Origin of the sequence: Pontimicrobium aquaticum (assembly GCF_005047595.1) — a bacterium.
GTDB classification, from domain to species: Bacteria; Bacteroidota; Bacteroidia; order Flavobacteriales; family Flavobacteriaceae; genus Pontimicrobium; species Pontimicrobium aquaticum.
Map to the genome: position 1 here is coordinate 1 of NZ_SUPL01000006.1, position 57,671 is coordinate 57,671.

The following is a 57,671-nucleotide window of genomic DNA, read 5'->3' on the forward strand; positions in this document are numbered from 1 at the left end:
ATTTATCGCTTCCTGAATACGTAATTGAAAATTCAAAGGCATTGGACTCGCAGTAATCTTTTACTGTATATATGTGGATTTCAATCCATCCGCAATCGTCATTCTTTGTCTTTGTTCTTTTTGTCACCATTTCTCCGTACACTTTTACGTGCTCAGAGTTATCAGTGTACATTGCTTTAATCTCATCAACTGTTGGAGCTACTGGGCGGTTTTCAAAACATAGATCTAGGTCTAGCTTATCTTGTATTAATACATTGTAAGCTGCTTTGTTTTGCTTTGGTACCCATGGTGCTGTAGCATCTCCTCCACTGTACTTTACAGTAAACGGTGTTACTTCACCTGCACATTTCACTGAATATACATAATAGAAAATCCAGTTACAGTGATCACTTCCTTTGGCAAATCCGGTCTTTTTTCCCCACTCGCCGTTAAAGGCTTGAGGCATATCTGGATCATCCGCTCCCGGATCTGCATCCACAGCGTGAATTAAAAATTCTTCATCTGAATTTTGACATGCATCAAAAAATCCGTTGAAGTAACCTGGTGCCATTAACTCGGACACTTGCTTCATCGCTGGTACTTCATACATACTTGCATTAATATCACTTATCTCTTCGCCTCCGCCTGTAGGATCTACTCCCCAGCCTTGTCCGTAAGATAAGCTCGTCAATGCTAAAAACATAAACAACATTAATGCTGTCTTGCTTTTACTTTGTAATCTCCCTAAAGAGCTACAACATTTGGTAAAATTGTTCATAAACATAACATTTAGATTTAATTAAAATTATTTTAACATTTTACAATAACATTTCTGCTATCTACATAACTAAAATAGAACTGAAAGTAAAAAGTAGAAAAAGGGCTTAACAGAATGCTATTATCAAAATAATTTAATAATATAATCTGCTGATAATCAATAACTAACAAAAGCTAGTCATTAACAATAAAATGTGCTAATAATCAATAAATTGTTGTGCTATTAAACAATTATTTTTTGGGTAGTAAAACAACTTTTTTGTGGTGTAGGTAATCACATAAAATTGCTATAACTTTTAAATAAATATACGAGATACTTATCAAAATCAAAATTAGAGCATCTTTGACGTTATTCCAAATGAGTTCAACTAATATTTAGGTATTTAAACGAAAAATGACATGTGATCCTAAGTTAAAAACTCCTCATTATCAATGAATACAGTAGATAGAAAGGATATTGAAGCATTTATGTCGTCGTGCAAAAATTTGTCCTCTTTCACAAAACTTACATCTTTTCTATATGCCTTGAGTAGCATTTCTAAAAATGGAGACGTCTTACTAGGAAGTCTAAAATGTAGAGCTTGTGATGCATTTAATAATTCGATAGCAAGAACACGTTCTACATTATATACTAACTGAAAAGCTTGAGTTGCTGCATTGGCTCCCATACTAACATGATCTTCTTGTCCGTTGGAAGAAACAATTGAATCTACACTCGCTGGCGTTGCCAATTGTTTGTTTGCACTTACGATACTTGCAGCTGTATATTGCGGAATCATAAAACCCGAGTTTAGTCCAGGGTTATCAACTAAAAAAGGAGGCAACCCTCTGTTACCTGAAACTAATTGAAATGTTCTTCGCTCAGAGATGTTAGCAATTTCAGCCATAGCTATTTTTAAATAATCTAATGCTAGCGCAAGTGGTTGTCCGTGAAAATTTCCTCCAGAAATAATTTTATCTTCATCAATAAATATATTTGGATTGTCGGTTACCGAATTAATTTCGGTTATAAATGTTTTTTTAACAAACTCTAATGTATCATTGGTTGCCCCATGTACTTGTGGAATACATCTAAACGAATAAGGGTCTTGAACATGTTTCTTTTTTTGTGCAATTAATTCACTGTCTTCTAGAAACTCCCTAATACGTTTTGCAACTTTTAATTGTCCGTTGTGTGGACGAACAAGATGAACTAACTCATTAAAAGGCTCTATCCTACCATCATAGGCATCAATAGACAATGCTCCTATAACATCTGCTAAATAAGTAAGCTTATATGATTTTAAAAGTAAATGAATTCCATAAGCACTCATAAACTGAGTTCCATTTAACAAAGCTAAACCTTCCTTAGACTTTAGTTGAATGGGTTTCCAGTTATACTTAAGTAATATGTCTTTAGCTTTTTTTACACTTCCTTTATACCATACTTCACCATCACCTATTAAAGGTAATGATAAATGTGCCAAAGGAGCTAAATCACCGGAAGCTCCTAAAGAACCTTGTGTGTAAACTACCGGAAGGATGTCGTTATTATAAAAGTCTATTAAACGGTTAACCGTTTCTAGTTGGCTTCCACTATGTCCATAACTTAATGATTGAATTTTAAGTAACAACATTAGCTTAACAACTTCGCGAGGAACTTCGTCTCCAGTTCCACATGCATGAGATTTCATTAGATTTTCCTGAAGCTTTGTTAAGTTTTTAGAGTTAATCTTTACATTATATAATGAACCAAATCCTGTATTGATACCATAAATTGGTTCTTTATGAGAAGCCATTTTATTATCCAAATACGTTCTACAGTTTTTAATGCGCTCTTCAGTTTCAGCAGAAAGTTCTAACTTTTTACCAAGAATTACAATATTATTAATAGTGTCTAACTGTAATGTATCGCGTGTTATGTAATGTATGTTACTCATGTCTGTTTTATTCGATACCAAAATTCAACATTCAAAAAAATATATGCAAATAAATGTTAATTATAATGAAATTAAAATACCCTTATATAAGATTCTAATATTTTTGCAACGCCTAAAATAAACGTATTAAAATGAAAAGACTATTAGTAGTACTTATTTTATTGACAACATTTTTTTCTTGTAAAACTGATGACCCTACAATTACTAAACTGTTTATTACTGGAAATATTAAAAACCCTATAATGAATGCAGTTCTTTTTAAAGGGCATGATATAAATAAAACTATTCCTTTAAATGATGATGGAAGCTTTAAAGAGTTACTCGATATAAAACAAGATGGCTACTTTTCTTTAACTCACGGTCATGAAAGTTCTATATTGTACTTAAAACAAGGTGATAGTTTAAACATAGCTTTTGATACGAATAATTTTAATGCTAGTATAACCTTTAAAGGCAATTTAGCAGAAGAAAACCGTTACCTTATTTTAAAATCAAAATTCATTGAAGAAAACTCAATTGATTATCCAATGCTATTTAGCATGGAACAACTAGAGTTTCATCAAACTATTAATAAATTAAAAACTAAAACAGATCAATTAATAGAGAACACACCAAACCTTGATTCGAACTTTGTAGAATTAGAAAAAAAGAGCAATTATTTTGACTATTTAATTAAACTTCAAACTTACCCTTCTTATCATGCCTCTTTCACCAAAAATAAAAATGTGCAATTAACAAATGAGTTTACAAAACCATTTGAAGAATTTGACTATAGTAATCAGTATTATTATACAAGCTTTCAAAACTACAAACAAATAGTACTTAATCATTATAAAAGAGCAATCATAAAAAATGAGGATATTGCCAACCTGTTTGTACAATTAAATCAGATAAAGTCAACAGTAATAAAAAACGATATAGTAAAGTCGTTAAGCAAAAATCTTGAATTAAATTATGAAAACAACAAAGTGTTATATGAAGGTATTATGCTTATTTCTGATGATGAAGTTTTTAAAAATAAATTAACTACTCAGTATAATAAAGTAAAATTACTATCTAAAGGAATGCCTTCGCCAAAATTTAATGATTACGAAAATCATAAAGGTGGTAAAACATCACTTGATGACTTAAAAGGAAAATACTTGTATATTGATATTTGGGCAACTTGGTGCGCACCTTGTATTCGTGAAATACCTTATTTGAAAGCATTAGAATATAAATTTCAAGATAAAAACATTGATTTTGTTAGCATATCCATTGATAGACATGATGACTATGACACTTGGCGAAAAATGGTTATGGATAAGGACTTACAAGGCATCCAGCTTTTAGCTGATAGCGATTGGAAGTCTAATTTTATTAAGCAATACAATATAATTGGTATCCCGAGATTCATTATTCTAGATGCTGATGGAAATATAGTTAGCGCCAATGCGCAACGTCCATCAAGTCATAGCTTAGAACTATTACTTAATGATTTAGTTAAGTAATTTAGATGTACATTTCTTCATTTGGTCCTTGTTGCTCTTCATTCTCTTTTTGCTCTTGTGGCTGTTCTGGCTTTTTAAATAAATCTATATAAGCTTCACCTAAATAATCTATTACATGACTAGCTATTAAACTTTGATAACCAAAATCTTCTAGAGCGATATCTGCTGAACGACCATGTAAATATACTCCAAAAATCGCAGCTATTACAGCATCATAACCTTGCGATATTAATCCTGTAATAATTCCTGTAAGCACATCTCCACTTCCTGCTGTTGCCAATCCAGGATTTCCTGTGGTATTAACAAACAACTTATCCTCAAAAACAGTAATTGTATTTGCGCCTTTAATTACTAGAACGGTATTATACTTCTTTACAAAAGCCTTAACTTTTTTAAGTTTATCAAAATCATCTTTCCAAGTTCCAATGAGTCTTTCTAATTCTTTTGGGTGAGGTGTTAACACTGTTTCTTCTGGTAACAATTTCAATAATGTTTTTTTTGATGCCAAAATATTAATACCATCTGCATCAATAACTAAAGGTGTTTTATTTTCTTTTAAAAATGCTTCAAAAGCACTTACTGTTTTTTTGTCTGTTCCTACTCCTATACCAAATCCAATTACTGTTGGATCTATATCAAAATTGATATTTGTAATTAGTTGTTCATTTGCATCAGTAAGCACCATAGCTTCAGGCAATACTGTTTGCAAAATATTATAACCACAATGCGGTATATAACTAGTAACTAATCCTGCTCCAGACACTAAAGCAGCACGTGTTGATAATACTACAGACCCTATTTTACCATAACTCCCTCCTATCATTAAACCATGTCCATATGTACCTTTATGAGCAAATTTTTCTCTAGGCTGATACATTGGCAATACTTCATATTTACCTATGAGTTCTGCTTCAGTTTCAGTAGTCATTAAAAACTCAGGATCTAGACCAATATCAATTACCTCCCATTGCTGTGTATATTTTGCAGTATCAGGTAAAAAGAACACTAATTTAGGAGAAGCAAAACTTATCGTGTGGTTAGCCCAAACTACGCCATTCTCATCTTCAGGTACTTTATCGGCATACAATCCTGAAGGCATATCGACTGATAAGGTAAATGCTTTAGAGTTTTTAAAGTGTTGGAATAAGGCTTTTACCCAATCGTCTGCAGCTCTATTTAAACCAATGCCAAAAACAGCATCAATAATAATATCATCATGATGAATTTGTGGAAAATCCTCTTTACAACTAAGCAGCGTTGGCCAATCCTTGGTAACGTTTTTAATTCTATCATAATTTTTTAAAAAATCTTTTGAACGTTTATCACTACAATTCACTACATAGGTAAACACATTATAACCATGCGTAATAAGGTGTCTAGCAATTACTAAGCCATCGCCACCATTATTTCCAATACCACAAAACACATGAATTGGCACTTGTGCACCTTGCATTCGCATATGCAACCAATTAAAAATTTGTGTGCCTGCACGTTCCATCAAATCGGTTGAAGAAATATTTTGTCGTTGCGTTGTTAACGTATCACCATGATATATTTGTTCTTTAGCGAATATTTTCATTTAGAGAATTGAGTTTATTGGTAAAAACATATTTTAGAGGATAAAACTACTTGAAATTATAATTAAAACAAGCTCAAAATAATAATTCCATAAAAATTAAATCCTTAGTTTTATTATAAATATAAAAGTAATACATTTGATTTCTATCATTACACAAATGAACAATTTTAACCAAAATACAATAATTCAAAGAGCTTCTAGTTTTAGAAGTATTTTGTGTTTTGGTATAACTACAACTTTCATTACAACCCTTTGGGGTTGCTAATTATATATCTTTCCGTACGTACTTATGTGATTTTTTATCACGAAATTTAATGTCTCAACAAAAAAAACCAAAATGAAAGTTTTAAAGTTTGGTGGAACTTCAGTAGGTTCAGCCAAAAACATACTAAAAGTCATCACAATAATTAAAAATATATCTCAAGATTCAGATGTTGTTGTGGTTGTTTCTGCAGTTGGCGGAATTACTGACAAACTACTTAATGCGGCAAATAAAGCTGTTATAAAAGATCGCTCTTACAAAGAACTCTTTAAACAAATACAATTAATTCATCTTGATATTATTGAGGATTTAATTCCATCTGAAATAAAAAGTGCTGAAGTAAAAAAGATGATTAACAAAAGGCTTGACACTCTCGAAAAATTATTAGAAGGTATTTATTTAATTAATGAGTTATCACCAAAAACAACAGATAAACTCTTGAGTAATGGCGAACAAATGTCGTCGTTTATTATCTCTGAAGCCATGAAATTACACGGTATTAATGCAGAATTAAAAAACTCACAAGAACTCGTTGTAACAGATACAAATTACACGAATGCAACTGTGAATTTTAATGCCACAAACAAAAATATTAAGCAGTATTTTGAAACTCATAATAACTCGGTTACTCTTTTGCCTGGTTTTATTTCTAAATCCGAAAATGGTGAAATAACAACTCTTGGTAGAGGTGGGTCAGATTATACAGCAGCTATTATTGCTTCAGCGTTAGATGCTAAAGAATTGCAAATATGGACTGATGTTAGTGGCATGTTTACAACAAATCCAAAATTAGTAAAACAAGCTAAACCTATCAGTCATATTTCCTATCAAGAAGCTGTAGAGTTATCGCATTTTGGCGCAAAAGTATTGTATCCTCCAACAGTACAACCTGTACTAGATAAAAAGATACCAATAGTTATAAAAAACACATTAAAACCAGATGATTTTGGCACATATATTACTAACTCCTATTCTAACGGAACTACTAGCGCAGTAAAAGGAATAAGTAACATAAATGATATTGCCTTATTGACACTTCAAGGTAACGGAATGGTTGGTATTCCAGGGTTTTCAAAACGATTATTTGAAACATTATCCCAAGAAAAAATCAATGTTATTCTCATTACACAAGCCTCTAGTGAACATTCCATTTGTATTGGAATTCAAGAGAGTGATGCAGAAACAGCAAGAGCTGCAGTAAATAAAACGTTTGAAAACGAGATTTCATTACACAAAATAGATCCAATAAATATTGAAAAAGGTTTGGCCATTGTCGCTGTTGTTGGTGATAGGATGAAAAATCACCAAGGTATTAGCGGACGAATGTTTAGTACTTTAGGGAAAAACAATGTAAATATTAGAGCCATTGCACAAGGTGCTTCTGAAAGAAATATTTCAACTGTAATCTCCAAAAAAGATGTAAAAAAAGCATTAAATGTATTACATGAACGCTTTTTTGAAACTAAAACAAAACAACTCAATTTATTTATTACAGGAGTTGGAAATGTTGGTGAACGTTTGGTTGAACAAATTAAACAGCAAAAAAAATATATTAAAGAACGTTTAAAGCTTAACTTACGAGTTGTAGGTCTTTCTAACTCAAGAAAAATGATTCTTGATGATGATGCCATTGATTTAAAAAACTGGAAAGCACTTTTAGAAAATGGTGAAGCTGCTTCTATTGAAGGTTTTTTTGAAGGTGCTAAAAACATGAATCTTCGCAATAGTGTTTTTGTTGATGTGACTGCTAATCATGATGTCGCCAATAGCTATGCTAATTATTTAAGAGAAAGTATTGGCGTTATTGCCTGTAATAAAATTGCCTGTTCAAGCGATTTTGATAACTACAACTTGTTAAAACGTTTATCTGTTAAATATAATGCACCTTTTTTGTTTGAAACTAACGTTGGTGCAGGTTTACCAGTAATAGACACGCTAAATCATTTAGTTGCTTCAGGTGACGAAATCCACTCTATTCAAGCAGTTTTATCAGGTAGTTTGAACTTTGTTTTCAATAATTTTGATAACAGCAAAAAATTCCATGATGTTGTTAAATTAGCACAAAATGAAGGCTATACCGAACCAGATCCAAGAATTGATTTAAGTGGTGTAGATGTCGCTCGAAAAATTCTTATTCTAGCACGTGAAAGCGGTACAGAAATGAATTTGGAGGATATTACAAATCAATCTTTTCTATCTGTTTCTGGATTAGCATCTAATTCTGTAGATGAATTTTATAAAACATTACTAGAAGATGATGCTCATTATCAAAGTTTGTATAATTCTGCAGCTAAAAATAATTACCAGTTAAAATATGTTGCCGAATTTAATGACGGAAAAGCAAAAGTTGGTATAAAAGAAATTCCTGAAGGGCATCCATTTTACAATTTAGAAGGAAAAGATAATATCGTTATGTTTTATACCAAACGTTATCCTGAGCAACCAATGATTATTAAAGGCGCTGGCGCTGGTGCAGAAGTAACTGCATCAGGTTTATTTGCCGACATTATTAGAATTGCTAATAGCTAAACTATGAAAGTCAATAATGGGCATTTGGCAAGCAATGATTAGTGCAAGCCAAAATAATTAAATAACTAAAATTATAGGTAATTGCAAAAATTTAAAATAGATGACCGAAATTAAAATATTTTCACCTGCAACCGTTGCCAATGTGGCTTGTGGTTTTGATGTTTTAGGCTTTTGTTTAGATAGTCAGGGAGATGAAATGATTATTAGAAAAACTAAAGAAAAGGGCATTAAAATAACTCATATTGAAGGTTTCGATTTACCATACGAAACAGAGAAAAATGTCGCTGGCGTTTCTGCACTCGCTATGTATAAGAATGCTAAACCAGATTGCGGATTTGAAATAGAAATATATAAGCGCATTAAACCAGGAAGTGGTATTGGTAGTAGTGCAGCTAGTGCAGTAGGTAGTGTTTTTGGAATGAATGAATTGTTAGGAAAACCTTATAACAAAACACAACTTACCTGTTTTGCCATGAAAGGAGAGGCATTAGCAAGTAAAAGCGAGCATGCCGATAATTTAGCACCAGCCATTTTTGGTGGCTTTACACTTGTAAAAAGTACATTGCCATTAGATATTATTCAAATACCAACTCCTCAAGATTTGTATGCAACCATAATTCATCCGCAAATAGAAATTAAAACATCCGATGCACGCGAAATTTTACCAAAAAATATCTCACTAAAAGATGCTATCTCACAATGGGCAAATGTTGGAAGTTTAGTACACGCATTACATACTAGCGATTATAAATTAATACATCGATCGTTACAAGACATTATTATAGAACCTTACAGAAAACAACTTATTCCATTCTTTGATGATGTGAAATTTGCTGCAATAAAAGCAGGCGCTTTAGGTTGTGCCATTTCTGGTTCTGGACCTTCAATTTTCACCTTAAGTAAAGGCAAGGAAATTGCTCAAAATATTAAAGATGTAATGAGTTTAGTGTATTCAAAAACCAATATTGATTTCGATATTCACATCTCAAAAATAAATACTAGAGGCGTTAAAATTTTAAGCTAACCATGAACTATTATTCTCTAAATAAAAAAGCACCTATCACGACCTTTAAAAATGCTGTAATTAAAGGATTAGCTCCAGACAAAGGATTGTATTTCCCTGATTCTATTACGCCTTTGCCTAAGGAATTTTTTAATAACATTGAGAAGTTATCAAATGCTGAAATTGCTTATGAAACAATTAAACAGTTTGTATTGCCTGAAATTCCTGAAGCAGAATTAAAAAAGATAGTTAATGATACTTTGCCTTTTGAGTTTCCTGTGGTTGAGCTAAATAATAATATTTCAACCTTAGAATTATTCCATGGACCAACCATGGCTTTTAAAGATGTTGGCGCCCGATTTATGGCAAGATGTTTAGGTTACTTTAATAAAGATAATAATGAAGAAGTAACTGTGCTTGTTGCAACATCTGGAGATACTGGAGGTGCTGTGGCTAATGGGTTTTTAGGTGTTAAAGGTGTAAATGTAGTTATACTCTACCCTAGCGGAAAGGTGAGCGATATCCAAGAAAAACAGCTTACCACACTTGGTCAGAACATTACAGCTCTTGAAGTAGATGGCGTGTTTGACGACTGCCAAGACATGGTAAAACGTGCGTTTTTAGATGAAGAATTAACTAGTAACATGCAGTTAACATCTGCAAATTCTATAAATGTGGCACGTTGGCTACCGCAAATGTTCTATTTTATGTTTGCTTATAAACAATTAAAGAACAAACATAAAAACATAGTATTTTCTGTACCTAGTGGGAATTTTGGAAATATCTGTGCAGGCATGATGGCGCAACAATTAGGCTTACCCATTACACATTTTATAGCGTCAAATAACGAAAACAATGTTGTTACTGAATACTTAAAAACCAAAACATACAGTCCGAAACCATCTGTACAAACCATTAGTAATGCTATGGATGTTGGGAATCCTAGTAATTTTATTAGAATTCAAGAAATTTACAATAATAGTTTCGACGCTTTAAATAGCAGCCTTTCCTCCTATAGCTTTTCAGACAAGCAAACTAAGGAAGCAATGTTAGAAATATACAGGAGTTACAACTATATAGTCGATCCTCATGGAGCTGTAGGTTATTTGGGAGCAAAATCTTATCTAGACAAAAATCCTGATTCTCATTGTGTGTTTTTGGAAACTGCCCATCCAACCAAGTTTTTAGATGTGGTTGAAGACGTCATTGAAACATCTGTTGAATTACCTAACCAAATAAAATCTGTTATAGGCAAAGAAAAAGCATCAATAAAAATTGATGCTTATAATGATTTAAAAAATTATTTACTTGGTTAATCGTCTAACGTTGGTAATACAAAATCGTCTAAAGCACTTTTTTGTTTCATTAATGCTTCAATTTCTTCAGATTTTCTAGGTGCTTCAGCTGATAGGTTTATTGGTCCGTTTTCAGTAATTAAAATATCATCTTCAATACGTACTGCAATTCCCCACCATTTTTCATCACAAGGACTTCCTTCAGGAATATAAATTCCAGGCTCAATAGTTACAACCATATTTGGCATAAAGTTACTACCATCATTCAAATCATGCACGTCTAAACCAATATGATGACAAATACCATGTGGTAAGTACATATGACGCTCATCTACAGATTTAATAATTCCGAGTTTAAACAAACCTTCATTTATTACTTTCATGGCTTCTTCAAACGTTTTTCTACCATTATTACCTATAACAGCAGCAGCAATTCCTGCATTTTGTGCTTCATAAACAATATCGTAAATGGCTTTTTGTTCAGGCGTGAATTTCCCATTAGCTGGAATGGTTCTGGTAACGTCTGCTGTATAACCATGATACTCTGCTCCAAGATCCATTAATACCAAATCACCTTCTACTTTGGTTCTGTTGTTTTCAATATAATGAAGCACACATCCATTTTCACCTGCACCTACAATACTTGGGTAGCCTTCATACTCAGTACCATATTTTTTATAAACGTACTCATGCACTCCTTGAATTTCAGTTTCACCCATGTTAGGCTTCATCGCCTTCATCACCTCTACTTGTCCCATAGCAGAAATTCTAACAGCCTTTTTAAGCAATTTCATTTCCTCAGGTGTTTTTATTTGACGCATGCTACCCATTAATGTTCTTAATGTTTTAGTATCTATTTTAGCCCTTTGGGTTTGTATAGCGCCTTCTTTTGCCATTTCTAAACGTAATTCTTCAGTAGCCTGTGGCTCACCTTCTTCAATATAATAACCTACTTGCGTCTTAAATGATTCTACTAGACTAGCTAAATCTGCTGGATTACGCTCATTATCTCTATAATCATCTTTAAAATCATCAAACATAACGCTATCAAAACTCATGAAATTTATGTCTGAACTTAAAAACTCTTTTCCATTAAAAACTACATCAAAGCCCAATTCTTTCATAGTGCCTTCAACACCTAAACGCCTTCCGTCCCACATCTCTCTTCGTGCATCTTTTTCCTGCACGTATATAAGTTCATTGAATTTTTTACCATTTTTTTCTTGCATGTCAGAAAAAATAACCAACACAGCATGAGGCTCTTTATAACCCGTTAAATAATAAAAATTTGGGTCTTGATGGTAAATATAATCAACATCATTAGCTCTGTTTCTAACTGCGTTCGCAAAGAATACTGCAACACTGTTATCTGGCATTTTACTGCGTAGTAAATCCCTTCTTCCTTTGTGAAATTCAGAAGATAAATAGTCTGTTGGTAAATCTTTTTGAGCAAAACCATTAAAGACAAAAAGAAGTGAAAATAATAAAGTGGATAGATGTTTCATTTTATAATATTTTTTTAAGGTTTTGAAAATACATATTCTATAAAGAACAATTTAGATTTTAACATATTTTTTATAAACAGTTTCTTTAAAATTTTGCTTAGTTTTGTTCAACATTCAATATTTAATTTCTTATGAAGAATATAGCATTATCATCTACACACGAAGCTTTAGGAGCAAAAATGGTACCCTTTGCAGGCTATAACATGCCTGTGCAATATGAAGGTGTAAACGTAGAACATGAAACTGTTAGGAACGCAGTTGGTGTGTTTGATGTAAGCCACATGGGTGAATTTTTAATTGAGGGACCAAATGCTTTAGATTTGATACAAAAAGTAACTAGTAATGATGCTAGTAAATTATCTCCTGGAAAAGCACAATACAGTTGTTTTCCAAATGATGATGGAGGTATTGTTGACGATTTAATTGTATATATGATTAAAGAAGAACAATACCTATTAGTTGTTAATGCAAGTAATATAGAAAAAGATTGGAATTGGATTAAGTCTAAAAATGATGTTGGTGCTGAGATGCGTGATTTATCGGATGATTATTCATTATTAGCAATCCAAGGTCCAAAAGCTGTTGAAGCTATGCAAAGTTTAACAAGTCATGACCTATCTGCTATTAAGTTTTACAACTTTGTAGTTGGAGATTTTGCAGGAATAGAAAACGTTATTATCTCGGCAACTGGTTATACTGGAAGTGGTGGATTTGAAATTTACTGTAAGAATAGTGAGGTAAAACAAGTTTGGGACAAAGTACTTGAAGCTGGAGCCGATTATGGCATTAAGCCTATAGGTTTGGCTGCACGTGATACACTAAGATTAGAAATGGGTTATTGTTTATATGGAAATGATATTGACGATACGACCTCTCCTCTAGAAGCTGGTTTAGGCTGGATAACAAAATTTACCAAAAAATTCACAAATTCTGAAGCATTGGAAGACCAAAAACGTCGTGGAGTAGATAAAAAACTTATAGCATTTAAATTAGACGAACGTGGTATTCCTCGTCAGGGTTACGATATAGTAGATGGCAACGGAAGCAAAATTGGAACAGTAACCTCAGGAACTATGAGTCCTAGTTTAGGCATAGGTATTGGTTTAGGTTATGTACCAACCGTATTCGCTAAAATTGATAGTAAAATTAATATTCAGGTTAGAAAAAAAGCTATTCCAGCAACTGTTGTAAAACTTCCTTTTTATAAAGGCTAGTATATGATAGATTTCCAAGGGATTATTGAGGATATTCATGAGGATTTAAAGAATGATATAAACAGAGGTTTAGTAGCTTCATACATTCCTGAATTGTTTAATATCGACACTCAAAACTTTGGTATTCATGTAAAACATATTAATGGTAATTCTTATGCTGTTGGAGATTGGAGTATTCCTTTTTCTATTCAAAGTATTTCTAAAGCCTTATCTCTCTCCTTAGTACTTCCAATTTATAAAGATGCTATTTGGGAGCGTATGGATGTGGAGCCATCTGGAAACCCATTCAATCATCTATCGCTATTAGAATTAGAAAATAGTATTCCTCGAAATCCTTTTATAAATGCTGGAGCTATTGTCATTGCTGATATGATGGTCTCTCATTTTAAGAATCCAAAACAAGTTTTTTTGGATTATGTTCGTGAACTATCAAATGACCAAACCATAAACTTTAATTATAACGTTGCTAAATCTGAACGTCTTACAGGTTTTGGCAATTACGCAGCAGCAAATTTGTTGAAAGCATATAACAATTTAGAAAATGATGTAGATGAAGTATTAGATTTCTATTTTCATCAATGCGCTATTGAAATGACTTGTGAGCAATTATCTAATGCTTTTTTTATGCTTGCCAATCATGGAAAATGTTTACAGCAAAAAGAACGGTTAACTCAGAGTCAGGCTAAACGCATCAATGCCATAATGCTAACTTGTGGCTTTTATGACGAAGCTGGCGAATTTGCTTTTGAAGTTGGTCTTCCAGGAAAAAGTGGTGTTGGTGGTGGTATTATAGCGTTGTTACCTAATCATTTTACGATTACAACTTGGTCTCCAGGACTAAATGAGAAAGGTAATTCCCTAATTGGCATGAAAGCATTAGAGCTTTTTACTACTAAAACTAATTTGTCTATCTTTTAGTGATCATGCCTAAGTACTCAAAAAAAGCAACTATTTTAATTTTAGGAGCAAGTGGTTTTATAGGACATGCCATTTATAAAGAACTATGTGGCTATTTTAGAACGTTTGGTACTTATAATGCCAATAATAAAGACTTTGAGAATAACCAACACTTTTTTCAATATAATGTAGAAGAAGACGATGTTATTGAAATTATAAATGTAGTAAAACCAACCATCATTATTTCGGCATTACGTGGTGACTTTGCTGCACAAGTAATTGTACATCAACACATCTCAGAATACATAGTAGCAAATAAGTGTAAGTTCATATTTTTATCTTCAGCCAATGTGTTTGATGCTTACAGCAAATACCCAAGCTATGAAAATGATAAAACACTAAGTCACAGCGTGTATGGTCATTTTAAAATTAAAATTGAAAATATGCTCTTGCGATTACCAAAAATGAAAATGGCTATTTTACGCTTACCTATGGTTTTTGGCCCATTTTCACCTCGTGTTGAGGAGATTAAATTGCACCTAAAAGAAAAGCTACCAATTGAAGTGTTTCCGAACTTAGTAATGAATGTGACTTCCGAAAATAAATTATCTCAACAAATTCATTATATTATTAACCGTAATAAATATGGCATATTTCATTTAGGTAGTACCGATTTAGTGCATCATGACGAGTTTATAAGCGACCTTATAAGCACTCTTGGTAACTACAAACCCATTTACAAACATGTTTACACCACAAATGATGAACGTTACCTAGCAGTTCTTCCAAAAGAAAATAAGCTCCCCAAACATTTGCAAATAAAAAGCCAAGAGATTTTAGAAGAACTTGAAGTATAATTGACTTTCTTTTATTATTTCATTATTTTATAAACATAAAAATCAATGATATGTCAAAATTAACTCTAGACGAAATAGAACAGCGTATGTTGCGATTTCCTGACTGGGAATACTACGAGGATGCTATTCATGCCGAATTTGAATTTGAAAACTTTAAAGATTGTTTTAGTGCCATGAGCAGAATAGCTTTTGAATGTGAAGCATTAAATCATCATCCAAATTGGAGCAATGTTTATAATGTACTAACCATTACTTTATTTACTCATAGTGCCAATGGTGTCACTAAAAAAGATTTTGATTTAGCAGAAGCTATTGAGTCTATTGTAGAACCAGAAGAGTAAAAAGTTTTCAGTATTCAGTTGTAGTTCGCTGCTTTTTGAGCTTTCATTTCTGCTTACTTTTTTTATTTTTGTGTCCATAACCAGAATATTCAATATATAAACTATGGGAAGAGCTTTTGAATTCCGTAAAGCACGTAAAATGAAACGATGGGCTGCCATGAGCAAAGCCTTTACTCGTATAGGTAAAGACATTGTTATGGCTGTTAAAGAAGGTGGTCCCGATCCAGATAGTAATTCTCGCTTACGTGCAGTGATTCAAAACGCTAAGGCTGTAAACATGCCTAAAGATAATATTGAGCGTGCCATAAAACGTGCAAGCGACAAAAATCAAGGGGATTACAAAGAAGTAATTTTCGAAGGGTATGCGCCTCATGGTATTGCTGTTTTGGTAGAAACTGCAACCGATAACAATACACGTACTGTCGCTAATGTTCGTAGCTATTTTAATAAATGTGATGGTAGCTTAGGCACTTCTGGCTCTGTGGTGTTTATGTTCGACCACACATGTAATTTCAGAATCCCAAGTGAAGGTTTAGATCCTGAAGAAATTGAATTGGAGTTTATCGATTATGGTGCCGAAGAAGTTTTTGTGGACGACGATGGTATTTTAATTTATGCGCCTTTTGAAAGCTTTGGAGCGATACAAGCGGCTTTGGAAGAACGCAACATAGAAATTCTATCTTCTGGATTTGAACGTATTCCTCAAGTAACCAAACCGTTAAGTACAGAAGACGCTGCTGATGTTGAGAAGTTACTTGAAAAACTTGAAGAAGACGATGATGTACAAAATGTATATCATACGATGGAGGAAAGTACTGAAAATTAAACATTAATATAAAACCATTTTTTTTAATAGAATAGTAATTCTGTATTACAAATAACAGTCAAAATTATGGGTTCGCATCCAGTAAATCTTTTCATAAGGTTTTTACTAGAAATTTTTGCACTCTATTCAATAGGAATGTGGAGCTGGAGATTGACAGATATTTGGTTTAGATATATTTTAGTAATTAGTATTCCATTAATAATTATTCTCATATGGTGGGGTTTTGCAGTTCCAAACGATCCTAGTCGTTCAGGAAAGTCTCCCATTCCAACTAATGGTTTGATAAGGTTAATTATTGAGTTAAGTATTTTTGGTTTTGCTGTTTTAGCACTAAACAATATTGGTAATAATATAGCCTCTATAGTACTTGGTGTTTCTGTATTAATTCACTACTTAGTATCTTACAATCGTGTTTTTTGGTTATTATCTAAATAAAACTTTTTAATGTAAAATATCTATTGTTAATTACTTGAAAGACTTAATATCAAGGTTTCTTTCAATTTTACTACCTTGTTTTCTTAAATTTGATAATTAACTATGACTCTCGATTTAAACTTTATACGCTCACAATTTCCAGCATTTTCTGAGCCAACCCTTCAAGGATGGGCATTTTTTGAAAACGCTGGAGGTTCGTATCCTTGTAAACAAGTCATCAATAGATTAACTGACTTTTACATGAAAAACAAAGTTCAGGTGTATTATCCTTATCCTGCTTCAACACTTGCAGGAAAATTAATGGATGCGTCGTACAAACGAATGGCTGATTATTTAAATGTAGATATTTCTGAAGTTCATTTTGGACCATCCACCACACAAAATGTATATGTTTTAGCTAATGCGATGCAACCGTTATGGAATGAGGGCGATAATATTATTGTGTCCTGTCAAGATCACGAAGCTAACTCTGGCGCTTGGAGACGATTAGAAAAACAAGGTTTAAATATTATTGAATGGCATGTTAATAAATCGACAGGTTTATTAGAGTTAACCGATTTAAAACGTCTGCTTACTGATAAAACAAAAATAGTGGCTTATCCGCATTGTTCTAATGTAATTGGCCATGTAAACCCAGTAAAGCAAATTAGTGCCTTAGCTCGAAAATATGGTGCCATTACTGTGGTAGATGGTGTTGGTTATGCGCCTCATGGCTTTCCAGATTTAAAAGAATTAGATGCAGATGTGTATTTGTTTTCATTGTACAAAACTTTTGGACCTCATTTAGGACTCATGTATGTTGATAAAAATCTTATTGGAAAATTAGAGAACCAATCTCACTTTTTTAAAGAAGGCATTACTAGAAGTATGCTTACGCCTGCTGGCCCAGACCATGCACAAATTGCAGCTGCAAGTGGTATTTTAGATTATTTTGATGCTGTTTACAAGCATCATTTTGATGCTGAAGCTACACCAACTGAAAGATGCAAGGCGATAAACACATTGTTTCTGAATCATGAAACAAAGCTTCTAAATAAGCTACTTACATTTTTAAAATCTCGTGATGATATCAAAATAGTTGGTCCACAAACATCTAACAACAGAGCGCCAATTGTATCGATTCTTCCAACTAACAAAAACATAAAAAAAGTATATGCAGACCTTATTAAACATAAACTGATGCTTGGTATTGGGAATTTTTATGCGGTTAGACCCTTAATGGATATGAACATTCCAACACAACCAGGAGTCATCAGGATATCATTTTTACATTATACAAGTCCAGCAGAAATAGACCAATTGATTGAGGGATTACAAATAGCTTTAGACTGATTGCAAATGGTTAAAAATAAAAACTTCTATTTAAAGAAGGAAGAACCTAATAAAAGTTGCTTGTTAGCGTTGCGTGATATTATTCTACGTCAAGATGCACAAATAACAGAAACCACAAAATACGGAATGCCCTGTTTTTGCTATAAACAGAAAATGTTCTGTTATTTATGGACCGATAAAAAAACACAAGAACCTTACATACTCTTTGTAGAAGGACAACACCTTAACCACCCAAAGTTAGAAACAGGAAATAGAAGTAGAATGAAAATATTTCCTATAAATCCTAATAAAGACATTCCCATTAAAACTATAGAATTATTGCTAAACAAAGCTTTAGATGTGTATAAAAACAATATAATAAAACTATAAAAAAAATTAAAAATAAGGTTTTTTTTATTATCATTGTAAGTATAATCATGTATATAATTGTAAGTATAATCATGTATATATAATAATATAATTTAAAGCTATGAAAAACATACTTATTATTACAGCGGTATTATTTCTCTTTAGTAGTTGTACTAAAAATGACAGTCAAGAAAATTATGATAACGATATATATGGCACTTGGCAGTTAATAGAACGATTTGATGGAGGCTCACCCAATCCAAACCAACCTGTTGAAAATGGTGATGTTATTACTTTTAACCTAGATGGCGCCTTTGCAAATAGCTCTTATAATTGCGATGGAAATTATCAAATAAATAATTCAATAGTCGAAATTAATATGCCTTGTGTAACTTCAAATGCTTTAGAGTTTTCTTTTAGCTTTGATGATGTTGGTAACTTACTAATGACAAGTTACCCAAATACTTGTGTTGAAGGGTGTTATGATAAGTATCTAAAAGTTATTACAGAGGATTAAAACTTCTCTCTCTTTTGATTTTTTAATTTGATATTGCTAACACACTTTTCTTGTAACATTTTCCAACTATTCACCACTAATATAATAAAGGTTAATTATAGGAGGTAGTGGTTCAATGTCAATGGCTAGTGCTAGTTTAAAGTACAACAGGTCGCTTACAGGAAAGCGAAAGTTTAAAAATGCAAAAGATTTAATACTTAAAACATCTGGCAAAACTAAACTTGAGTTTAAGGAAGTAAGCTCGTTAGAATTGGCAAAAATAAAGCGTAAAATACGACTCGATGCTCGCAAAAGAGTACAACGAACAATTATTGCTTATATCTCTGCGGTTATAATTACTGTTTTAATTATTGTATATCTTGTCTATTAATAGATTAAATATCCTCTCCTAAAACTTTGTAATCTTCCTTTGGTGGTTCTACAACTGCACCAAATAGTTTTTCTTTCCAATTGCTCCATTTATATCTTTTGGCAAAAATAAAAAGCAGTATTGGAAAGAGTATAAATACAGGTGCAAACACATCAATGAATCCTGCTTCTGTTGGATCGGAAATATCTTTAAAAATAGAATGTGTTTGAAAAGCGGTCCAATCGGCGGTTACTAATAAGGCAGTAAATAGATTGTTAGCTGCATGAAAACCTAAAGCTAACTCCAAACCTTCATCCATAAGCGTCATGATGCCTAAAAACAAGCCTGTTCCTATGTAATAGACCAATAAAATATATCCTAGTTTTTCAATTTCTGGGTTAGCAATGTGTAATAATCCAAATACTGTAGATGTTAGCAATAATGGAAACCATCTATTCTTTACCAAAACACCAATCCCTTGCATTAAATAGCCTCTAAACAGGTATTCCTCAAAACTAGTTTGTAGTGGCACTAATATCACTGCAATAATGCATAATACTATAAACTTCCCAAGATTGAAATTAAGTTCGTAACCCTCAGGCTTCATAAAATAATCTACTAATATTAATCCTGAAGAAATAATTCCCCAAAACAAGAAAGCAAACCAAAAGCGTTTCCAATCTATTTTTTTTCTAGACGTGGTAAGCATTTTAAACGATTGCTTATGCAAAAATTTTACCAATAACAATAAACAAATTAGTCCACCAACAAAAGGCAATAATAGAAACATTAAGTTTAAATTAGGCTCAAATAAAGTCATGAGATAGTTAATATCCTCAAATTTTGATTGGTCTGCAGTACCATCAAAAACCTTCGTCATTAACGCAATTAAATGTGGCATCGAAAAAACTCCAACACCAACAATAGCTCCCATAACTCCAATTATATAACGCCACCAATCGTGTTCTACTTTAAAAACTTGTGATATATACATACTCTATAGGTTTACGTTCCAATGTTTATTTTTATTGATTTGCAATGTACCATTTTTTACTTGTAATGGCGACTCAAAATTATTAGTAAACAGGCTTCCAGTTCCAAGACCTTGATACATCTTTGCTTTTAAGCTATAGGTCCATTGTGCAATGGCATTTAAACCAATATTGCTTTCTAAGGCACTGGTAATCCACCAACCAATATTTTGACTTTCAGCAAGGTTAATCCATTCGTTACTTCCTTTAAAACCTCCTATTAAACTTGGTTTTAAAATTATGTATTGCGGATTGATAATTTGTAGTAATTCTTGCTTTTTTGTTACAGAAAATACTCCAATCAATTCTTCGTCTAAAGCAATTGGCAAAGGCGTATCTTGACATAATTTAGCCATTGCTTCAAACTGACCTTGTTTTATTGGTTGCTCAATGGAATGTAATTCTAATTTTGATAACTGTGTTAGTTTGTCTAAAGCTGTTTCTGGTGAAAAAGCACCATTGGCATCCACGCGAAGTTCTATATCGTTTACGCTAAACTCTTTTCTGATAGATTTTAATAACTCTATCTCGATTTGAAAATCTATGGCGCCAATTTTTAATTTAATGCACTTAAATCCTTGTTGAATCTTGTCTTTTATTTGCTGACTCATAAAGGCTTTGTCTCCCATCCACACCAAACCATTTATAGGAATAACGTCTTCTCCTCTAGTAAATTTAGATGGAAATAAAGTGAATTTATCATCACTCTCTAATGATTTAAAAGCCATTTCCAGTCCAAATTGAATGGAAGGGAATTCGACAAGCTCATTCAGCAAACTTTCTAAACCAATTTCTATATTATCACAAGTTCTCATTAAGGCAGCTTCATAGTCTGGTCTATCATCAATACTCAAACCTCTTAAAATACCACACTCACCTATTCCTGTTTTACCATCTTTTTCAAGAATGATAAGCCAAGTTTCTTTTTGGGTTAGTACGCCTCGAGACGTACCGCTAGGTCTCTTAAAATCTAATATATACTTTTGGTATGAGGCTTTCATTTATAATTCTATAGACTCACCTATTTCTAGAAGCATTAAATCTTTATCATTTTCAAAAAATTTACGTTTGGCGCTTTCATGATCAATTTCTATATAACCAAAGGTGTCAAAATGGTAACCTAGAATTTTATCACATTCTACAAAATCTGCTGCAATTAACGCATCGTCTATTCCCATGGTAAAATTATCACCTATTGGCAAAATGGCAAGGTCTAATTTTGTTTGCAGCGGAATTAATTTCATATCGTAGGTTAAGGCTGTATCGCCAGCGATATAAATGTTTTTACGCTCGCCTTCTATCACAAAACCTCCAGGTTGCCCACCATAACTACCATCTGGAAATGATGAGGTATGAATGGCATTAACGTATTTAAGCTTTCCGAATTCAAAATCCCAGTTTCCTCCAAGATTCATTGGGTGGCCTTCCAAACCTTTGTTTTGGAAATGCGTTACAATTTCATAGTTAGACACAATAACAGCTTCGGTACGTTTTGCTATAGCTTCTACATCTAAAATATGATCTTGATGCGCATGTGTTAGCAAGATATAATCTGCCTTTAAAGTATCTATATCAATGCTAGAAGCTTTAGGGTTTCCTGAAATAAAGGGATCGACTAAAATGGTGATATCTCCAATATTGATTTGAAGACTTGCATGACCTAAAAATGTGATTTTCATTTGTTTGCTATTTTTATTTGATAATATAAAACTTAATCTATTCCAAAATCATAAACTTTTTTCTAAGTCTTGCAAAATTCTCCATTATGAATTTTCCATCGTTAAAAACACCATAGTATGGTAAATAATGGGATTTTCCTTTATTGTCTTGAATTTTGTTATAATTTACATTACCATCTATACTATACTCTATATCATAAAGAGATGAAGACTCAAAAAGGCCTTTACTTACTTTTGTGCGTCCATCATCCTTTTTTAATAAATTCTTTCCAGAATTAAGAAGAACATGCAACTTATCGTCCTTAAAAAACACGTTATAGGCTGGTTTACCATCTCTTTTATATATGCTTCTACCCCATTTTATATTAGCTTCTTCATCTAGTTTTAAAACTAAAATATCATCATAATGGTAAGTAATTGTTGAATACCCTCCCATGCCAGTATTAACATATGAGCTAGTAACAAAAAATTCTTCGGCTACAATAAATGAATTGCCAATCCCATCATCAATAATGTGATCTATATAAAAATTAGATAATTCCTTTTTATTTTTCTTTTTTGACTTTCTATAACCATATAAATCTTCATAAACTGAAGTTGGTAACGGTGATATTTTTTTGCTTGTTATAGTAAAATCTTCTTTATCAATATTAAAACTACAAACACCTTTTATTTGTGATACGCGTTTTTCAGAATAGAACCCAAGTAATTGAAAAGTTTTATTGTTATTGATTTTAAGCGACCTAATATGTTGATCTTTGTCTGTTTCAACTTTTAAGGTTTCCAGATTCTTATTAGTGATTTTATTTAAAATAAAATCGTAATTAGCTTCACCATTTTTCTTTTCACTTCTACCTTTTAAAAACTGTTTACCAATTACAAAGACTTCCTGATTATTAGTAATAATAATATCATTTTGCTCATAGAATCTCTCTTTGTGCTCATTATAACTTTTACTAAATACCAAACTTAAATCATTAGTATCAAAAACATGTATCAAATATGAATTAAGATTCTTTTTCACATTGTCTGTAGTAATCGCTAAGTACTTACCATTTGGAGACATTGCAAAGCTTGTCTGTCTTTTATTACCTCCTGAGAAAAGTGGTTGTTTTTTTTCAACAGAGGCGTCTAATAGTTTTGTTTTTTTATATGTATTATCCTTAAAGTTAAATGTATGGCAATAAACTATTCTTTCTTTTCGCTTTGGAGCATGAACAGTAAATACTTTGATTTCGTCACCGTAAAATAAATTATCAACATAAGACTCCTTAGAATCTAACTTAATTATTTTTGTAAAAATCTTGCTATAGTTTTCGTCAAAAGCATCAAAAATAAGTTCTCTTTTTCCTATTCTTAAAACACCAATATTACTGTTATCAGTAGTATATATCCCTTTAATATCCCAACTCTTTACAATATCTCTATACGCTGAGGTTTCAGTTACGTTTAAAGTAGATACTTGGGAGAACGCGCTATTTGCTAGTATAAAACAAACAACAAAAATTAGTTTTGATAATAATTTCATTATTTAAAATTTAAATGAATTGATTGGAGTTAAAAAACAGTTTTAAAAGTACATAAAACTCATTAAAGAATATGAATTATTTGACCAATTCCTAACAAGATTGCAAGTAAAAATGTGGATAGTGCTAATACTTTTAATTGAGGGTCTAAAGATTTAGCTTCTTTCGCTTTTATAACTGCCAGAAGATGTGTTACTAAAGGAATAAAAGCAATAACAAACATAAAGTTAGATAAAGTTCTGTAATACAAAACACCAAACAATAGGCTAAAAACAATGGCACTTACAATTAAAAACACATGATATGCTTTCGCTTTTTTAAAACCTAATTTTACTGCTACAGTTATTTTGTTAGCATTGGTATCAGACTCTATATCACGCATATTATTAAGGTTTAGAACACCTGTGCTTAACAACCCTATAGAGAAGGCAGGCAACAATAATACATGATCTAATTGCTTAGTGTATAAAAAATAGGTTCCTAGAACACTCAAAAGCCCAAAGAACATAAACACCATAACATCTCCTAAAGCACGATACCCATAAGCCGATTTCCCTATGGTATATTTAAGAGCTGCAAAAATGCTTATTACACCTAATGCAAAAAAGAGCATGGCATATAGAAAATATTGTGAGCCAAACGAATTATAGATTAGTAAAAAGACAAATAAAATAACTATGAGAATATTGATTCTAATGGCCGAAAACATCTCTTCAGGTGTTATCTTACCACTTTGTAATGCTCTTTCTGGACCAATGCGTTCTTCATTATCAGTTCCTTTAACACCATCACCATAATCATTTGCTAAATTTGATAGTATTTGCAAGCTAATGGTTGCCAATAATGCTAAAATGAAAATCAACATATTAAAAGCACCATTATAGTAAGCTAAACAACTTCCAACAATTATTCCAGAAACCGATAATGGTAGTGTACGAAGTCTAAAAGCAGAAATCCAAGGTTTAATTTTCTCCATAAATTTCTTTGCTTATGGTATCCATTTTTTTTCGAAGTTAGGTTTACGTTTTTCTAAAAACGCATTTCTACCTTCAATAGCTTCGTCTGTCATATATGCTAAACGCGTTGCTTCACCTGCAAACACTTGTTGACCAACCATTCCGTCGTCAGTAAGGTTCATGGCAAACTTTAGCATTTTTATAGAAGTTGGTGATTTTGCCAAAATTTCCTGAGCCCATTCATAGGCTGTATCTTCTAACTCATCATGAGGAATTACTGCATTTACCATTCCCATTTCGAAGGCTTCCTGCGCTGAATAATTTCTACCTAAAAAGAAAATCTCCCTTGCTTTTTTCTGTCCTACCATTTTTGCTAAATAGGCACTTCCATAGCCTCCATCAAAACTGGTGACATCCGCATCAGTCTGCTTAAAAATAGCATGTTCTTTACTGGCTAGTGTTAAGTCACAAACCACATGTAAGCTGTGTCCTCCACCTACTGCCCAACCAGGAACTACAGCAATCACTGCTTTAGGCATAAAACGAATTAAACGCTGTACTTCCAGTATATTCAATCGGTGATACCCGTCTTCTCCAACATACCCTTGATGCCCTCTGGCCTTTTGGTCACCTCCACTACAAAACGAATAGACGCCATCTTTGGTTGAAGGACCTTCGGCACTTAATAACACCACACCTATTGAAGTATCTTCATTAGCATTATAAAAAGCATCGTATAGTTCACTTGTAGTTTTTGGTCGAAACGCATTTCTAACGTTTGGTCTGTTAAAGGCTATTCTAGCTACGCCATTACTTTTTTTATAGGTAATATCTTCATACTCTTTTACCACCTTCCATTTTATTTGACTCATAATATTTACTTATATGCTGTAAAAATACATATTAAAATAGCTTTATGGAATAAGCTGTCTTTTTTTTCTTAACTTTAAATAAACATTTTAAATCCCTCTTAATGACTATCAAAGAAACCCCTTTGGCTAGTAATGCTATATCTATTATTGAAACCAAATTTGGTAACCTATACTTCTACGATAATTTTTTAATTACTGAGATTTTTGAAGGCATAATTGTTGGAAGGAAAGAGTTTAATAAGATTTTTAATTTATGCCTTGACATATATGATAACGATAGACCTTTTGGCATTGTTAGTCATAGAGTACATCCTTACTCTGTAAATTTATTTGAGTTAATTCCAATTTCGGATAAATTCAATTCCGTTGTTGCTAATGCAGTAATTGCATACACAGATATTTCTGTGAAAAATTTTGAACTGGAAAAGCGTCTTTTAAAGTTTAAGGGTAAGTTTTTTAATAATCTGAATTCCGCCATTTCTTGGACTAACAAGGAAGTTGAAAAAGCTAAATAGCTACTTCTCTATTAACCTGATTCCGTTTTCTTCAATAGAGATAAGTCGTTGTTTATACAAAGAGCCAATTGCTTTCTTAAAACTTTTTTTACTCATTTGCAGTGTTTCTTTTATATCTTCAGGAGAAGATTTATCGGTTAGCTCTAAAAATCCACCATAGTCGTTTAACTCATCTAGAATAGTTTGAGAGTTTGGTTCAATATTTCTATAACCTATTTGTCCTAAAGAAATATCCAACTTGTTATTACGTCGTACTTTTTTAACAATGCCTTTAAGTTTATCTCCAACACTTAAATCTTTAAAAATTTCATCTTTATATATTAATCCTAAATGAGTTTTGTTTACAATAACGTTCATTCCAATATCTGATGGATGAGACACTATAATATCGACTTCATCAAAAGGTTTTACAGTTAACTCTTTATTATCTAAAAAACGATTAGTTTTACTTGAAGCCACTAGCCTATTGGTTTCTTCATCTAAATAACAATGCACTAAATACCAACCACCTTTTTTCATTTTAAAGGCTTGTTCTTTAAATGGGCAAAACAACTCTTTTACCATTCCCCAATCTAAAAAAGCGCCATGTTTAGTTACATCGTTACAGCGCAATAATGCAAAGTCGCCCTTTGTAATATAAGGTCTATCGGTTACTGCAACAAGACGTTCGTCATTGTCTAGATATACAAACACTTCAAGTTCGTCCCAAATTTTAAATTCTTCAGGTACATATCTGTTTGGCAAAAGCACTTCATTACCTTCATCATCACTCAAAAACAAACCTGGTTCCTTTTCTCTAAGTATTGTTAGTGTATTATATTCTCCAATGTGTATCATGCTGCAAATGTAAACATATTAGTAGTAGGAATAAAAAAAAGCGTCACAACTAATTGTGACGCTTTTATAATAGTAACCTTATCATTAATAAGCTGATTCTTTTTTAAAATGTTTAGTTAACAAATAGTAAACTACTGCTCTATATTTGTTTCTATTAGAGCGACCATAAGTATCCATAACTTTATTGATACCGTCGTCTAATTTATCGCTTGCTGACAATCCTAATTTCTTAATTAAGAAATTGTTTTTTACTGTTTCTAATTCTGATTCATCGCTACTTGAAACCGTAGCAGAATCTGCATTGTAAATAGATGGTCCACAACCTATGGTCACTTTTGTTAATAAATCCATATCAGGATTTACTCCACATTTGTTTTTTAAATCTGCTGCATACTTTACTATAAGGTCATCTCTTTTACTCATAATTAGGTTATTTTTTAAAGATTAATTTTTTAACTACCAATAACACTAAGATACGAAAAAAGTCACCAAAAGTTTATATTAAAGCCTTAAAATAATTTAATAAAACAGTATCGTTTACTATTCTTGGTGTACATACTTCTAAAAGCTTTGGAGTATTAGTTTCACTGTAAAAATCTATGAGTTGTTTGTTTAAATCTTCAAGGTTTTCTACTCTCGCATAATCTACATTATACATGGCGCAAAGATGCTTTGCTTCCATATTGTGCCTAGTTTCAAAATAGGTATCAAAATTTTCGGTGTTTTTATGTCCTGGAAGAATTCTAAAAATACCTCCTCCTTCATTATTCAATAAAATAATTCTAAAGTTTTTAGGAATGTAATTATTCCATAAGGCATTACTATCATAGAAAAAACTCAAATCACCTGTAATAAAAACTGTTTGTTTATTACTAACCGCTGCACAACCTATAGCTGTACTTGTACTACCATCAATACCACTTGTACCTCTATTACAGTAAATTTGTATAGATTTATTAATGTTAAACAACTGTGCATAACGAACTGTTGCGCTATTGGCTAATTGTAAAATTGACTGCTTTGGTAAGGATTTTAAAATCTTTTCAAAGGCTTTTAAATCTGAAAACGGACTAGATTTTAAATACAATTTATGTTTGGTTTGACGATGCCTTTTTACAGAATGCCATACGTCTTGATAATTACTTTTAGTTACATGAGTAACTTTTTTAAAGAATTCTGAAAAAAATTGATTAGGGCTAACTTTTACATGATTATCTAAACAAAAAAACGTGTCGTTAACATGTAACTCATCAATATGCCAATGATGCTCTGGTTGATACTTTCTCAAAAAGGCTTTTATCTTTTTAGACACTATTAAACCTCCAAAAGTTACAAGGATTTCTGGTTGTAGCTGTTTAAATTGTTCCTCGGTTAAAGGCGCAATTATTTTATCAATATTAGGAAAAAAATCAGGATGATGAAGATTAGAAGTCGTTTCAGTAAATACAATGACACTTTCATCGTTGGCTAGTTCATCTAGCCATTCTTGACTAATACTATTAGGTGCATTAACGCCAATTAATACCATTTTTTTCTTAGCATGATACCATTGATCTACCAAGTTATCTATTAAGTTCTCATCAACATTTCGCTGTTTTGTTATAACTTTTTCAACCTTAGGGTTTACTAAAAACTCATCTACCATATCATATAAGGGCTCGTCAAAAGGAACATTAATATGAACAGGTCCTTTTTTGTGAATTGCTGTATTGATAGCTAAATTTATCTCCTCTTCATTTTGACTTTGAATATTTTTTTGAATACCAAGTAGTTTCTCTAACTTACTTTCTAGGTTTTTTATAATTGCAGGTTCATTATTTTGAGTAAAACCATTCTCAACCCTAACATCTTGTCTTAAATTTGCTGAATATAAAATATGATTTTTATAAACGTTTTCTTGATTAATAGTTTGTCCATCTCCAACACCAATTAAATGTTTAGGCCTATCAGCAGAAATAACAACTAAAGGAATATTACTATAAAAAGCTTCGGCAACTGCTGGATAATAATTTAATAAAGCACTTCCTGAAGTACACACTAAAGCAATGGGCTTTTGTAATTGCTGTGCTATTCCTAAGGCAAAAAAAGCAGCACAACGCTCATCTACAATGCTATAACATTTAAAATAATCGTGATTAGAAAAACCAATAGTTAATGGCGCATTTCTACTCCCTGGAGAAATAACAATATGCTGCACTTCTTTAGCTTTACAAAGCTGAATTACGGTTTGTGCTAAGGGAATTTTTGGTAGTTTCATTTAATACACAAAGTTATTTATAATACTTGGTTTTAAGAAACTATAACGTTTTTAATCGTATTGGTTTTATTTACAGTTTCTTGCCACTCATTTTCAGCTATGGAATCTTTAGTAATTCCTCCTCCAACATATAAAATAGCTTTAGTATTTTTAAGTTGCATACACCTTAAATTAACAAACAGGTTAGTAGAGCGCTTATTAAAACTATAAGCCCTGTTTTCGATGTTTCTTGTTCCAGAGCGAGGTTCAATTTTAGTTTCTTTATTAAGTTCCCCAAGAAATCCTGAATAGAATTCGCGATTGTAATGTTCGTTATCTAAAACAAATTGCATCGCATCAATCTTTGGCAAGCCACAAACTGCAGGTGTTGGATGCAATTTTAATATAAGCTTTTGCATGTTTTTTGAATGATTTAACTCACCTGTTATATCTGTTCGTAAATGTAACAGTTTTCCTGCTTTTACTGTTCTAACTTCAGAGACATCCATGTTGTTAATGCTGTTCTTTAGTGTTTCTACAACATAATCAGATACTATTTGCTGCTCTTCTTTTTCTTTATAATCCCAATCAACTTCCAGTGTTCCTTCATAATCTTGAGTTCCTGCTAAAGCCATTGTCGAAAATTTATTTCTTTCAATACTTAACAAGGTTTCTGGTGTTGCTCCTAACCACATACCAACCTTTGGGTGATACCAACAATACACAAAAGCAGAATTATAACTATTTAAAAGCGTTTTAAATAGTTTTATAGGATCTAGTGGTAATTCGGTTTCTAAAACTTCTTTCCTGGAAACTACAACTTTTTGAAGCTCTTTTTTATTAATAGCTGTAACAGCTTTTTTAATTAAGTTAATATGATGCAACTTATCATTATCTACTTTAAAAGAAATAGGTGTTTCTTCTTCAACAACAATATCTTCAGTTGTTAATAATGTTCTTGATTTACTGTAGGGCATTAAAATGGCATCTTTTCTAATATCGAAAGGTGCAAACACAAAACCTGTTTCGGTATAATCCTCTATTTTATAGAGCACATCATCTTTTTGTAAAATAACCTTGGTTTCAAAGGTGTTTGGCAAACTGTAAGCAACAAAAGGTAGTTCTTTATTATAATGTTCAATAATATAATCGTAAAAATCTTTTGAAGTCATATAGTTATTCAGGTTTTGGAATTGCAACTGTGGTTAACTTACAAACAGATATTAGGTTTTTATTATCATCAGTAATTTTAACTTCTAATAATTGAGTTGTTCTTCCTTTATGTACAAAAGTGGCTTTTGCATATACATGACCATCTTTTACACTCTTTATATGATTCGCTGAAATTTCGATACCACGAACAAATACCTCTTTTAAATCTAGAAATATATGTGCTGCAAAACTTCCTGTTGTTTCTGCCAAAGCTACTGTAGCTCCACCATGAAGCACACCATCTGGTTGGTAAACTCTAGAGTTTACTGGCATTTTAGCAACAACAAAATCGTCTCCATAGTCAATAAATTCAATATTTAAAGTTTCCATTAAAGTGTTTTTACAAATAGAATTTGCTTGAGTTAACACATCTTCCTTAGATAATTGCATATAAAAGTTTACTTTTAATCTCTAGTTTGTAAATGTACAAAACCAGTATCAAAAATGAATTCAGTTGAAAAAGAAATATCATACAAAACCACAAACTCTTACTCTACTTTAAATGCACTTACCGAAAAGGCCAAAAATGTATGGTTTGTGTGTCATGGTATGAGTTATTTGAGTCGTTATTTTTTAAAGTATTTTAAAGAGCTTCATCCTGAAGAAAACTATATTATTGCGCCTCAAGCACAGAGTAAATATTATATTCAACCAGATTTTAAGCATGTTGGCGCTAGTTGGCTTACAAAAGAAAATACTTTGAAAGAAACAGAAAATGTCATGCGCTATTTTGATACGGTTTTTAATGCAGAAAATATTCCAGAAGACAAGAATTTAATTGTTTTAGGTTATTCGCAAGGAGTAAGCGTTGCTATGCGTTATGTAGCATCAAGGCAGTTACAATGCAATCGGTTAGTTTTAATGTCTGGTGGCATTCCTAAAGAGTTGAAAGCTGATGATTTTAAGTTTCTAAAAAACACAAAAGTGACTATGATTTATGGTACTAAAGATGAGTATTTAAATCAAAAACGTATGCAATATGAAACTGAACGTGTGAATGAATTATTTGCAAATAATGTAACTATCATTCCTTTTGATGGAAAACATATAGTGAATGTTGAACTGATTAATAATTTGGTATGATTGCACCTACTTTAGAAAACGACCGTGTAAAACTCACCTTGCTTGGCATGAGTAATTTTGAAAACTTACTTGATGTTTCAAGTCAAAAAGATTTAATACAATTTTCACCTAGTGATATTTCTACACATGAAAAACTAAAAGCCTATGTACAAACCGCTGTAGATGGGTATTATCATAAAACCATTATTCCATTTATAATATATGACAAGCAAAATCAGGCTTATGCTGGAAGCACACGTTTTGGACTCATTAACTGGAAGAATAAAGTATTACATATTGGCTGGACATGGATTGGCAAACAGTTTCAAGGCACTGGTTTAAATAAACATATGAAGTTTTTAATGCTGCAATATGCTTTTGAAACTTTAGAATTTGACAAAGTAGAATTTAGAATAGACGAACGAAACATAGCCTCACGAAAGGCGGTTGAAAAACTTAATGCGAAACTTGAAGGCATTCTAAGAAAAGACACCTTAATGCTTGATGGTTTTAAGCGAAGCACCTGTTGTTATGGTATTTTAAAAGAAGAGTGGCCACATATTAAACAAGCCGTTTTCAAAGGGTTTGAATAAATTAGGCTCACAGTTATATATCAACGCATTAATTGTTGCAATCTTTCCAGTTTATCAATCACTTCATTAACAGAAAAACTTTTTATAAACCTGTATTGTTCCTTTTTATATACCATAATCAAGACAACAGGTAGTGTAAATACTAAATGTTGCGCAGCTAATTCTTGTTGTTGCTCTACGTCAATAATGGTAAATTTTATATCTGGGAATTGAGTCGTAACACTAGTTAATAATTTAGGTTTTAAAACTTGGCAAACACTACAAGTCCTACTGGAAAAAAATAGAAGTTCAATCATTACTTTAATGACAATTATTTGATACGCTTAGATTGCGTTATAAAAAAGTTCTTGCTAACCAACCATTGAGTTCTTAAAACCCTCAAACAAAGTTACAGTACTAATTTTAGGTGTTTTTATTGGATGCAAATATATTGAAAATTAAAAACGTAAATCTACTTTACCAAACGTTCAACAATAGCTTTTGTAGGTAATATTTCGTTGGTGTATTCTATACTTGGTCCTGCAACCCAAACCGTTTTATAAGTAGCTTTAGTTGCTGCTTTTTCTGTTGCTTTCATGCCTATTGAAAACCGAATCATTTTAACCCACTTTTTAAGCTTTCTGTTCTTGTTAAGCAGACTTTCTATCCAAGTGGCTTTTGTTCCAATTTTTTGCACATAAGGTGTATTGATGACTGTACATGGCGTCCCAGAAATACGTTCGGTCACTACAATATCGTCAGCTCCATAATCCACACAAGCTTGTTTATACTCATAAGTTACATTAGCTTCTACTGATGCTATAAAAGGACTTCCCACTGAAACACCTGCTGCACCATAACTCAGCATTCTATCAATATCTGCTTTACAACCAACACCACCAGCAGAAATAACAGGAATACTACAATTAGCCACTAAATGCTTAATTAATTCTTCAGGAGATGTATCACCTCTATGCCCTCCTGCTTGGTTATTAACCGCAATAATAGCATCTGCACCTAAATGCTCTACTTTTTTGGCAAACTTTAAGTCAACCACATCGCAAAACACTTTAATTCCTGCTTTATGCGCTTGTTTTATTGTTTCTTCTGGACTACCAAGTGATGTTATAATAAAATCGCAACCTTCTTCGCATAACACTTCTAATTGTCCTTTATACTTCACATTAGACTTATTCACAATAAGGTTGAATCCAAACGAACCTCCTTCTACTTTTGCTTCTTTTAGCTCTTTTATAGCTAATCGCAATTCGTCTAGAGTTCTATAATTAAGAGCAGGAATACATCCTGCAATACCACCTTTCATAGCCTCTATCACCATTTTAGTATTAGAAACTAAAAACATTGGTGCCTGTATAACTGGGTATGTAATTTGAAGAAGTTTGGTAAGTTTTGTAGCCATCAAAATTTAATTTAAACAAATATAATAATTATTATGCATGCATAATTGTTTTTGGAAAATTATGGGATGAAAAGTAATCAACATGACCAATATCATTGTGGAATCATTACTTAATAAGTACTTTTCCATTATGAACCCATAAAAATAAAAAATTATGAAAAAATTAATTATTGGTTTATTTATTTTTGGGCTAACCACCCAAATGTTTTCACAGATAACAAAGTTACCAGAGGTAACAATTAAAGCTGTAAACTATAAATATTTAAGTGCCGTAGATGAGAATATAGAAGATATTAATGTTCTAAATTTAGAAGAGATTGTTGCAAAGTATAATTTAAAAAAAACGGATTTGTACAATGATGAATACGATTCTTACTCTGTCACTTTTTATATTCCAGAAGGTCACATTATTGCCGCTTACGATGAAAATGGAAATCTTTTGAGAACCATTGAAAGATTTAAAGATGTAAAACTACCTATGAATATCCGTAAAAAGGTAATGCAAAAATTTCCAAATTGGGAAATTACTAGCGATGTTTACACCGTTAAATACGAAAGTAAAGATGGTATGGCTAAAAAGGAATACAAAATGAAGTTAGCTAATTCCGGAGAGGTTATTAGAATTAAAGTAGATGGAGACGGTAACATTATGTAACTTTAATAAAAGTTATTAACTAAAAAAAGCGCAACCATTTTTGGTTGCGCTTTTAAAATATAAATGTTAAAATAATTTATTTTACTTCTTCAAAATCTACATCTTCAACATCATTACCTTCTTCAGAAGGTTGTCCATTTTGACTTGCATCAGGACCAGCTTGTGCTCCACCTTGTTGTGCTTCGGCTTGCGCTTTGTACATTTCTTCTGAAGCAACTTTCCAAGCTTCGTTAATTTTCTCTAAAGCTGGTGTAATTACCTCTAAATCTTTAGACTCATAAGCTTTTTTCAATTCTTCTAAAGCATCTTCGATTGGTTTCTTTTTATCATCAGATAACTTGTCACCAAACTCTTCTAACTGTTTTTCCGTTTGGAAAATCATAGAATCTGCTTCATTTAATTTTTGAGCTTGTTCTGCTGCCGCCTTATCAGCTTCTGCATTTGCTTCAGCATCAGCTTTCATTTTCTCGATTTCTTCTTCAGTTAAACCAGAAGATGCTTCAATACGAATATCTTGAGATTTCCCTGTAGCTTTATCTGTAGCAGATACCTTAATAATACCATTGGCATCAATGTCGAACGTTACTTCAATTTGAGGTGTACCACGTCTTGCTGGTGGAATACCATCTAAATGGAAACGTCCAATCGTTTTATTATCTGCAGCCATAGCTCTTTCTCCTTGTAGTACATGAATTTCTACTGAAGGTTGATTATCTGCGGCTGTTGAGAACACTTGTGATTTCTTGGTAGGAATGGTCGTATTTGCCTCAATAAGCTTTGTCATTACATTACCCATAGTTTCAATACCAAGAGATAAAGGTGTTACGTCTAATAAAAGTACATCTTTAACATCTCCTGTTAGTACACCACCTTGAATTCCAGCTCCTACAGCAACAACTTCGTCAGGGTTTACACCTTTACTTGGTTTTTTACCAAAGAACTTTTCAACAGCTTCTTGTACTGCTGGAATACGTGTAGAACCACCAACTAATATAATTTCATCGATATCACTTTTAGATAATCCAGCTGCTTTAAGTGCAGATTGACAAGGCTCTATTGTACGTTTTACTAAATCGTCTATTAACTGCTCAAACTTTGAACGTGTTAATGTACGTACTAAGTGCTTTGGTCCGCTTGCAGTTGCAGTGATATATGGTAAATTAATTTCTGTTTGAGAAGATGAAGACAACTCAATCTTTGCTTTTTCTGCAGCTTCTTTTAAACGTTGTAAAGACATTGGGTCTTTACGTAAATCCATACCTTCTTCTGCGTTAAACTCATCAGCTAACCAGTTGATGATTTTCTCATCCACATCGTCACCACCTAAATGTGTATCTCCATCTGTTGAAAGTACTTCAAATACACCGTCTCCTAATTCAAGGATAGATACATCGTGTGTTCCTCCACCAAAATCAAATACTACAATTTTTTGGTCTGTTCCTTTTTTGTCTAGACCATATGCTAATGCGGCTGCTGTAGGTTCGTTAATAATACGTCTTACTTTTAAACCTGCTATTTCTCCTGCTTCTTTTGTAGCTTGACGCTGAGAATCGTTAAAATATGCTGGTACAGTAATAACTGCTTCGCTTACATCTTGACCTAAATAGTCTTCGGCTGTTTTCTTCATTTTTTGAAGCACCATTGCCGATAATTCTTGAGGTGTGTATAAACGACCATCAATATCCACTCTAGGAGTATCGTTATCGCCTTTTACCACTTTATATGGTACACGCTCTGCTTCTTTTTTAGACTCAGAATACTTATTGCCCATAAAACGCTTTATTGAGTAAACCGTTTTAGTTGGGTTAGTTACTGCTTGACGCTTTGCTGGATCACCAACCTTAATTTCACCACCTTCAACAAAAGCGATTACAGATGGTGTTGTACGTTTCCCTTCTGCATTTGGGATTACAACAGGTTCGTTACCTTCCATAACAGAAACACAAGAGTTTGTTGTTCCTAAGTCAATTCCAATAATTTTACTCATAACTTTATTTATTCTTTACTTTGTTGTGTTGAATTTTCATTTTTAATTACACCTACTTATAGTCAATCATTATGCCATGTCAAAAAATATGACATGATGTCAGAATATTTTTTTCAAAATATATTTAAGTGAATATCATTTTTGGTACATGATTTGATACAGAAGAAACAAAAACTATATTTTATGAAATGAGCCATAAAAAGAAGTTGATACCAACTGATAAGATTATTGGCGAATTACATTTGACCCATTTAAAAACTATAAATTTAAACATATGAAACGTTTACTACCCTTATTAACAGTATTTACAGTATTATTTACCGCTTGCGAAGGACCACAAGGACCTCCTGGATTTGACGGTTTGGATGGACTAGATGGAGAGATTATTGCTTCATCTGCTTTTGAAATTGAAGTGGATTTTAACTCCGCTAATAATTTCGAACATATTGAAGCTTATGGATTTGAAGTATTACCTTCTGATGTAACTTTAGTTTATATTTTATGGACCACTGATAATGGTCAAGACATATGGCGCTTAACACCACAAACTGTTTACTTTAATGATAATAACAATTTAGTTTACAACTTTGATTTTACACAAGATGATGTTCGACTATTTTTAGATGGCACAACAGATTTCAATACTTTAGATAGCGATTGGACCCAAGATCAAGTATTTAGAGTTGTTGTTGTTCCTGCCGATAATATCGATGGGATTGATGTAAATGATATCAATGCCGTGTTAAGTGCAAATGATATTCAAAGTTTTGATTTTAGATAAATAAACATTTAGATAAAAATCAAGTCCGATAAACAAATTGATTTTCGGACTTTTTTTATGCAAAATAATTAACTGTTGTTTTCTCTATTATATGCAGACAACAATTATATTTGTCCAAACACTAAAAGTATTAGTTAATGGAATGTATTTCTGTTTTTGATATGCTAAAAATAGGTGTAGGACCATCTAGTTCTCACACTTTAGGACCTTGGCGTGCTGCCGAAAGATGGATTAATGAGCTAAAAGCTTCCAATAAATTTGATAAGGTTGAAAAAATTACCGTTGACCTCTATGGTTCTTTATCATTAACTGGAAAAGGACATGCCACAGATTTAGCAATAATACTAGGTTTAAGTGGTGCAGATCCTGAAGTAATTCCAACCGAATCTATCGATATTATTATTGCCTCAGTAAAAAACACTAACACCTTAGTTTTTAATAATGAAAAGCTTCTAGAATTTAGTTTTGAATCGGACATTATTTACAATAGAAAATTTCTGCCATTTCATGCTAATGGCATGAAATTTACTGCAACCATTAACGGTAAAAAATCGAGCTCTAAATTTTACTCCATTGGTGGTGGTTTTGTTGTTAAAGAAGAGCGTAAAAACGCTAAAAAGAATAAAGAGATTTTTAAATCTTTTCCTCACCCTATTGCCAATGGAAAAGAACTTTTAGCATATTGCAATGAATTAAACCAAACTATTTCAGAAGTCGTAATTGAAAATGAAAAGTCACTCCGTAGTGATGACGAGATTGACTATGAAATGAATCGTGTGTGGAATACCATGTTAGAATGTATGTATATTGGGTGTCATACCGAAGGTAATTTACCTGGAGGACTCAATGTAAGGCGACGTGCTTATGATATACATCAAAAACTTATTGGTGATTTTAAATACGAAAATCCACAACAATGGTTAGAAGCCATTAGAAGTACTGAAGTGAAATTTAGACAGATTTTAAAGTGGGTAAGCTGTTTTGCTTTAAGTGTTAACGAAGTAAATGCGTCATTAGGTCGTGTGGTTACAGCTCCAACAAATGGAAGTGCTGGAGTAATTCCTGCAGTTTTAATGTATTATTTAGTTATTGAGAATCACCAAGCAAATTTTAAAGATATTAAACAATTTTTATTAGTAGCTGGAGAAATAGGTAGTATTTTTAAAAAAGGAGCTACCATTAGCGCAGCTATGGGAGGTTGTCAAGCCGAAATTGGTGTAAGTTCGGCAATGGCTGCAGGTGCCTTGTGTGAGGTATTAGGAGGAACTCCAGATCAAGTATTAATTGCAGCTGAGATAGCCATGGAACATCATTTAGGGTTAACTTGCGATCCAATAGCTGGTTTGGTTCAAATACCTTGTATTGAACGTAATTCGATGGGAGCCATAAAAGCCATTAATGCAGCTGAATTAGCATTAGAAACTGATCCAAAAAATGTAAAAGTACCTTTAGATGAAGTCGTAAATACTATGTGGGAAACCGCAAAAGACATGCATACCAAATACAAAGAAACCTCCGAAGGAGGTTTAGCTGTTAGGGTTAGTTTATCTGATTGTTAATTTTTCCCTTCATTACAACCAGTACGCTGTCTTGTATCTATTAAATAGATAATTTTCCATTGTCCATTATCGTTAAACAATTGAAAAGAATTAACGCCACAATGGCTAAATTCACCATTTCGCCAAAATTCGTAAGGTGTCCAAGCATTTGCCATATTATTATCAACTTTAATAATATAATCTAACAAACGTTCGTCCCATTTTTCTGTATCAGGTCTGTTTGCAATAGCATTAACTAAATCGGTAGATTCACTACTTCTTAAAACATCTTCTCCCTTTTGGTTTTTAAAAGCGGTTTGCGTTGTAAATTTACCATACATCACCGTTTTCATCATGGTAGTATCTCCTTTATGAAACCCTTCAAAAAAAGTGTCAATAGCTGCCTTAACTTTAGCAGTTTTATCATCTTGTGAGTACATGGCTGTGGTAGTTAAACACAAGCATAAAAGTAAAATTCGTAACATATTATTATTTTTTTACTAAAGTAAGTTATCAAAAACTAAAAAAGAAAAGTTTAACAGTATTTATAGCTTTCTGTTAATTTACTATTTTTACGGTTCAATTTATATAAACTATGTCAACAGCAAAAAAAGAATACAAAAGGGTTACTACAAAATCGTTGGTAGATATGAAAAGTAATGGCGAAAAAATCTCCATGCTCACAGCTTACGATTATACCATGGCGAAAATTGTTGATGGTGCAGGAATAGATGTTATTTTAGTAGGCGACTCAGCAAGTAATGTTATGGCTGGACACGAAACTACCTTACCTATTACACTAGATCAAATGATTTATCATGCATCGTCTGTAATTCGCGCTGTTGAAAGAGCATTAGTCGTTGTCGATTTACCTTTTGGAAGCTATCAAAGTGACCCGAAAGAAGCATTGCGCTCTGCCATTAGAATTATGAAAGAAAGTGGTGGTCATGCAGTAAAACTTGAAGGCGGAAAAGAAATTAAAGATTCTATAAAAAGAATCTTAAATGCTGGAGTACCTGTAATGGGACACTTAGGATTAACTCCTCAATCAATCTATAAGTTTGGAACTTATACAGTAAGAGCTAAAGAAGAAGAAGAAGCTTTACAATTGATTGAAGACGCCAAAATGCTTGAACGTATTGGTTGTTTTGCCATAGTCTTAGAAAAAATTCCAGCAAAATTAGCTAAACAAGTGGCCGAAAGTGTGAGCATTCCAATTATTGGAATTGGTGCAGGAAATGGTGTTGATGGGCAAGTGCTGGTGCTTCATGATATGATAGGAATGACCCATGAATTCAACCCGCGTTTTTTAAGACGTTATATGAATTTATTTGAAGACATGACCAGTGCTATTTCGCAATATGTTGATGATGTAAAAAGTGTTGACTTTCCTAATGAATCTGAACAATATTAATAGTTTAGATGTTAAAAACTCTTTCTAACAAGTCTAATCTACAAGTTCTTTACGAAGACAATCATCTAATAATCATTAATAAACGTGCTGGTGATATTGTACAAGGTGATAAAACTGGAGACAAACCCTTAAGCGACGTTGTAAAGGAGTTTCTTAAAGATAAATACAATAAGCCCGGAAATGTATATTTAGGCGTAACACATCGCTTAGACAGACCAACAACAGGAATTGTAGTATTTGCCAAAACATCAAAGGCTTTACCAAGACTTAATAAAATGTTTTCTGATAAAAAAGTAAATAAAACGTATTGGGCTGTGGTTAAACAAAAGCCCCAATCAGAAAAAGACACTTTAACTCATTGGTTAAAAAAGAATCCTAGAAACAATAAATCTACAGCTTACAACCACGAAATAAAGGATAGTAAGAAAGCCATTCTACATTATAAAATCATAAAAGCACTAAACAATTACTACTTACTAGAAATTAATTTAGAAACTGGGCGACATCATCAAATTCGTTGCCAACTATCAAGTATTGGTTCTCCAATAAAAGGCGATTTAAAGTATGGTTTCGATAGAAGTAATAAAGATGCGAGTATTCATTTACATGCTCGTAAAATAGATTTTATTCATCCTGTAAGTAAAGAACAAGTAATTGTCGTTGCACCAACACCCAAAGATCCTATTTGGGATGCTTGTACTAACTAAATTACTATCTTTATAAAAAAAGCACCTTGAATATACCTAGCTTACTTCAACAACAAAGAGCCTATTTTAAAACACAACAAACTAAAGATGTTTCATTTAGAATTAATGTTCTAAAAAAATTAAAGCAAGAAATTGTTTCAAGAGAACAAGATGTTTACTCTGCATTAAAAAAAGACTTTAATAAATCTTCTTTCGAAGCTTTTATGAGTGAATATGGAATAGTTCTCTCGGAATTAAACTTAGCCATAAAAAAATTAAAATCGTGGTCAAAACCTAAGCGTGTAAAACCGTCGATGTTAACGTTTCCAGCTACTGATTATATATATAAAGAGCCATACGGAACTGTGTTAGTAATAGCGCCTTGGAATTATCCGTTTTTATTGGCGATAGAACCCTTAATTATGGCGATTTCTGCTGGAAATACTGTTATAGTAAAACCAAGTGAATTGACTATTCATACATCACAATTAGTAACTGAAATCATTCAAACTGTTTTTAATAAACAGCATGCCACTTCTATTGAAGGTGGTATTCCTGTTGCAACCGAATTGTTAGAGCAGAAATGGGACTATATCTTTTTTACTGGAAGTGTACCAGTTGGAAAAATTGTTGCCAAAGCAGCAGCAAAACACTTAACGCCTGTTACCTTAGAATTAGGAGGAAAATCACCTTGTATAGTTGACGAAACCATCAATTTAAAACTTGCTGCAAAGCGTATTGTTTGGGGAAAATTCTTTAATGGAGGGCAAACCTGTATTTCACCAGATTATATCATAGCGCACACATCAATTAAAAAGGAGCTCATTAACGCTTTAAAAAAAGAAATTATTAATGCCTATGGAGAAAATCCGAAAAGCTCTAAAGACTTTCCAAGAATTATAAATGAGCGAAATGCCAATCGTTTAAAAGACATGCTTGAAGACGCAAATATTGTTTATGGTGGCGAGCACAGCATTGAAGAATGTTATATAGCTCCTACTCTAGTCGATAATCCAAGTTTAAATAGCAAATTGATGCAAGACGAAATTTTTGGACCAATACTTCCTATTTTAACCTATGCTGATGAAGCAGCTATTGGTGACATTATTAGTAATTATGACAAGCCTTTGTCTCTTTACGTATTTTCTAAAAACAAACAATTTACCAATAACATTATAAAAAATTACAGTTTTGGTGGTGGTGCTGTAAACGATCCATTAATTCATTTTGGAAATCACAAATTGCCTTTTGGAGGTGTTGGTGCTAGTGGCATTGGTGCGTATCATGGTAAACACGGTTTTGATACGTTTTCGCACCATAAATCCATTTCTAAACGAGGCACATGGTTTGATCCTCCAGTGAGATATGCACCTTACAAAGGAAAAATAGGGCTATTAAAAAAAATGTTTAAGTGGTTTGGCTAATTGCTCTTAAGGCAATTGGATAATTTAGCAAGAGCTTTGTTCCTTGGTTAGGAGTTGAAATTAAGTTAAACTCAGTATTAGTTAGTTTAGCTCGACTTTTCATGTTAATTAAACCAGATCCTTTTTTAACATTTTCTACATTAAAACCAACACCATTATCTTCAGCGATTATTTGCAAATTATCTTTTTCATAATTCAAAGTTACAGTTAATTGTGTAGCCTTTGAATATTTAACCGCATTAGATATAAACTCCTGTAAGATTCTAAAAAGTATTATAGCATCTTTATTGTTTTTAAAAGAATTTTTATCTCCTGAGCTAAGTAATTCAGCTTTTATTGTATTCATTTTATTCAAGCGTTCAATTTCTGTGCGCAACGATTCTTGAAACCCAAAATTTAACACAACCTCACTATTTAAAACTTTTGATAAACCTCTTACTTCTTTAATTACATCACTAATAATTGCTTTAGTATCTTCTACTTTATCCTTAATTGAGTCTTGAGCCAAAGACGATATCAAACTCAATTGCATATTAGTCACCGATAATAACTGACCAATATTATCATGCAGCTCTAACCCTACATTTTTAAGGGTTTGTTCTTGTATCTCGGTTTTGGTTTTTACTATTTCTTCTTCAAATTCTCGCTCACGCCGAATTTTTTCTAGAAGCAGTTTGTTTTTTCTTTTTTGGAAACTTGAAAAAAACAAAATAAACATAGCCACTAATAAAGCAATCACCAAAATGGTATAAACCATTAAAGCTATTTGCTCATCACTAATGATTTTACTTTGAAATATGATAAAAGAAATACAACTGTAAAACATAAATACATAATAATATTAGAACAAAGTAATATAAATTGCCTTAAATAAATAAAATTTGGATTATTAAGAGTATAATAACTACTAAAAATAAATAATGGTGTAATTGCTAATGACCACAACAATAAAGTAGTTGATAGATAAAAATGTTTGGACTTGTAGAAAGTCAATATTTTCTCACTATTAATAATGCTTAAATAATAAAGGCAAACGAAAAATGAAATTATAAGCGTCCGAATCATAAATCCATAAGGAATGGAATTATAAAAAAATGCATCTGAAAACATTAAATAGAAAACCGAAAATATAGAAAACCCTATAACAAGTATTTTAATATAATTTTTATGCTTTAAATTGCTTATAAGCCTATCATAATATTTGCCCAAAAGTATTATCAGTATCACAGCGTAAACATTATACAACCAATTATTGGTGCAAAAAGGACTGTTTTTGATAAGCACAAACAACTTATTATCATAATTATTTAACATGAATCTTGAATAAATAGCTGTATATTCAACAATAACCGTTAGCCATAAATACATAACAAAATATCGAACACTCTCATCTTTACTTTTATAAATATAAAGAGAGCCAGCCATTGCTGCCAAAATTTCCACCAAATAAGTTATAGGTGTATAATTATCTAACAAAAACTCTACCACTTAACACTACATTATTGAGGATAATTTGCTCCTGGTGGGTCTCCTTGTTGACCTAAATTTAATCCATCACCATCAGGAATATCAGAGCCATCACTATTACTACCATCTTTACCATCAGGCATATAAGCAGTTGGCACAATAAACGAAGTTGAATACCCAGCTTCACCATCAACGGTTGGGTAAGCCCCACAATAAATTCTTATTCCATTCATTTCATAACCAAGCTCTCTCGCTTGATTTTCAGCATACTGTAAATATGTTTTGATATCTTCCAACGAATACCAAGATGATCTATTATCTGGTCGTTTAGTAATATCCTTACTAATTAATTCGCATCGTTCTGTAAATGCATCGTTAAGTTGTTTTGCCTCTTCAGGTGAGATTAATCCATTAATTTTTGCCATAATCAAATAATGTTAATGTTAATAAATAGTCTATTGACGCTAAAAATCATTCTTTGGAAGAGTACTATTTATACGACTAAGTTATAGAAAACATATCATAAAAAGAAGAAAAGACTCACTTATAAATAAAAGAAATTAGCTTATTAACTTAAATATTATTCTATTTCCTGTACATTTTTGAGCTAGTGTATTAATTGCAGACTCTGAAAGTTGTAAAACTCTAGGATATCCTCCAGTTGTTTGACAGTCTCTCATTAAAACAATCAACTTTCCTGAAGGTGTTAACTGCACAGTTCCTGGTAACACCAATGAGGTGATTATACCACTTAAATCATTAATTATTAATTCATCCAACTGATAAGCCATTCTATTGTTTTCTTTCGAAATGGTAAACTCTTGATTAAATAATTTATCCATTTGTTCATTGTTTAAAAGCTTAAACTCTGGCCCTTTATAAACTGATATCGTTTTTTCATTAAGATAATCTGTTCTAATCTTAATAGACGAATATGCTTTACTTCTATGATTTTTAGGTTGAATTTTAAGAACACCCCCCTTTTTAACACTTATAGCTTTAGTGATTCCTTGATACATACTCCTACTATTCAATACTATTTCAGACTGGAAACCTCCAGAAACTGCTAAATAGACTCTAAACCCATTAATTGGTTTGTTAAATGACAAAACCTCACCTTTATTCACATTTACAAGAGTATTGTTATTAATAATGGTATTGGCAAGACTCGGTGAAAGGTTGGCTCCTGTAATGACAATAGCAGTATCACAGCAAAATTCAAGCTTTGGCCCTAACATAGTTATTTCTAAAACCGCACAATTCTCATCATTACCCAAAATAGCATTAGCCATTTTGCCTGCATATACATCCATTACCCCAGATATAGGGACTCCAAGATGTTGAAAATCTTTCCTGCCTAAGTCTTGAATAGTACTATAAAACCCTGGATGAATCACTTTAATCATAAATTACCTCGCTTTCAATAGTATATTCGTTGCTTTTTACTTGACTAAGAATTTCGTAATAACAGCTTTTTGAAACAGATACAAACTGAATTCTATCTCCAGCTTTTGCAAAACAAGGGCTTTGATTAGTAATATTAAAAAAGTCTAATGGTGTATTTCCAATAATGTTCCAACCACCAGGACTTTTATTTGGGTAAACTCCTGTTTGTGATCCACCAATGGCTACCGATCCTTTTTTAACATAAAGTCTTGGTGCATTTTTTCGTGGAAAATATAGTTGTTCATCCAATCCTCCCAAGTATAAAAAACCAGGTAAAAACCCAATAAAATAAACAAGATAATTTGTTGCAGTATGCAACTCGATAATATTGGAAATTTCAATATTTTTTTTAAAAGAAATATCTTCTAAATCCAGTCCAAATTCAACGTCATAACACACTGGGATTTTCCAGAGTTTGGAATCATTAATATCATCACCTAACTCATCAAAATAAATGCTATTAAGCACCAAAACTTCATTATAGAAATTATTTATAGCTAAACTATAACTTATTAATATCGAGTTGTATGCAGACTTTATATAAACTTTTTCTTTAAAATAATGATTTTCTATTTTTTTCTTATACAAAAGAACATCTTTAAGTGTTTTTTTTGAGATAATTTGTGGCCATTCAATTAAAATTGAACGTTCACCAAAAGGTTTGTATTGTAGTTTAAAATCACCCAAATCATCATTGAATTTTAATTCCAAAATCTATCAGGTTTTGTCTTAATTTTTTAATCAATTTTAGAGCTTCTGGATTATCACCATGAACGCAAATTGTTTCTGCTTCAATAAACACTTCTACACTATTAATTGTTTTAACTTTTTTATGCAAAATCATATTTTGAATATGACTTGTCATAACATCTTCATCTTTAATAATGGCATTTTCTTTTGATCTTGAAACTAGCGATAAGTCATCATTATAATTCCTGTCTGCAAATACTTCATACGTAATTGGAATCTTTTCTTTTATAGCAATTCCCGAAATAACAGAACCAAAAGGAACGTAAAGTTTTAATGGCAAATGAATACTTTTCATCACTTCAACAACAACCTCTGCTGTTTTTTTATCTGTCGCAGCTAAATTATATAACGCTCCATGCGGTTTTACATGATGCAATGCAGCATGATTATCTCTAACCACGCTCATCAAGGTTTTAATTTGGTTTTTAATAGTTTGATACAATGCTGAACAAGACATCTTAACAATTTGTCTTCCAAAATTCTCCTTATCAGGAAACGAAGGGTGCGCTCCTATCTTTACTCTATTCTCTTTTGCTAACGCTACACACCAATTCATAGTTTCTAGGTTACCAGCGTGTCCACCACAAGCAATATTACAAGAGGAAAGCAAAGGTATTAAATTGGCTTCATTACCAACACCTTCACCAATATCAGCATTTATATCTATGGAAATATTTGTCATTTACAATAATTCAAAAACTTTCAATATACTTTTTACCCCTAAAAATATGGTTATTATCAAGATAATTAAACTAATCACGTTTTGACGCATAGTGTTTTTAAAACTTCCTAAAACAGATTGCTTGTTCATAATCCAAATAAGAAATCCAGCGATAACAGGCAGTAGAACACCATTAGCAACTTGAGCAAATTTTATAATTTCAATGGATTTAACTCCTGAAGATGACGATAGCACACCAACAGCCAAAATAAATATCCATACGGCTTTAAACCTTTTTGATGTCATTTTTGTAGACCACCCCAAACACCCAGTTGCCACAAAAGCAGCAGCCAATGGCGCTGTGATAGCACTTGTGATTCCTGCAGCAAACAATCCGATTGCTAAAAAGTACTTTGAAAAACTTCCAAATAATGGTTCTAAGCCTCTTGCTAAATCTGCTGCATTATTAATTTCAGAAGTTTGAACAGCTGCAGCTGAAATAATAATACACATAGACACTATTCCTCCCAAAACAACAGCCACAATAGTATCTTTCCTAGCATATTTTAAGTCGGATTTATCTTTCCATTTCTCTTTTACTAAAGACGCATGCAAAAACAAATTATATGGCACTACAGTTGTTCCTATTAAACCAATAATAGTTAAAATACTATCTCGAGGAAATTTTGGCATCATAACACCTTTAAATATCTCAACTATATTTGGCTTAGTCATAATAGCTGTAACCATAAAAGCAATACTCATCAAAATAACAAGTGAAACTAATGCCTTTTCCAACACTTTGTAATTTCCAATATAAAGCAGAGTAAAAGCTACCAAACCAATAGCAACACTAAAGTAGTTTAATGAAAAAGACCCCAAGACCAAAGAATGTTGACCTAAAACAGCCTCTAAACCCAAAACACCTCCACTTATGTTACCAGCTTCATAAGCCGCATTACCTATTACAATGGCTAACAAGATCAAAACAATAGACATACTTTTTAACAATGGGCTTTTGATTTCGGTTCTAATAATTTCAGACAAGCCTTTTTGAGAAACAATCCCTAAACGAGCAGACATTTCTTGCATAACAATAGTCGCTACAATAGATAACACCATTGCCCAAAGCAAGGCATAACCAAAATTAACACCAGCCAAAGTGCATAATGTTACTGTTCCTGGGCCAATAAATGCAGCAGCTACTAAAGGTCCTGGACCGATGTTTTTAAACCAAGATTTTATCATAATTTTACTCTCTCTCACTCCAAATTTCATACATTGGATCACCTTTACTAGAAAATCCTTTATGATGCCATTTACCATCAACTAACTCATAATCAAACACTAAACTTAACCCTGCTTTTGAATCGTCTCTAGAGAAGAACTCAATATTTTCGGTGTATTTACCATCAACTGTAGTGTAAGTTCCACCTCCTGTTCCCATAAACTGTTTGGTCTCGGTATTGTAAGCAATCCATTGAAAACGTGTTCCTGATAATAGTTTCATGGTTTTTCTTGGTCTATCAATATCACGCAATTGCTCTTTTCCGTCTCTCACTCTTCCAGACATCAACCAAGCACCCTGTAATTGTCCTGGTACACCACTATCTATTCGCTTTAGCACCATATCACTACCAACAATTGTGATCGTATCATCCGTAATTTCTACCTCAAAACTTGTTTCAGTACCCACTAGGTCAGCATTATCTGTATGAAATTCTACTCTTTCGGTCATCGTGTCACCTTCCAATTTCCATGTTCCACCGTTGGTATGTATAAACTTTCCTGTATCTGCATTATATATAGTTAATACTTGATAACCATCAGCAATAATGAGCACGCTTTTTAATTTTTCACCATTTTCTGATGTCGTATACATTTCCCAGGCACCAATGATGCTTTGAGCATTTAACCCAAGAGACATAATACTCATTAATAAAAACACTATTTTTTTCATGATTTATATATTGAAATTAATTACAATCTATTTTTTCATCCTAACCAGCCTTCTCTATCTAGGCTTCTATATTGAATAGCTTCACTAATATGATTTCCACCAACAGCTTTAACACCTTCAATATCAGCTATAGTTCTTGCTACTTTTAAAATTCTATCATAAGCTCTAGCCGAAAGATTCAAACGCTCCATTGCTGTTTTAAGCAATTCTTTTGAGGCCTCATCTAATTTACAATACTTTCTAATTTGTTTGGTATTCATTTGCGCATTATAATGCACTTTTTCCAACTCCTTAAATCTTTGTGTTTGAATTTCTCTTGCTGCCATAACACGTTTTCTAATATCAACAGAAGTTTCTGATTTACTTTCATCAGAGAGTTTTTCAAAAGGTACTGGAGTGACTTCAATATGAATATCAATACGATCTAATAATGGTCCTGAAATCTTACTTAAATAGCGTTGCATTTCAGCAGGCGAGCTCGTTACAGGTGCATCTGGATCATTAAAATAGCCTCCTGGACTAGGATTCATACTCGCTACTAACATAAAGCTACTAGGATATGTCACTGTAAATTTAGCTCTAGAAATAGTAACCTCTCTATCTTCTAAAGGCTGACGCATCACCTCTAGAACCGTGCGCTTAAATTCTGGTAACTCATCTAAAAACAAGACACCATTATGCGCCATAGATATTTCTCCTGGTTGTGGATATTGTCCACCACCAACCAGAGCAACATCTGAAATTGTATGATGTGGCGATCGAAATGGTCGCTGTGCCATTAATCCTGTGTTTTCTTTTACACGACCGACAACCGAATGAATTTTAGTAGTCTCCAAGGCTTCATGCAAGGTCATAGGCGGCAAAATGCTTGGTAATCGCTTTGCCAACATGGTTTTTCCAGCCCCTGGAGGTCCGATTAAAATAATGTTATGTCCTCCTGCTGCAGCAATCTCCATACATCGTTTTATACTCTCCTGACCTTTAACATCGGCAAAATCAAACTCTGGAAAATCTAAGCTTTTATAAAACTCTTTTCGAGTATCAATAATAGTTTGTTCAATGTGTTCTCCTTTATCAAAAAAATCAATAACTTGTTTTATGTTATCAACACCGTACACTTTTAAATCGCTTACAATAGCTGCTTCTTTTACATTTTGACTAGGAAGTATAAAACCTTTAAAGCCCTCTTCTCTTGCTTTTACAGCTATTGGCAAAGCACCTTTTATAGGTTGTAAACTACCATCTAAAGACAATTCACCCATAATGAGATAATTCTCTAAATTTTCTGCTTTAATTTGGCTTGATGCAGCAAGAATACCAATAGCCAAGGTTAAATCGTAAGCCGACCCTTCTTTACGCAAATCGGCAGGCGCCATGTTAATGGTAATTTTCTTCCCTGGAATTTTATAACCGTTATTTTGCAATGCTGCTGCAATACGATAATTACTCTCTTTTATGGCATTATCGGGCAAACCAACCAAATGATAACCAATACCTTTATCGACGTTTACCTCAACTGTAATAGTTGAAGCCTCCACTCCAAAAACGGCACTTGCAAACACTTTTTTAAGCATAACTGATTGGTTTGCTTAAATGTAAGAAAATTATATAATTTATTTAACAAAAAACTCTAAAGCTCTTTGTTCATTATAATAAATATTATTTTTTGAAATAAACCCTACATGACCTCCATGTTTTGGCATTTCCAAATACAGGCAATCATTTTCTTTTGCTTCTTTTACAGGATAGCATTCTGCTGACAAAAAAGAATCATTTAATGCATTTATGATTAAAGTAGGTATTTTAATATTAGGCAAGAATTGCAAACTACTGCATTGCCTATAATAGTCTAGAGCATCTTTAAATCCATGAGATTTTGAAGTATAAACATCATCAAAATCCATCAAAGTTTTTATTGAATTAACTTCGTTGACACTCAATTTATCAGTATGTTGCTTTTGTTTTATCTTTAATCGATTAACTAAATACTTTTTAAAATTATTATGATATAATCTATTCTTAAATGTGTGCAGTTCTTTACAAGAACCATACAAATCACAAGGAACTGAAACAGCCACAACACCTTTAATTTGATTTGGTGCATTGTTACGTTCTCCTACATATTTTAATACCATATTACCTCCCAAACTAATACCATGAAAATAAATCTCGGTATAATGCTTTACACTAATTAGGTGATTAACTATATCTTCTAAATCTTCAGTGGCTCCTGAGTGATAACTACGATACTTTAAATTTGGCTCTCCACTACACCCACGAAAATTTACACAAACAGCATCCACCAAGTTTTGATTAAAAAGTTTTGCAACTCCAGTCATGTATGGTCGTTGTGCATTTCCTTCTAGCCCATGCAACACCACGATTACTTTATTAGTTTTCTCAGTTGAATAACTCCAATCTAGATCGATAAAATCACCATCAGATAATGTGATGCGCTCTCGTTCCTGATTTACATTGCTAACTCTTCGGATTAATCCTGAATAAACCGTTGAAACAAAACCATTTCTGAAAAAATATTTAGGCTTATACGCCGATTCTATTATTGGCATTTTATTGAAGCATTATTTTTAAAATCTCTTTAGTGTTCGATTTAACTTTAAATCTGTTGTCTGTTCTATGACCAACAATCCAAATAATATCATCACCTGAGCATAGCAACCATGTGTTTTCCTTATCTAACAAAGAGAATTTTTCATCTTTAAAGTATTTACTTACTTTCTTTTTCCCTTTCATTCCCAATGGATAAAACACATCACCTTCCTGCCATTTTCTAATGGTTAATGGAAAACTCAAACTGGACAAATCAAAATAAGCAGTATTATATTGTGCTTTTCCTTTAGTTGCACCCTTGGATATTGACAATTTTCCAAAAGGTGTTAAAACCAAATTCTGAGACTCATTAATTTTAATGGATTCATCTGGCACACTAATAATTTCAGATAATATTAAATACGCTCTATCTTTAAGTAAACGATGGGTTTTAGAAAACACTTGTTTTCCAGACTGTGCAGTCAATAACGCTAGTATGTCATTCCATTGTGTAAATCCGTAACCATTTAATAATTCATACAAATATGCTTTAGAATTATTTAACTGTTGTATTTCACTAATACTAAATGCCTTACTATTATTTTTAGCTTTACTAACAATGTTTTGAGCGATTTCATCTACTCTATCGTTAATAATTGATTTAGCGTCATTTAAGTATTGTTGCGTTTTTTCAAAGTTTTGTAATAATTGCGGATTAATTTCTTTTAGAATAGGAATTACATCGTGTCGCAATTTATTACGCAAATATTTAGTAGAAACATTACTACTATCCTCTCTCCATTGCAGTTTTTGCTGCTTTGCAAATTGTTCTATATCCTCACGAGCAAATGGTAATAAAGGTCGTACAATATCTCCATTAACCTGAGGAATTCCCAATAAACCATCCAGCCCTGTTCCTCTAGATAAATTAATTAAAAATGTCTCAAAGTTATCGTCAGCATGATGCGCAGTTAAAACATAATCAAACTTTAATTGTGCTTTAAGCTCTTTAAACCACAAATAGCGCAATGTCCTAGCCGCCATTTGAGTACTCAATTTGTTATCGGTTGCAAATTGCTTGGTATCAAAATTTTCAATAAACACTTCTAACTCCCAATCTTTAGCTAATTGCAACACAAAATCTTCATCTGCATCACTTTCGTCTCCTCTTAAATTAAAATTACAATGCGCCAGCGATATATTTAAACCTAATTTTTTACATAAATACGCTAACACCACACTATCCACACCTCCTGAAATAGCAATAAGTAGCTTAGCATTCTTGATAAAAGAAAATTGTTCGTTTATATGATTTTGAATTTTTTTTAGCATGGTTTCAAATATACAACATTGGTAATATTAAAGTTGAATGTGACAATTATCATATTATTAAACATGATTGTTTGTTAGTTTTAACTATTAATTAAATATTTCAAATAATGAGCACTATAAAAAAAATAATGGATAAAAGCACACAAACAGAATTTGATAAAAAAGTGCTTTCGGCAGTTCAACATTTGCATGCTTATACAAAACATCGCTTATATATAGCTGAATCTACAGGTGTTTTACCAAAAAACATGTACAGTTCTAATGACATTATTGATGAAGGAATTGCAAAATATTACAGTAAAGGCATAAACATCGACTTAGAAGCAATGGCTATTAAACTTCAGCTTTTTAAAATTGTAGATAACGATTTAAATGAGCTTTTAAAGAAAGAAGCGTTTCATAAAAACACACAAAGCACGAGCACTATATTAGAAGAAGAATTGGATGGTTTAGAGGAAAAGTTTACACTTGATGCTGATATGGATTACGTTATGAACGAAGATTTAGAAGACATCTCTTATCAGCAAAACAATAAAAAGCAGCTGTTTTTATATGATGATAAAGATGCTTCAGTTATAAACGCTTTTGAAATGGAAGATATATCATCACAACATGCTAAAAAACTACTTGGTAAATTTTATACATGGCTACCAATGAATGTGACAAACATCGTTGATTTATTCATTTTTGGAAAACTCAGTTTTGAAGAAATTGCAAAAATAAAAGACATCGAAATAAAGCGTATTGAAAAAATATTTGAAAGCGTTCAAAGAAGTTTTAGAAAGAACCTACCTTAATTTTCTAAAACCTCTCGCATTGCTTTAGCTTTTACCAGGCATTCCTCATACTCTTTTAGAGGGTCACTTTTAGCTGTAATAGCACCTCCAACCGAATAGGATACGTATTGCCTTGTAGCATTGTATAAAATACTTCTAATAATGACGTTAAAATCGAAGTCGCCTTCTGGAGTAAAGTAACCCAAAGCTCCAGAATATAATCCTCGTTTGGTTTCTTCAAGCTCTTCAATAATTTTCATGGCTGAAATTTTTGGAGCACCTGTCATACTTCCCATTGGAAATGTGGTTTTTAAAACTTCAACTGGTGCAATACCTTCTCTTAGTTTTGATGATATTGTAGAAATCATTTGATGTACTTGATTGAACGTATAAACCTTACATAATTCTTCAACTTGCACACTCCCTTTCACCGCTGTTTTAGACAAATCGTTACGCACCAAATCTACAATCATGATATTTTCACTACGCTCCTTTTCGTCATTAGCTAGCTGTTCTATCAACAAGGTATCTTCTTTAACATCTTCAGCACGTTTAGAGGTTCCTTTGATAGGTTGTGACACTATATAATCATGTTTTTTCTTTATATAGCGCTCAGGTGATGCTGATAATAAAAACTTATCATACACCTTTAAAAAGGTTGCAAAAGGTGGTCTGGAAATATTATTGAGTTTTTTATAAGTTTCAATTGGGTTTATTAGTGTGTTTTCAGCATAAAACTCTTGACAAAAATTGGCTTCATAAATATTACCATGATGTATGTGACTCAATACATCGTTTACTTTATTAAAATATTCGTCTTTATGCATTCGAAGATGAATTTTCACATCATTTCTTAAGTACTTAAATTCTATATCTTCTGCATTAATCAATTTTAAATCCTCTTCAAACTCATCAGCAACCATGTTTAAATACAACACATTGAGTCTGTTTCCTTTAATTAAAAATAATTTTTTAGGTTGAAAGAAATACAACTCAGGAAACCCAAGCCCATCAAAATTATTAGACTCTAACTGCTCTATATCGTTTTTTAAATCGTACGATAAATAGCCAAAAATCCAATCGTTGGTTTTGTTTTGATACTCATGTAGTTTATCAAAAGCATCATGGTAATCTGACTGAATACTTGTCATAGCATCTACAGCTAATACAGCATCATATTCAGTGCTTATATTATGATGATTATTGGAATCTAGCCAAACCACATCATCAAATTGCTGACTCCACAGTAATAGCTTTTCCTTAAAACTAGAAATATCTTTAATTAAAACCGACTTATGTTTGCGCAATGAATTAGTGATTTATAAAGTCGCAAAGGTAAACAGATAAATGTAATTTAAAAGGTTGTTGTTATCAGAAACCATTACCTTTGTCGCTAAATTTTTTGATGTGACTTTCGAAGAACTAAATCTTAATACTCCTTTACGCAATGCCATTGAGGATCTTGGTTTTACAAAACCAACACCCATACAGGAACAATCGTTTAACGTTATTGGTTCAGGTAAGGATGTGGTTGGTATTGCGCAAACTGGTACAGGAAAAACCTTTGCTTATGGTTTACCCATTTTAAAGAATCTACCATTTTCAAAGCAAGATAATCCTAGAGTATTAGTTTTAGTACCTACAAGAGAGCTAGTAGTACAAGTAGTTGAAGAATTTGAAAAAATTGCTAAATACATTAATGTTCGCATTTTAGGTGTATATGGAGGCACAAACATCAACACACAAAAACAAGCAGTAGCTCAAGGCTTAGACATTATAGTAGCAACTCCCGGGCGTTTATACGATTTAGCTGTAAGCAGGACTTTACAATTAAAATCCATACAAAAATTAGTGATAGATGAAGTAGATGTCATGCTAGACCTTGGTTTTAGACATCAATTACTTAATATTTTTGACATCCTTCCTGAACGCAGACAAAACATTATGTTTTCGGCTACGATGACAAAGGATGTTGATGAGTTAATCACCGACTTTTTTATTAATCCAGAGCGCATTTCTATTGCAGTATCTGGAACACCACTTGAAAACATTAAGCAAGAGCGCTATAATGCACCTAATTTTTATACTAAAGTCAATTTGGTAAATCATTTACTAGAAGACAGAGACACATATAGCAAAGTATTGATATTTGTTGCGTATAAACGTATGGCCGACCGTTTGTTTGAGCAATTAGAAGCATCGTATTACGGAGAATCTTGTGTGATACATTCCAATAAAACGCAAAATTACAGGCTTAGAAGTATTAATCAATTTGAACAAGGCGACAATCGCATTCTAATTGCTACTGATGTCATGGCTCGTGGTTTGGATATTGATAGTATTTCGCATGTCATTAATTTTGATACACCTGAGTATCCCGAAAATTATATGCATCGTATTGGTAGAACCGGACGTGCGGAGAAAGAAGGTCATGCATTCGTGTTTACTACTGAAAATGAGCTAGAAGCCATAGAAAACATTGAGGAACTTATGCAAATGAAAGTTCCTGTATTAGAATTGCCTGAAGCAGTTGAAATTTCAACTGAATTAATCGAGGAAGAACGTCCGCAGTTAAAAGAACATTACAACCCTTTAAAACGCAATAAAGACGAGGATGCTCCAGGACCTGCATTTCATGAAAAGAAGGACAAAAACAAAAAGGAGAATTTAGGTGGTAAATACCAACGAGAAATTGCAAAAAAATATAAGAAACCTAAAACGCGAGGTGACAAAAACTACAATAAACGGAATAAAAAGCGTAGATAATTGCTAGTAGGCTATTTCAATAACTTTGAACCTGACACTTTTCTAAATAAACATTTAGATCATCACCCCCTTAATAAAGCACAAATCACGTTGAGCTAATAAAATCTTAAAATCACACCTAAGAAGAACTAAATCAAAAAAATCAAAAAAAAAAAAAATTAAAACTCATTTAAAATAGTGTAGCTTGTCCACTGTCTTCACTTTTATCATCCTTTGATGGCGAATTTGAATCTTCAATTTCCTTTTTATGAGACACCACTTCTTCTTCTACTACTTCCATATCATCTACAGGTACGTCTTTAGGTGCCTCATAAGGCAGCGAGTCCAGTAAATTAATTTGATTTATTTTATCTTTAGTTAACTGATTTCCAAGAGCATTAATACCTTTTATTGCAATAAACTCTTCAAGATTAACTTCTAAGTTGTCTTTTCTGTCTTTTCCACGTTCTTTTGCAAATACTACCTCAACCATTGGTCGCCAATCGGTCGATACAATTTCTAATTGTGAGTTATCATGATCTGAAATAAAGCTCTCTATTTTGTTTTCATTCTCTACCAAGAATCGTTTCACATAATAACGCTCTTTGTCGCCATCAAAATAAATAGCAGAAATTGGTTTTTTAGGAATCCATTTTTCCATCACAATCATATCGTTATCAAAACGTGCCGTAATTTCTGGAGTAATAGTTTTTATTAATCCTGATTGTGTGATAATAAGAATTCTGTCTTCCCCTCTAAACTCACCAACCAGCTCACCTCTGCCATCTACATTTAAACGCTGAACCGTGTCGTCAAACCATATTTTACGAGGTTTTAAAGTGCTAACTCCTTTTTCCTTGAGTTCAATACGCTTTACAGAATATTTTGTAACTAAATTCCCTTTAGAGGTACGTCCTTTAATAAGAATATCAGCAAAATCTAAGTCCCATTTTAACTTTTTAATACTTCCTACTTGTCTCAGCATAACTGTAACCACTTCAGCCTCACCATTAGGATTTGCTGAAAAATAAAGCACCACAGAATTACCACTCCCATTTGTTAGGTCATACTCTCTATCTCTAGTCATAGATGTAACCGCAAAACGCTTAACATAAGATGAACCACCTTTACCATCACGATAAATCATGTTATAAATGGTGCGTTTGTCTTTTTTCTTAAAAACCGCAACGTGAATAATATTTTTGCCAACAAAGGTTTTGGTATCTACTTTAGTGACCATCATTTTACCTTCCTTGGTAAATACAATAATATCATCAATATCACTACAGTCACATACATATTCATCACGACGTAACGAAGTACCTATGAATCCTTCATCTTTATTAACGTAAAGTTTGGTGTTTCTAATAACTACTTTAGTAGCATCTACGTCATCAAACACTCGTATTTCAGTTTGACGTTCTCTACCCTTTCCGTATTCCTTTTTAAGTCTCGTAAAATAGGTAATAGCATAATCTATTAGATTTGCTAAATGATGTTTTACCTCAGCAATTTGCTCTTCTAGAGCATCTATTTTCTGTTGAGCCTTATCAATATCAAATTTAGAAATACGCTTGATTCTAATTTCTGTTAACCTAACGATATCTTCTTCTGTTACAGCGCGTTTTAAATGCTTTACATGTGGTTGAAGTCCTCTATCTATCGCATCTATAACACCTTGCCATGTTTCTTCTTCTTCAATATCACGATAGATTCGGTTTTCAATAAAGATACGCTCTAAGGATGCAAAATGCCATTGTTCTTCAAACTCACCAAGTCTAATTTCTAGTTCTTGCTTTAATAACTGAACCGTATTATCTGTAGAGCGACGCAACATTTCAGTAACACCCACAAAAAGTGGTTTGTTATCTTCAATAACACAGCCTAAAGGCGAAATAGATGTTTCGCAATTAGTAAAAGCATATAAGGCATCAATGGTTTTATCTGGTGAAATCCCTGAAGGTAAATGCACTAATATTTCAACATCAGCGGCTGTATTGTCTTCAATCTTTTTGATTTTAATTTTCCCTTTATCGTTTGCTTTTAAGATAGAATCTATTAAGGATGATGTATTAGTGCCATAAGGAATCTCAGTAATAACTAAGGTGTTTTTATCTAATTGTGAAA

56 protein-coding genes (1 of these 56 running past the window's edge) are annotated in these 57,671 nt (G+C 32.4%); 25 read left to right on the plus strand and 31 right to left on the minus strand.

Features of this window, described 5'->3' with window-relative positions; translation table 11 throughout:
* Together E5167_RS11140 and hutH are read right to left on the minus strand one after the other, a co-directional pair.
* The coding region (locus tag E5167_RS11140; protein ID WP_136844084.1) for a hypothetical protein at positions 1-757 on the minus strand (757 nt) is incomplete at its 3' end.
* A 406-nt stretch (positions 758-1,163) separates the two neighbouring features.
* Entirely contained in the window at positions 1,164-2,675 is a 1,512-nt protein-coding gene (hutH, locus tag E5167_RS11145; RefSeq protein ID WP_136844086.1) for a histidine ammonia-lyase, read from the minus strand.
* A gap of 131 nt (positions 2,676-2,806) precedes the next feature.
* On the opposite strand from hutH, the gene E5167_RS11150 reads away from it, so the two are divergent.
* Positions 2,807-4,165 (plus strand): TlpA family protein disulfide reductase, encoded by a 1,359-nt coding sequence (locus E5167_RS11150; protein WP_136844088.1) that lies wholly within the window; start codon positions 2,807-2,809, stop codon positions 4,163-4,165.
* A 1-nt stretch (position 4,166) separates the two neighbouring features.
* On the opposite strand, the gene E5167_RS11155 is transcribed toward E5167_RS11150, so the two are convergent.
* Complete coding sequence (locus E5167_RS11155) at positions 4,167-5,744, minus strand: NAD(P)H-hydrate dehydratase (RefSeq protein ID WP_136844090.1); 1,578 nt, start codon at positions 5,742-5,744, stop codon at positions 4,167-4,169.
* A 337-nt stretch (positions 5,745-6,081) separates the two neighbouring features.
* On the opposite strand from E5167_RS11155, the gene thrA reads away from it, so the two are divergent.
* The 3 genes from thrA to thrC all read left to right on the plus strand — a co-directional run bounded on the left by thrA (position 6,082) and on the right by thrC (position 10,854).
* Entirely contained in the window at positions 6,082-8,535 is a 2,454-nt protein-coding gene (gene thrA / locus E5167_RS11160; RefSeq protein WP_136844092.1) for a bifunctional aspartate kinase/homoserine dehydrogenase I, read from the plus strand.
* 100 nt (positions 8,536-8,635) lie between these two features.
* On the plus strand, positions 8,636-9,559 hold the full coding sequence (locus E5167_RS11165; RefSeq protein WP_136844094.1) for a homoserine kinase: 924 nt from the start codon (positions 8,636-8,638) through the stop codon (positions 9,557-9,559).
* A 2-nt stretch (positions 9,560-9,561) separates the two neighbouring features.
* Positions 9,562-10,854 carry a threonine synthase gene (gene thrC / locus E5167_RS11170; RefSeq protein WP_136844096.1) on the plus strand — a complete coding sequence of 431 codons (1,293 nt, stop codon included), beginning with the start codon at positions 9,562-9,564 and terminating at the stop codon, positions 10,852-10,854.
* On the opposite strand, the gene E5167_RS11175 is transcribed toward thrC, so the two are convergent.
* Positions 10,851-12,338, minus strand: a complete 1,488-nt coding sequence (locus E5167_RS11175) for an aminopeptidase P N-terminal domain-containing protein (RefSeq protein WP_136844098.1) — start codon at positions 12,336-12,338, stop codon at positions 10,851-10,853. The two genes, thrC and E5167_RS11175, sit on opposite strands and share 4 nt — an antisense overlap.
* Before the next feature lie 131 nt (positions 12,339-12,469).
* Here E5167_RS11175 and gcvT point away from each other — a divergent pair, with 131 nt between their 5' ends.
* From gcvT to E5167_RS11225, 10 genes are all read left to right on the plus strand, one after another.
* Positions 12,470-13,552 (plus strand): glycine cleavage system aminomethyltransferase GcvT, encoded by a 1,083-nt coding sequence (gcvT, locus tag E5167_RS11180; RefSeq protein ID WP_136844100.1) that lies wholly within the window; start codon positions 12,470-12,472, stop codon positions 13,550-13,552.
* Positions 13,553-13,555: 3 nt separating this feature from the next.
* A complete protein-coding gene (locus E5167_RS11185) occupies positions 13,556-14,470 on the plus strand; it encodes a glutaminase (RefSeq protein WP_136844102.1) in 915 nt (304 codons plus the stop codon).
* 5 nt (positions 14,471-14,475) lie between these two features.
* Positions 14,476-15,306, plus strand: coding sequence for a sugar nucleotide-binding protein (locus E5167_RS11190; protein ID WP_136844104.1), 831 nt, complete (start codon positions 14,476-14,478; stop codon positions 15,304-15,306).
* 50 nt (positions 15,307-15,356) lie between these two features.
* A complete protein-coding gene (locus E5167_RS11195; RefSeq protein ID WP_136844106.1) occupies positions 15,357-15,647 on the plus strand; it encodes a 4a-hydroxytetrahydrobiopterin dehydratase in 291 nt (96 codons plus the stop codon).
* A gap of 103 nt (positions 15,648-15,750) precedes the next feature.
* A complete protein-coding gene (locus tag E5167_RS11200; RefSeq protein ID WP_136844108.1) occupies positions 15,751-16,473 on the plus strand; it encodes a YebC/PmpR family DNA-binding transcriptional regulator in 723 nt (240 codons plus the stop codon).
* A 66-nt stretch (positions 16,474-16,539) separates the two neighbouring features.
* Entirely contained in the window at positions 16,540-16,908 is a 369-nt protein-coding gene (locus tag E5167_RS11205; protein ID WP_136844110.1) for a YrdB family protein, read from the plus strand.
* 102 nt (positions 16,909-17,010) lie between these two features.
* Positions 17,011-18,240, plus strand: a complete 1,230-nt coding sequence (locus E5167_RS11210; RefSeq protein WP_136844112.1) for an aminotransferase class V-fold PLP-dependent enzyme — start codon at positions 17,011-17,013, stop codon at positions 18,238-18,240.
* A 6-nt stretch (positions 18,241-18,246) separates the two neighbouring features.
* Complete coding sequence (locus E5167_RS11215) at positions 18,247-18,609, plus strand: DUF1801 domain-containing protein (RefSeq protein ID WP_136844114.1); 363 nt, start codon at positions 18,247-18,249, stop codon at positions 18,607-18,609.
* Positions 18,610-18,709: 100 nt separating this feature from the next.
* Entirely contained in the window at positions 18,710-19,105 is a 396-nt protein-coding gene (locus tag E5167_RS11220; protein ID WP_136844116.1) for a lipocalin family protein, read from the plus strand.
* A gap of 121 nt (positions 19,106-19,226) precedes the next feature.
* The gene (locus E5167_RS11225; RefSeq protein WP_136844118.1) at positions 19,227-19,475 is read left to right on the plus strand and encodes a hypothetical protein; all 249 of its coding nucleotides are present in this window, start codon (positions 19,227-19,229) and stop codon (positions 19,473-19,475) included.
* 4 nt (positions 19,476-19,479) lie between these two features.
* On the opposite strand, the gene E5167_RS11230 is transcribed toward E5167_RS11225, so the two are convergent.
* The 6 genes from E5167_RS11230 to E5167_RS11255 all read right to left on the minus strand — a co-directional run bounded on the left by E5167_RS11230 (position 19,480) and on the right by E5167_RS11255 (position 25,518).
* Positions 19,480-20,448, minus strand: a complete 969-nt coding sequence (locus E5167_RS11230) for a CPBP family intramembrane glutamic endopeptidase (protein WP_136844120.1) — start codon at positions 20,446-20,448, stop codon at positions 19,480-19,482.
* Between the two features lie 3 nt (positions 20,449-20,451).
* Positions 20,452-21,486, minus strand: coding sequence for an o-succinylbenzoate synthase (locus E5167_RS11235; RefSeq protein ID WP_136844123.1), 1,035 nt, complete (start codon positions 21,484-21,486; stop codon positions 20,452-20,454).
* Positions 21,487-22,164, minus strand: a complete 678-nt coding sequence (locus E5167_RS11240) for a metal-dependent hydrolase (protein WP_136844125.1) — start codon at positions 22,162-22,164, stop codon at positions 21,487-21,489. It lies immediately after the preceding gene.
* 37 nt (positions 22,165-22,201) lie between these two features.
* Entirely contained in the window at positions 22,202-23,692 is a 1,491-nt protein-coding gene (locus E5167_RS11245) for a hypothetical protein (protein ID WP_136844127.1), read from the minus strand.
* A 62-nt stretch (positions 23,693-23,754) separates the two neighbouring features.
* Positions 23,755-24,666 (minus strand): 1,4-dihydroxy-2-naphthoate octaprenyltransferase, encoded by a 912-nt coding sequence (gene menA, locus E5167_RS11250; RefSeq protein WP_136844129.1) that lies wholly within the window; start codon positions 24,664-24,666, stop codon positions 23,755-23,757.
* Between the two features lie 12 nt (positions 24,667-24,678).
* Positions 24,679-25,518, minus strand: a complete 840-nt coding sequence (locus E5167_RS11255) for a 1,4-dihydroxy-2-naphthoyl-CoA synthase (protein ID WP_136844131.1) — start codon at positions 25,516-25,518, stop codon at positions 24,679-24,681.
* A gap of 101 nt (positions 25,519-25,619) precedes the next feature.
* Between E5167_RS11255 and E5167_RS11260 the strand changes: the two genes are divergently transcribed.
* Complete coding sequence (locus E5167_RS11260) at positions 25,620-26,033, plus strand: hypothetical protein (RefSeq protein ID WP_136844134.1); 414 nt, start codon at positions 25,620-25,622, stop codon at positions 26,031-26,033.
* Here the strand turns inward: E5167_RS11260 and E5167_RS11265 are convergent, their stop codons facing one another.
* From E5167_RS11265 to E5167_RS11285, 5 genes are all read right to left on the minus strand, one after another.
* The gene (locus E5167_RS11265; RefSeq protein WP_136844136.1) at positions 26,034-26,870 is read right to left on the minus strand and encodes a CvfB family protein; all 837 of its coding nucleotides are present in this window, start codon (positions 26,868-26,870) and stop codon (positions 26,034-26,036) included.
* An 84-nt stretch (positions 26,871-26,954) separates the two neighbouring features.
* On the minus strand, positions 26,955-27,293 hold the full coding sequence (locus tag E5167_RS11270; protein WP_136844138.1) for a DUF2853 family protein: 339 nt from the start codon (positions 27,291-27,293) through the stop codon (positions 26,955-26,957).
* A 73-nt stretch (positions 27,294-27,366) separates the two neighbouring features.
* The gene (gene menD, locus E5167_RS11275) at positions 27,367-29,127 is read right to left on the minus strand and encodes a 2-succinyl-5-enolpyruvyl-6-hydroxy-3-cyclohexene-1-carboxylic-acid synthase (RefSeq protein ID WP_136844140.1); all 1,761 of its coding nucleotides are present in this window, start codon (positions 29,125-29,127) and stop codon (positions 27,367-27,369) included.
* Positions 29,128-29,159: 32 nt separating this feature from the next.
* Entirely contained in the window at positions 29,160-30,278 is a 1,119-nt protein-coding gene (locus E5167_RS11280; RefSeq protein ID WP_136844142.1) for a chorismate-binding protein, read from the minus strand.
* Positions 30,279-30,282: 4 nt separating this feature from the next.
* Entirely contained in the window at positions 30,283-30,708 is a 426-nt protein-coding gene (locus tag E5167_RS11285) for a PaaI family thioesterase (RefSeq protein ID WP_136844144.1), read from the minus strand.
* Between the two features lie 54 nt (positions 30,709-30,762).
* Between E5167_RS11285 and E5167_RS11290 the strand changes: the two genes are divergently transcribed.
* Together E5167_RS11290 and E5167_RS11295 are read left to right on the plus strand one after the other, a co-directional pair.
* The gene (locus E5167_RS11290) at positions 30,763-31,401 is read left to right on the plus strand and encodes an alpha/beta hydrolase (RefSeq protein ID WP_136844146.1); all 639 of its coding nucleotides are present in this window, start codon (positions 30,763-30,765) and stop codon (positions 31,399-31,401) included.
* Complete coding sequence (locus E5167_RS11295; RefSeq protein WP_136844148.1) at positions 31,398-31,973, plus strand: GNAT family N-acetyltransferase; 576 nt, start codon at positions 31,398-31,400, stop codon at positions 31,971-31,973. The genes E5167_RS11290 and E5167_RS11295 overlap by 4 nt, the downstream gene beginning before the upstream one ends.
* A 20-nt stretch (positions 31,974-31,993) precedes the next feature.
* On the opposite strand, the gene E5167_RS11300 is transcribed toward E5167_RS11295, so the two are convergent.
* Together E5167_RS11300 and E5167_RS11305 are read right to left on the minus strand one after the other, a co-directional pair.
* On the minus strand, positions 31,994-32,269 hold the full coding sequence (locus tag E5167_RS11300; protein ID WP_136844150.1) for a thioredoxin family protein: 276 nt from the start codon (positions 32,267-32,269) through the stop codon (positions 31,994-31,996).
* A gap of 155 nt (positions 32,270-32,424) precedes the next feature.
* On the minus strand, positions 32,425-33,372 hold the full coding sequence (locus tag E5167_RS11305; protein WP_136844152.1) for an NAD(P)H-dependent flavin oxidoreductase: 948 nt from the start codon (positions 33,370-33,372) through the stop codon (positions 32,425-32,427).
* A 154-nt stretch (positions 33,373-33,526) separates the two neighbouring features.
* Here E5167_RS11305 and E5167_RS11310 point away from each other — a divergent pair, with 154 nt between their 5' ends.
* Complete coding sequence (locus E5167_RS11310) at positions 33,527-34,027, plus strand: nicotinate-nucleotide adenylyltransferase (protein ID WP_136844154.1); 501 nt, start codon at positions 33,527-33,529, stop codon at positions 34,025-34,027.
* Positions 34,028-34,103: 76 nt separating this feature from the next.
* On the opposite strand, the gene dnaK is transcribed toward E5167_RS11310, so the two are convergent.
* Complete coding sequence (dnaK, locus tag E5167_RS11315) at positions 34,104-36,014, minus strand: molecular chaperone DnaK (RefSeq protein WP_136844156.1); 1,911 nt, start codon at positions 36,012-36,014, stop codon at positions 34,104-34,106.
* A 274-nt stretch (positions 36,015-36,288) separates the two neighbouring features.
* Here dnaK and E5167_RS11320 point away from each other — a divergent pair, with 274 nt between their 5' ends.
* The gene (locus tag E5167_RS11320; protein WP_136844158.1) at positions 36,289-36,795 is read left to right on the plus strand and encodes a hypothetical protein; all 507 of its coding nucleotides are present in this window, start codon (positions 36,289-36,291) and stop codon (positions 36,793-36,795) included.
* 137 nt (positions 36,796-36,932) lie between these two features.
* Positions 36,933-38,354, plus strand: coding sequence for an L-serine ammonia-lyase (locus tag E5167_RS11325; protein WP_136844160.1), 1,422 nt, complete (start codon positions 36,933-36,935; stop codon positions 38,352-38,354).
* Here the strand turns inward: E5167_RS11325 and E5167_RS11330 are convergent.
* A complete protein-coding gene (locus E5167_RS11330; protein WP_136844162.1) occupies positions 38,351-38,818 on the minus strand; it encodes a nuclear transport factor 2 family protein in 468 nt (155 codons plus the stop codon). The two genes, E5167_RS11325 and E5167_RS11330, sit on opposite strands and share 4 nt — an antisense overlap.
* A gap of 110 nt (positions 38,819-38,928) precedes the next feature.
* On the opposite strand from E5167_RS11330, the gene panB reads away from it, so the two are divergent.
* The 3 genes from panB to E5167_RS11345 are packed head-to-tail and all read left to right on the plus strand — an operon-like array spanning position 38,929 to position 41,857.
* Entirely contained in the window at positions 38,929-39,747 is an 819-nt protein-coding gene (panB, locus tag E5167_RS11335) for a 3-methyl-2-oxobutanoate hydroxymethyltransferase (RefSeq protein WP_136844164.1), read from the plus strand.
* A gap of 8 nt (positions 39,748-39,755) precedes the next feature.
* Positions 39,756-40,454 carry an RluA family pseudouridine synthase gene (locus E5167_RS11340; RefSeq protein WP_136844166.1) on the plus strand — a complete coding sequence of 233 codons (699 nt, stop codon included), beginning with the start codon at positions 39,756-39,758 and terminating at the stop codon, positions 40,452-40,454.
* A gap of 26 nt (positions 40,455-40,480) precedes the next feature.
* Positions 40,481-41,857, plus strand: a complete 1,377-nt coding sequence (locus tag E5167_RS11345; protein WP_136844168.1) for an aldehyde dehydrogenase — start codon at positions 40,481-40,483, stop codon at positions 41,855-41,857.
* Here the strand turns inward: E5167_RS11345 and E5167_RS11350 are convergent.
* From E5167_RS11350 to tilS, 10 genes are all read right to left on the minus strand, one after another.
* The gene (locus E5167_RS11350) at positions 41,841-42,683 is read right to left on the minus strand and encodes a sensor histidine kinase (protein ID WP_239021990.1); all 843 of its coding nucleotides are present in this window, start codon (positions 42,681-42,683) and stop codon (positions 41,841-41,843) included. The genes E5167_RS11345 and E5167_RS11350 overlap by 17 nt on opposite strands.
* Positions 42,684-43,356: 673 nt before the next feature.
* The gene (locus E5167_RS11355; protein ID WP_136844172.1) at positions 43,357-43,749 is read right to left on the minus strand and encodes a hypothetical protein; all 393 of its coding nucleotides are present in this window, start codon (positions 43,747-43,749) and stop codon (positions 43,357-43,359) included.
* Positions 43,750-43,884: 135 nt separating this feature from the next.
* Entirely contained in the window at positions 43,885-44,730 is an 846-nt protein-coding gene (locus E5167_RS11360; protein WP_136844174.1) for a 5-oxoprolinase subunit C family protein, read from the minus strand.
* Positions 44,723-45,481, minus strand: a complete 759-nt coding sequence (gene pxpB, locus E5167_RS11365; protein WP_239021991.1) for a 5-oxoprolinase subunit PxpB — start codon at positions 45,479-45,481, stop codon at positions 44,723-44,725. Before pxpB ends, E5167_RS11360 begins: the two co-directional genes overlap by 8 nt.
* A complete protein-coding gene (pxpA, locus tag E5167_RS11370) occupies positions 45,462-46,202 on the minus strand; it encodes a 5-oxoprolinase subunit PxpA (protein WP_136844176.1) in 741 nt (246 codons plus the stop codon). The genes pxpB and pxpA overlap by 20 nt, the downstream gene beginning before the upstream one ends.
* Positions 46,203-47,429, minus strand: coding sequence for an Nramp family divalent metal transporter (locus E5167_RS11375; RefSeq protein ID WP_136844177.1), 1,227 nt, complete (start codon positions 47,427-47,429; stop codon positions 46,203-46,205).
* 4 nt (positions 47,430-47,433) lie between these two features.
* Positions 47,434-48,141 carry a membrane or secreted protein gene (locus E5167_RS11380; RefSeq protein WP_136844179.1) on the minus strand — a complete coding sequence of 236 codons (708 nt, stop codon included), beginning with the start codon at positions 48,139-48,141 and terminating at the stop codon, positions 47,434-47,436.
* A 35-nt stretch (positions 48,142-48,176) separates the two neighbouring features.
* Positions 48,177-49,715 (minus strand): YifB family Mg chelatase-like AAA ATPase, encoded by a 1,539-nt coding sequence (locus E5167_RS11385; RefSeq protein ID WP_136844181.1) that lies wholly within the window; start codon positions 49,713-49,715, stop codon positions 48,177-48,179.
* A 39-nt stretch (positions 49,716-49,754) separates the two neighbouring features.
* The gene (locus tag E5167_RS11390) at positions 49,755-50,711 is read right to left on the minus strand and encodes a YheT family hydrolase (RefSeq protein WP_136844183.1); all 957 of its coding nucleotides are present in this window, start codon (positions 50,709-50,711) and stop codon (positions 49,755-49,757) included.
* A gap of 1 nt (position 50,712) precedes the next feature.
* Positions 50,713-52,023 (minus strand): tRNA lysidine(34) synthetase TilS, encoded by a 1,311-nt coding sequence (tilS, locus tag E5167_RS11395; protein ID WP_136844185.1) that lies wholly within the window; start codon positions 52,021-52,023, stop codon positions 50,713-50,715.
* 107 nt (positions 52,024-52,130) lie between these two features.
* Here tilS and E5167_RS11400 point away from each other — a divergent pair, with 107 nt between their 5' ends.
* A complete protein-coding gene (locus tag E5167_RS11400; RefSeq protein WP_136844187.1) occupies positions 52,131-52,820 on the plus strand; it encodes a hypothetical protein in 690 nt (229 codons plus the stop codon).
* Here E5167_RS11400 and E5167_RS11405 read toward each other — a convergent pair.
* Positions 52,817-54,106 (minus strand): anthranilate synthase component I family protein, encoded by a 1,290-nt coding sequence (locus E5167_RS11405; protein WP_136844189.1) that lies wholly within the window; start codon positions 54,104-54,106, stop codon positions 52,817-52,819. The two genes, E5167_RS11400 and E5167_RS11405, sit on opposite strands and share 4 nt — an antisense overlap.
* 100 nt (positions 54,107-54,206) lie before the next feature.
* Here E5167_RS11405 and E5167_RS11410 point away from each other — a divergent pair, with 100 nt between their 5' ends.
* The gene (locus tag E5167_RS11410; RefSeq protein ID WP_136844191.1) at positions 54,207-55,565 is read left to right on the plus strand and encodes a DEAD/DEAH box helicase; all 1,359 of its coding nucleotides are present in this window, start codon (positions 54,207-54,209) and stop codon (positions 55,563-55,565) included.
* 169 nt (positions 55,566-55,734) lie between these two features.
* Here E5167_RS11410 and E5167_RS11415 read toward each other — a convergent pair whose 3' ends face one another.
* Positions 55,735-57,671, minus strand: partial view of a DNA gyrase/topoisomerase IV subunit A gene (locus tag E5167_RS11415; RefSeq protein ID WP_136844192.1) — the 3' portion only. 706 nt of this gene lie beyond the right edge of the window; 1,937 of the gene's 2,643 nt are visible here — the last part of the coding sequence; its start codon lies beyond the right edge, outside the window; the stop codon is at positions 55,735-55,737.

Bases quoted from the DNA above. Each gene is read 5' to 3' on its own strand.
- hutH (WP_136844086.1), bottom strand. From the start codon at position 2,675: ATGAGTAACATACATTACATAACACGCGATACATTACAGTTAGACACT.
- E5167_RS11150 (WP_136844088.1), top strand. From the start codon at position 2,807: ATGAAAAGACTATTAGTAGTACTTATTTTATTGACAACATTTTTTTCT.
- E5167_RS11155 (WP_136844090.1), bottom strand. From the start codon at position 5,744: ATGAAAATATTCGCTAAAGAACAAATATATCATGGTGATACGTTAACA.
- thrA (WP_136844092.1), top strand. From the start codon at position 6,082: ATGAAAGTTTTAAAGTTTGGTGGAACTTCAGTAGGTTCAGCCAAAAAC.
- E5167_RS11165 (WP_136844094.1), top strand. From the start codon at position 8,636: ATGACCGAAATTAAAATATTTTCACCTGCAACCGTTGCCAATGTGGCT.
- thrC (WP_136844096.1), top strand. From the start codon at position 9,562: ATGAACTATTATTCTCTAAATAAAAAAGCACCTATCACGACCTTTAAA.
- E5167_RS11175 (WP_136844098.1), bottom strand. From the start codon at position 12,338: ATGAAACATCTATCCACTTTATTATTTTCACTTCTTTTTGTCTTTAAT.
- gcvT (WP_136844100.1), top strand. From the start codon at position 12,470: ATGAAGAATATAGCATTATCATCTACACACGAAGCTTTAGGAGCAAAA.
- E5167_RS11185 (WP_136844102.1), top strand. From the start codon at position 13,556: ATGATAGATTTCCAAGGGATTATTGAGGATATTCATGAGGATTTAAAG.
- E5167_RS11190 (WP_136844104.1), top strand. From the start codon at position 14,476: ATGCCTAAGTACTCAAAAAAAGCAACTATTTTAATTTTAGGAGCAAGT.
- E5167_RS11195 (WP_136844106.1), top strand. From the start codon at position 15,357: ATGTCAAAATTAACTCTAGACGAAATAGAACAGCGTATGTTGCGATTT.
- E5167_RS11200 (WP_136844108.1), top strand. From the start codon at position 15,751: ATGGGAAGAGCTTTTGAATTCCGTAAAGCACGTAAAATGAAACGATGG.
- E5167_RS11205 (WP_136844110.1), top strand. From the start codon at position 16,540: ATGGGTTCGCATCCAGTAAATCTTTTCATAAGGTTTTTACTAGAAATT.
- E5167_RS11210 (WP_136844112.1), top strand. From the start codon at position 17,011: ATGACTCTCGATTTAAACTTTATACGCTCACAATTTCCAGCATTTTCT.
- E5167_RS11215 (WP_136844114.1), top strand. From the start codon at position 18,247: ATGGTTAAAAATAAAAACTTCTATTTAAAGAAGGAAGAACCTAATAAA.
- E5167_RS11220 (WP_136844116.1), top strand. From the start codon at position 18,710: ATGAAAAACATACTTATTATTACAGCGGTATTATTTCTCTTTAGTAGT.
- E5167_RS11225 (WP_136844118.1), top strand. From the start codon at position 19,227: ATGGCTAGTGCTAGTTTAAAGTACAACAGGTCGCTTACAGGAAAGCGA.
- E5167_RS11230 (WP_136844120.1), bottom strand. From the start codon at position 20,448: ATGTATATATCACAAGTTTTTAAAGTAGAACACGATTGGTGGCGTTAT.
- E5167_RS11235 (WP_136844123.1), bottom strand. From the start codon at position 21,486: ATGAAAGCCTCATACCAAAAGTATATATTAGATTTTAAGAGACCTAGC.
- E5167_RS11240 (WP_136844125.1), bottom strand. From the start codon at position 22,164: ATGAAAATCACATTTTTAGGTCATGCAAGTCTTCAAATCAATATTGGA.
- E5167_RS11245 (WP_136844127.1), bottom strand. From the start codon at position 23,692: ATGAAATTATTATCAAAACTAATTTTTGTTGTTTGTTTTATACTAGCA.
- menA (WP_136844129.1), bottom strand. From the start codon at position 24,666: ATGGAGAAAATTAAACCTTGGATTTCTGCTTTTAGACTTCGTACACTA.
- E5167_RS11255 (WP_136844131.1), bottom strand. From the start codon at position 25,518: ATGAGTCAAATAAAATGGAAGGTGGTAAAAGAGTATGAAGATATTACC.
- E5167_RS11260 (WP_136844134.1), top strand. From the start codon at position 25,620: ATGACTATCAAAGAAACCCCTTTGGCTAGTAATGCTATATCTATTATT.
- E5167_RS11265 (WP_136844136.1), bottom strand. From the start codon at position 26,870: ATGATACACATTGGAGAATATAATACACTAACAATACTTAGAGAAAAG.
- E5167_RS11270 (WP_136844138.1), bottom strand. From the start codon at position 27,293: ATGAGTAAAAGAGATGACCTTATAGTAAAGTATGCAGCAGATTTAAAA.
- menD (WP_136844140.1), bottom strand. From the start codon at position 29,127: ATGAAACTACCAAAAATTCCCTTAGCACAAACCGTAATTCAGCTTTGT.
- E5167_RS11280 (WP_136844142.1), bottom strand. From the start codon at position 30,278: ATGACTTCAAAAGATTTTTACGATTATATTATTGAACATTATAATAAA.
- E5167_RS11285 (WP_136844144.1), bottom strand. From the start codon at position 30,708: ATGCAATTATCTAAGGAAGATGTGTTAACTCAAGCAAATTCTATTTGT.
- E5167_RS11290 (WP_136844146.1), top strand. From the start codon at position 30,763: ATGAATTCAGTTGAAAAAGAAATATCATACAAAACCACAAACTCTTAC.
- E5167_RS11295 (WP_136844148.1), top strand. From the start codon at position 31,398: ATGATTGCACCTACTTTAGAAAACGACCGTGTAAAACTCACCTTGCTT.
- E5167_RS11300 (WP_136844150.1), bottom strand. From the start codon at position 32,269: ATGATTGAACTTCTATTTTTTTCCAGTAGGACTTGTAGTGTTTGCCAA.
- E5167_RS11305 (WP_136844152.1), bottom strand. From the start codon at position 33,372: ATGGCTACAAAACTTACCAAACTTCTTCAAATTACATACCCAGTTATA.
- E5167_RS11310 (WP_136844154.1), top strand. From the start codon at position 33,527: ATGAAAAAATTAATTATTGGTTTATTTATTTTTGGGCTAACCACCCAA.
- dnaK (WP_136844156.1), bottom strand. From the start codon at position 36,014: ATGAGTAAAATTATTGGAATTGACTTAGGAACAACAAACTCTTGTGTT.
- E5167_RS11320 (WP_136844158.1), top strand. From the start codon at position 36,289: ATGAAACGTTTACTACCCTTATTAACAGTATTTACAGTATTATTTACC.
- E5167_RS11325 (WP_136844160.1), top strand. From the start codon at position 36,933: ATGGAATGTATTTCTGTTTTTGATATGCTAAAAATAGGTGTAGGACCA.
- E5167_RS11330 (WP_136844162.1), bottom strand. From the start codon at position 38,818: ATGTTACGAATTTTACTTTTATGCTTGTGTTTAACTACCACAGCCATG.
- panB (WP_136844164.1), top strand. From the start codon at position 38,929: ATGTCAACAGCAAAAAAAGAATACAAAAGGGTTACTACAAAATCGTTG.
- E5167_RS11340 (WP_136844166.1), top strand. From the start codon at position 39,756: ATGTTAAAAACTCTTTCTAACAAGTCTAATCTACAAGTTCTTTACGAA.
- E5167_RS11350 (WP_239021990.1), bottom strand. From the start codon at position 42,683: ATGTTTTACAGTTGTATTTCTTTTATCATATTTCAAAGTAAAATCATT.
- E5167_RS11355 (WP_136844172.1), bottom strand. From the start codon at position 43,749: ATGGCAAAAATTAATGGATTAATCTCACCTGAAGAGGCAAAACAACTT.
- E5167_RS11360 (WP_136844174.1), bottom strand. From the start codon at position 44,730: ATGATTAAAGTGATTCATCCAGGGTTTTATAGTACTATTCAAGACTTA.
- pxpA (WP_136844176.1), bottom strand. From the start codon at position 46,202: ATGACAAATATTTCCATAGATATAAATGCTGATATTGGTGAAGGTGTT.
- E5167_RS11375 (WP_136844177.1), bottom strand. From the start codon at position 47,429: ATGATAAAATCTTGGTTTAAAAACATCGGTCCAGGACCTTTAGTAGCT.
- E5167_RS11380 (WP_136844179.1), bottom strand. From the start codon at position 48,141: ATGAAAAAAATAGTGTTTTTATTAATGAGTATTATGTCTCTTGGGTTA.
- E5167_RS11385 (WP_136844181.1), bottom strand. From the start codon at position 49,715: ATGCTTAAAAAAGTGTTTGCAAGTGCCGTTTTTGGAGTGGAGGCTTCA.
- E5167_RS11390 (WP_136844183.1), bottom strand. From the start codon at position 50,711: ATGCCAATAATAGAATCGGCGTATAAGCCTAAATATTTTTTCAGAAAT.
- tilS (WP_136844185.1), bottom strand. From the start codon at position 52,023: ATGCTAAAAAAAATTCAAAATCATATAAACGAACAATTTTCTTTTATC.
- E5167_RS11400 (WP_136844187.1), top strand. From the start codon at position 52,131: ATGAGCACTATAAAAAAAATAATGGATAAAAGCACACAAACAGAATTT.